This window comes from Mycobacterium sp. SMC-21, from assembly GCF_045310825.1.
Lineage (GTDB): Bacteria > Actinomycetota > Actinomycetes > Mycobacteriales > Mycobacteriaceae > Mycobacterium.
The window spans coordinates 1-56265 of record NZ_JBJIAO010000016.1; the positions used below are offsets into that span (position 1 = coordinate 1).

The following is a 56265-nucleotide window of genomic DNA, read 5'->3' on the forward strand; positions in this document are numbered from 1 at the left end:
CACACCCAGCCAACCAGACACCCCAATCACAGGCCGACAGCAGCTGACCGTTCTACACCCTCAATCATGAAGAGCCACTATACGCGCAATTTGTCACTTGACGGAATGGCGCGCGGCGGTTGCTTCCGAATTCGATTGCTATTCCGTGTCAATAGGTTGAATAACCGCATTCAATCAGGCGAGAATCGGCGTAATTTCGACCAGGCTTCGAGCGGGCGTGTCTGACCAGCCCTGCGCGTTGGGTGGTGCCGGTGGCCCACTGGGCGCGCGTCAGCGTCGAGCTGGTCGGGCTCGCCGAACGTGCCCGCCGTACCGGCGTCGCCCAGCAAACACGCCCACCAAGCAAGGCGATTCGCTGAATGTTCGGATTTCGTTCGTTGCTATTGGTGCGGATTACTGCCGGTTGGTTGGAGGATAGCTGGCCGATATCGTGCGGATATTCTGCGGGTTCTGTTGTGCCACAGTGGTTTCCGTGGCCGACCGGATCGCAAACCCGCAGGTCACAGGCTCGCCGAAAATTAGCTGTAACAGCTTCCCAAGCTGAATACGCGGGTTCGATTCCCGTCATCGGCTCCACGCTCCATAGTGACCAGCCTAGGATCTTGGAGTCACACGTCGTCGCCAACCGAATCGGGCTAGAGGGCTGAGCCTGGACAGCGCACCGGCTCAACCTTCGATCTGTCAGTCGAACAACCGCAGCGCTCTGACCGAAGCAAAATACAAACACGCATGAGCGGATTTGGGGGCACAAACCATCCAGGTATCACGTTTATGTAATTATGATCGGCATGGTGGGCTCGGTGGACAACGCGCAATACACAAGCCCTCCCGTTCGAGCTGCAGTCTTTACCGTCTACATCGACCCGCTCAAGTTGGACATCAACCTCCTCACTGAGTTGAGGAGCAAGTGGGCCACGCAGTACCCCGGCTTCACACAGTCGTCACCCCAGATGCGCCCCAGCGACTTGCTTCCCGAGGTCGACCTGTTTTCACTGCCATGGCCGATGCCCGCAGTGCAACTAGCCAACAGCTCGCTGTCCCGAACTATTGCGTTCCAGTTTGATCACTTCTCATTGACGTGGACATTCGATTCAGATGGCGATGGAAACCAATACCCCGGCTACCTGTCATTAGCTTCGGAGCTAAACGATCGGTTCGCTGAGTTCGTCGACACGGTGGACGAGATGTCAGACGACTCCGTGAAGGTTCAAGGCTGTCAGTGCCACTACACCAACGTCCTCGACAACATCGACGGCGCAGCTTGGCTCACCGACTACCTCACGAGATCGACAACGACTCACCTCGACAACAATCACTTGGACGACGCTGAGCACGTTGGTTTCCGTGTACATCGAGTCGACGACGAAGACGACGTGCAACGTCGCGTGTGGTTGCAAATGACCCGCCGAAAGGCTGAACGTTCCGAAGTAACGATCTCAGTGGTTGCAGTGCCCAAGTCCGATTCTCATCAAATCCCGGACGATCCCAACTCGGCTGCGCAACATCTTATGGATTCGGCGCACCGCCTAGAGAACAAAACATTTGAAGCTAGTTTCAGCGACGCGATGAAACGGGATTGGAGGAGCCAACAATGACCGTTGTAGACATCGGCTGGCGTCCGAGAACCCTTGATGCACCGAGGGTGAAATTCCGCACTGCTCAAATTGCCTGCAAAACCAGCGCTGACACATGGGCCGAACACTGTTCGGCCCGTAATTCAGCAACCGACGCAGCCCAACGTGCCTACGCGGCAATTAGTAAGCTGGTGGCCGGCAGACTGATCGAAGCGTCAGTCGCAGCACGCGCACAGCAACTCATCAAGTTTCTCTTCAAAGCAAACACTGTCGATGCGTCGATCGCGCCCGAAGACGGTGGGTTGATCTTCTACTGGGCAGCACAGGAAATGTCGTTAACAATCGAGATTTATCCATCTGCTGGCTATTGGTGGTGCGCAAGCAATATCTCGGGATATCCATTGTCAGGCGAAGGGTCCGAGCTGCCATTGAACGAACTTGGAAATCGCCTGAACCATTTCTCGAAGGAAGTGGAGCGCCGAAATCCGCGCTGGCGCGACATCATTCGCTGACCGCTTGTGATAAAAACAGGGCCAATTGGCGGCTACGATGATGATCAATTCTCTGACGAAGCGCGACTTTATCGGAGAGTGCCGGACAAACCCGATTATTTGAAGGTGATCGATCCTGTAACAGGAGAAAAGCGGCCAACACCTGCGGCATTTAGCATCAAGGACGAGCCTGACGGCCTATCTATTTCGATTGAAATCCTTATGCGTCGACACAAGCTGCCCACTCGAAATCTATGTCGGGACTGGAACACACACGGTGTCGCACGGTTCAGCGCTGGCCTAGTGACTGCGCTCGTCGAAAATCCCCAGGTGTGCTCGCTGAAATTCCTCACCTGTGAGCGCCGATCAGTGTAGTGGTTGGCGGGTTCCGGTGGCGGCTCGTCGGAGGGTGTCGGCGGCGGCGTGGTGGTCGCGTAGTCGGTAGGACTCGCCGTCGAGGTTGATGACCACCGAGCGGTGTAGGAGTCGGTCGAGCATGGCGGCGGCGACGGTGGTGTCGCCGAGGATTTCGCCCCAGGCGCCGACCCCGCGGTTGGTGGTGATCACGATGCTGGTCTTTAAATAGCGTTGGGACACAACTTGAAACAACGCTGAGGCCGCTTCGGCGGGCAGTGGCAGATAGCCCAGTTCATCAATCACCAGCAGGGTCGGTCCGGCGTAGAACCGCATGGTCGTGGCCCAGCGTCCTTCGATCGCGGCACGGTGGCATCGGGCAGCTAGATCAGCGGCGGTGGTGAAGTAGGTGCGATATCCGGCATGCGCTGCAGCCCTTGCCAATCCGACCGATAAGTGCGTTTTGCCTGTCCCCGGCGGGCCGATCAGTAGAACGTTGGTCGCCGATTCCAGATAGCGGCAGGTTCCCAGCTCATCGATGAGTGCGCGGTCGATACCGGCGGCGGCATCGACATCGAAATCGGCCAGGGTCGCGGGGGTGGGCAGGCTGGCGAACCGTAGCCGGCCTGCCAGCCGACGGGCGGTGCTGGCATCGACCTCCACAGCCAGCAGCCGCTCCAGGGCCACTGTGAGCGACAGGCCCTCGGCGGTGGCCTGATCGAGCACCGAGGGCAGGGCTTCGGCGGCAGCGGTGAGTTTGAGCTCGGCCAGATGCGAACGCAGTTGCTGATAGCGGCTCGCCGCGGCCGTCGATGTCTCGGCCTCGGTGGTGCGGATGGTGGTTTTCGAGGTACGTGTGGTGGGGGTCATTGCAGGGTCCTTTTCTGGGCGGCCCGCTCGTAGACGGACAAGTCGATGACAGTGGAATCGGTTGATGCAGTGGTGGATTCGACCATGCAGGTCGTAGCATCGCGGGACTGAACCAGTTGCGCGGCAGCGGCATTGGCGGCCGGCCCGGGTGGGATGCGTTCCTTGCGGCGGTGCGGACGCCCGGTGTTGGCGGTGGCCATCGCGGCGGTATCCAGAGCGATGACGTGCCCGCTGTCACGAACCATCACCCCCAACCCATCGGCGGCCATGCGGTGCCGCGCCACCACGATGCCGGTCGTGGTGGCGATATCGCAGAACTCACCACCAACCGGATGGCTGACGCTCACCTGCGCGGCGGCCAGCTCCGGGGGCACCGAGTACCGGTTGCCGCGGTAGGACACCAACGCCTGCCTTGAGGCGGTTCGGGTTTCTGACACGATCACCGGATACGGCGTCGCTGGCACCGGCGAGAGGGGTTCGGCCTTGGCGACCACGGCCACCGACGACCACCCGTCGGCGGTGGCCCGGATCCGGGTGTCACCACGAACATTGGCGAAGCGATCCACACTGGCCTGTGCCGCCTCGACGGTCATGTCGTCAGCCAGGGTGCGCCACCACCGTTGTGCGGCAGTGTGATTGACCTTCTCCACCACACCCTTGCGATTCCCACGCCGTGGTGGACAGATCGCCACCGAGACCCCGTAGTGCTTGGCGACCCCGGCGAACGAGGCGGTCACCCGGCCTGAGCCTGGATCGCAGACGGTGGCCATCCGGTCGAACCGCCAGATGCGGGTCAGCCCGCCCAGACCCCGCACGATGCGGTCGATGGCGGCCACCAGATGGGGTTGATCCATCGACGGTGACAGCACCGCGCGCCACTTGCCGGAATGGGCCAGCGAGCCGACCAGCAGGAAGGCTTTCTTGCCCCACCCCCAGGATGCGGGTGGATCGGGCAATTCCAGCCAGTCCCACTGGGTTTCCTCACCCGGTGGATGAGCGATGATGGTGTTGGGCCGGTCGGTGGCGGCGCGGCAGGCTTGGCAGTCCGGGCGCAGATTGCGGGTGCGAATGTTGCGGGTCAGGCTCTGATACGACAAACCGAAACCCAGACTCTCGAGTTCGTCGTACAGGGTGCGCGCCCACAAATGCGGGTCCTCGGTCAACCTCGCGGTGACGTAGTCGACGAACGGATCAAACGGATCCGGGCCGGGCCGGGCACGGACCCCGGGCTGGCCGTCACCGGCCAGGTACTTGCGGACCGTTTTGCGGTCGAAACCGGTGTGGCGGGCGATCGCAGAGATCGACCAACCACGTTTTTGTAGGGCGTGTACTTCCATGTCGTCCTCCCATGTGAGCATGAGAAAGCGGGCCCCCTTCGACTGGAGCTACTGGCGTCAGACACCAGCAGCATCGAGGGAGGCCCGCCCTTCTCGGCGGAGCCACACGGGTGGGGAATTTCGATGAGCGTCAGTGGGGAATTTCAGTGAGCGCGGTCACTAGTACGCCCGTCACTTGGGGTTATTTCAGCACCCACCGACGAACAGTATGCCGGAAAGGCGCACGGCTTGGTCCGAGGACCAGACGGAATACCCAGTAGAGGCACGTGGAACACTATACGAAGCAAGATTTTAGAACACGCCGTCTACTTCGATTCTGACCCCGATCCTCCAACCGGCATCGGCGCACTGGTGCTCCATACACAAAGGATGTTCGAGAATTCGATTGCGTTCCTGACGCGACTTGTACTGCCAAAACATAACGAATAGTTGTCTTGGAATGCACTCACTCTAGCGTCTTGTGAAATGCCTCGCCCCGGTATAACTGACTACGTGAAGTTCGCCAATTCGGCACTGTAAACCGAACCTCGCTATTAATGTGCGCCTACTACTGATACCAAACGTTCCGTGCATCAACGTCATACTCCACGTTCCTTCTCCGGGTCTTCAGAAGGCCGCAATGCGGTGTCGCCAGCCAGCATCGCAAACACTGGCAGGCTATACACGCTCTCTCTTCAAGCCGGGATATCCATATTCGAAAGCGGTATCAAGGCATCGCGTCGCTCGATAGCTCGAAGCACGTCACCCGTCGCGAAAGGCAATCCGCGTGCGCGAGAAGTTAGTCTTTGGCCATCCGGTCACAAGAGCTTCGAGCACTATCCGCCCGCGACAGATACCTTGGCCCCATGGATGTGCGCGCGATCGGCAAGGGCCTGGGCAGTCTGGACCGTGAGGTCTTCGAAGCAGTAGCCGAGTCGCCGAGCCCACTCCTGGACTCCACGATGCCCCGCCTGACCAGGGCGGCTGACCATTCCAAGCTGTGGTTCGCCATCGCGGCCGGTATGGGCGCGTTCGGCAGCCAGTCGGTGCGCCGCGGTGCGGCACGCGGCGTCGTCAGCCTCGCGGTGACCAGCCTGGTGACCAACCAGCTCGCCAAACGAATCTGGGTCCGGCCGCGCCCGGACCGCACCCTCATCCCGCTGGTCCGGCGGAGCAAGCGTGTCCCCACCTCCAACTCCCTCCCATCAGGGCACTCCGCGAGCGCCGCGGCATTCGCGGTGGGCGTCGGCCTCGAATCCGCACCGGCCGGTCTGCCGCTGGCTCTCCTCGCCGGCCTGGTCGGACTGTCGCGGGTGGCCACCGGCGCGCACTACCCCGGTGACGTGTTCGCCGGCTTCGGCATCGGCGCCGCGATCGCGGTCCTGGGCGCTCGCATCGTCCCGACGATTCCGGCCACCACGCTACCGACGTCGGATCCGTTGCGGTTCCGGACCGAGCCCAGGCCACAGGGCGAAGGCGTGGCGCTGGTGATCAACCCGGCGTCCGGCGACGGGACGGGCAAGCGCGTCATCGACGAAGCACGAAAAGCCTTACCGCGCATGGAAATCGTGGAGCTCCAAAAAGACGACGACATCGAGAAGGTATTGCGCGAGACGGCCGCACGCACCGAGGTGCTCGCGGTCGGTGGCGGTGACGGGACGGTGGCATGCGCGGCGGGCATCGCCGTCGAGGCCGGTGTGCCGCTGGCGGTGTTCCCGGGCGGCACGTTCAACCACTTCGCCAAGGACATCGGTTGCGATTCGGTGGCCCGCACCGTGAAGGCCATCGCCGAAGGCTCCGCGGCCTACGTGGATCTGGTGTGCCTCAACGAGAAACGCATGGTGATCAACACCGCCAGCATCGGCGCCTACCCGAACTACGTGCGCACGCGCGAGAAGCTCGAACGGCGGATGGGCAAACGCCTGGCCGGCATGTACGCGCTGTACCTGACGCTGCGCAAGGAAGCCCCAGTACGAATCAGGTACGACGACAAGACACTTGAGACCGAACTATTCTTCCTGGGCAACTCGACGTACTTCCCGTCCGGCTTCGCCCCGTCGGTGCGGCCGCGCCTCGACGACGGCTTGATCGACGTCCGAATCCTGGAAACCGGGCGCCGGTTCAGCCGGCTGCGCATCGCGACGGCGGTTCTGTTGGGCCGGCTGGAACGCAGTCCGCTGTATCACGAACTGCAGGTGCCGGAGTTCCGGTTCGTCGCGGTCGACGGACCCACCACCGTCGCCTACGACGGCGAGGTGGGCGAAGCGCTGAGCGAAGCCAGCTTCACCGTGCGGTACCGGGCGCTGCCGGTGTTCCGTCCTCTCTAGGGCCGCATCTCGTACGCACCGTCGTACGCCGCCACCTGTTCCCAGACCCGGTCGAAACGACCCACATCGGCAATCGGTTTGCGGATCGCCGCCAAGGCCCACTCCTGTTGCGCCACAGTGGAACTCGGCTTGCCGTGCAGCGCAACGGCATACGACGAGAAGTCACGGATCTGGAAGTCGAAGATCTGATCCAGCAGGTCGTGGTCGAGACCGGTCAGTTCGGCCTGTTCCAGGATCAACTGCCCGTAGACGACGAGCGTGAACAGATGCCCGACAACGAGGACGAAGTCGAGGTCGCGCTGCTGGTCGGCGTCGGGTGCCGCGGTCAGCAGCAGGTCCTTGAAGGCCTGCACCTGCTCGTAGAAGCGGGCCACGTTCGGCACCGCGAGGTTCCGCTCGTACACCGGCGCCCAGTCCGCGAACTGCACCTTGGAGGCGCCGCGCGCGGGCCCCTGTGCCCAGAAGAACACGTCGTCGGCCGCGTCACCGCGGGTGCCGATCTCCGGGTAGCTCGCCGGGTTGAACATGTAGTTGGGCATGAACTTCAGGATCTGCGCGACGTTCACGTGCACCGTGCCCTCGAGCCGGGGCAGCGCACCGATGAGGCGGTTGACCTCGTTGAAGTAGGTGTTCTTCTCGAATCCCTTGGCGGCCAGAACATCCCACAGCAGGGTGATGACCCGCTCGCCCTCGGAGGTGACCTTCGACTTGGTGACGGGGTTGAACAGCAGGTACCGACGGTCGTCGAGGCCGGCGCTGCGGAAGTAGTCGATGGCGCGGTCGCTGAACAGCTTCATCGCGATCAACCGGGCGTAGACGTCGACGAATAACGCACGCACGTGCGGGAAGTCGGTCACCGGGTTGCCGTAGAGGATCCGGTTGTTGGCGTGCGTGATCGCCTCGTAGAAAGCGTGCTCGCACATACCGATCGAGCCGCTGCACAGGTTGAACTTGCCGACGTTGACGGTGTTGAGCGCCGCCGAGAACGCCTCCGGCCCGGTGCACAGGATGTCCTCCTCGTGCACCGGATAGTCGTTGAGCCGGAACGTGCTGACGAACATCTGGCCGTGCACGACGTTGTCGATCAGTTGATAGTCCTGATGGCCGCTGTCCGCGACGAACCACACGTAGCCGTCGGGCCCGTCGACGTCGGTGCGGCGCGAGAACACCGACACCATGCCCGCGACGTTGCCGTTGCCGATGTAGTACTTCTCCCCCGACGCCCGGAACACGACGCCCTCGTCGGACGTCGGCGTCAGCAGCATGTCGGTGTTGTAGATGTCGGCGCCGTGCTCGCGTTCGGACAGCGCGAACGCCATGACCCCGCCCGCCTCGAGCTGGGCGGCGGCCCGCTCCTTGGCCTTGATGTTGTCGCTCTGCCAGATCGGGCCGAGGCCGAGGATGGTGACCTGTTCCGCGTACCAGTACGCGAGCCCGTAGAACCCGAGGATCTCGCTGAGCACGGCATTGCGCGAGGTGTCCCAGCGCTTGTTCGGATCACCGTCGGCGAACTCCGACGGCGTCAGGAACGTCGCGAAAACGCGCTCCCGCTTGATGAATTCGAGAAAGTCGGCGACCCAGGTCGCGTCCAGATCGTCCTGCAGCAACCGCGCCTTGCCGCGATCCTCGAACCAATCGATCAGCGCTCGCAACTGACGCCGCGTCTCGGGATCGAATTGCTGAGGGTCGAAATCGTTCGGGTTGAGCAACAGGCCGCGAGAGTTCGGCATGGGTACCTTCTTCGGTCCGGGTTTGGCACGAATCTAGCGCCCGGACGCTCGTGGGACCGCGGATTGCGCGTACTTACCCGAGGGCCACGCCGAGCTCCTCGGCGAACACCCTGATCATGTGCTGCACGCCAATCTCGTTGCGGCCGATGATCATGTGGTCGTGCTGGCCGTGCCTGACGCCTTCCCCGCACTGGGGCAGCATGGCGAAGTCCTCGTCGACGACCGCGGCGTGGACGTTGTCGTACACCTGGTCGTAGACCGCGCGCATCTCATCAGTGGTGGCCGGCACGCGTCCCATCCAGCTGTGCCGGACCGTGCACCGGGTCGGTTCGCCGGCCGGCAGGATGTCGATGATCTCGACGCCGACCGGGCTGTTCGCCAGGATCAGATTGGGATAGATCCAGTAGATGACGCCCATGTTCTGATGCGGGTCCCACGACCCCGACGGGTCCTCGGCCAGGGTGGCAACCCAGGTGAAGGGAAAGCCGATGCGATGGTGCTTGCCGTACTCGTCGTAAACCCCGGTGTTGGGCAGGGTGTTCTGCCCAATCACGCTCTCGCCGTGGACAAATGGGAAGTGATACCCCTCGGCGAACGCTTCCAGGGCGCCCTTCCACGACACTTGGGACTGGAACTCCTTCTCCGTGTGGTAGCCGTATGCGGCATAGTTCATTAGTTCGAGTTCCGGCCCGATGGACCCGAGATGGCCATCGACGTCGATGTCGGCGCCGGCAGTCAGCACGGCCCAGATGAAGCCATGTCGCTCCTGGCTCGGCAGCTCAACAAGTCCGTAATCGGCCTTGTCCATCGAATCGAACCCCGCCCTGCCGGGAACCGTGAACAGCTCGCCGGTGTTCTTGTAGCTCCACGCGTGGTACGGGCACGTGAACCGGGCGGCGTTACCGGCGCCGCAGGCCGGCTTCGCGCCGCGATGCCGGCAGTAGTTCAGCAAGACGTGACTGACACCGTCACGGTCGCGGGTCACCAGGAGCGAGTCGCCCAACACCGAGCGCACGACGTAGTCGTTGACGTTGGGAATCTGGGCCGACGGCACGATCGCCAGCGGCACCCGGCGCAGCACCTGCGACTCCTCGATTTCCGTGATCTTCGGATCTCGGTAGTAGTGCAACGGCACCCGGAGTTCACGGTCAGCCATGTCCGTCGTCTTGTCGACCGCATGACGCAAGGCGCGCCTGGTCAGTGCCTCGTCCTGATTGCTGACCGGTCCTTCGGTGATCGCCGTCATTGCTGACCTCATTTCACGTTCGGCAATATTCGGACCATACATCAGTGGCACTATGTATGGTCAAGAGTCGGTGACGTTCAGCGATGAGCGGCGGGATGGAAGTATGCGGTGATGCGCAGACACGGCTGGTCTGGTGACATTCCCGTCGACGACGCGGAGGCGGTTCGCCGCATTGTCAGCGCGGCCCGCTCGTCGATCGACGCGCGTGGTTCGGTGAGCGTGTCCGATGTGGCCACCGAACTCGGGATCACCCGGCAGACCGTGTACCGCTATTTCCCGACGCTCGACGCGCTGATGGCGGGCACCGCGCTGTCGGCCGTCGAAGGCTTTCTGGACCGCTTGGCCGACGACCTGCAGTCGATCACCGACCCCACCGACGCCGTGATCGAAGGCATCGCCTACACCTTGGAACAGCTCCCCAACGACCGGTACCTGAGCCTGGTCATGCATCCCGGCAGGGCGAGTGCGTTCGCCGCGGGCGTCACCTCCGAGACGGCGATTTCCTTCGGCCGCTCCATCCTCGAACGTTTCCAAGTCGATTGGCCTGCAGCCGGATTCAGTGGCCGGCAACTCGATGAGCTCGTCGAGTTCATGCTGCGCACACTGCAGTCGTTCATCCTGGATCCCGGCGGCCCTGACCGCCACGGCAAGGAGTTACGCGCGTTCCTCCGTCGTTGGGTCGCGCCCGCCGTCCAGCTGCATCACGACACAGCCACCCACGCAGCTCCGTAGCCGCGCGGACGGGCGACCCATCCCGGCATCTGAAACTCGCTCGCCCCCGGCCTGTCCCGCGTGCAAGCATGCCCACATGGCCAAGCAGTTCCCGGAGATCAACGACCGGTTCCGCACGTTCATCGCCGCGCAGAGCATCTACTTCGTGGCGACCGCAGCGCGCGACGGCCGGGTCAACCTGTCGCCGAAGGGCTTGGACTCGCTTCGCGTCCTCGGGCCACATCGGGTGGCCTGGCTCAATCTGACCGGCAGCGGCAACGAGACCTCGGCGCACCTGCTCGACAACCCGCGAATGACGTTGATGTTCTGCTCGTTCGAGCGTGAGCCGATGATCCTGCGGCTGTATGGCACCGCCCGTGAGGTCGCGCCCGGCGACGCGGACTGGGATGAGCTCTACAGCCAGTTCCCGCCGCACATCAGTGCCCGTCAGATCTATGACCTGAGCGTGGACATCGTCCAGACCTCATGTGGTTTCGGCGTGCCGCTCATGTCGGTCGAGTCCGAGCGCGTGCTGCTCGACACCTGGGCCGAGAAGAAGGGGCCGGAGGGTGTCGCCGACTACTGGCAGCAGAAGAACCTGTCGAGCATGGACGGCGCGCCGACCAAGCTGGCGCTGGGCTGAGCTCAGCCGGCGCAGGCGTCGGGGGCATCGACCCGCAGCGGGACATCGACGGGCACCGTATAGGTGACGACGACGTCGGCGGCACCGGTGTTCTCGTTGGCAACCCGGTGCGGTACCCCAGCGGGAATGAAAACCGCTTGGCCACTGCCAAACTCAGTTCCCGCGCAATCGCCCGCGGTCTGCAGCACGACCCCACCGGTGTTGATCACCGAATATTCGGTGCCGGGGTGCGTGTGCCAGCCGCTGCTGGCGCCCGGCGCCAACTTCAGTCCCTGAATGATGAGGGTCGACGGCGCGCCCCCGGTGTCGATGTCCACCGGAGCCGTGGTGTCGCCGCGCGCCAGGTCGGTCCGCACGACGTCACCCTCGGGCGGCGTCGCCGCTGCGACGGGCGCCGACAACATGACCAAGCCGAGTGCGGCACAGGCATTCCCAACGCGCAACTTTGTCATGCACCCACTGTGCGCGATGTCCGACGACCGCGTGCGGGTTTCGGCTACGCGACCATGACGTCGACCGACAGCCGCTCCCCGAGGGCGTAGACGGTCGGCCAGTCCTGGTTCTGCGCGGCCGATTCCAGTGCATCGATGAGAGGGCTGTCCACCCCCAGTTCGGCCAGCCACGACGACACGGTGGCGGCGATCTGTTCTCCGGGCACCTCTTCGGCACGCCGGCCGTGCAGACGGTCGACCACCACGAAGGTCGGCGCGGCGGGGCGCCGACGGCGGAAGTCGATGATGCTCATATCAATTGAACGAATCAGCCGTCAAAAAGGTTCACCCGGCTGGGCGCACCTAACGTGGAGTCATGGCTCGTTCGATGCGCGACCGCATGCTCGCTGGTGACCTGTACCTCGCCGATGATCCCGAATTGATCCGCGAGTCCAAACACGCACAGCGGCTCACCCACCGGATCAACGCGCTCGATCCCACCGACCTCGAGGAACGCAACCGTCTACTCCGAGAACTCCTCGGCGCTTTCGGGGACGGCAGTGAGATCCGGCCGCCGCTGCAGTGCGACTACGGCTACCAAACGACCATCGGTGCACGCACTTTCGCGAACTGGGGGCTCATCCTGCTCGATGTCGCGCGGATCAGCATCGGCGACGACGTCCAGATCGGACCCAACGTGCAGCTGTTGACGGCCACTCACCCGCTCGAGCCGGGGCCCCGGAGAGACAAGTGGGAAGCAGCCGAGCCCATCACGATCGGTGACAACGTGTGGCTCGGCGGCGGCGTCATCGTGTGCCCCGGCGTCACGATCGGTGCCGGCACCGTCGTGGGTGCCGGTTCGGTCGTCACCCGCGACCTGCCGCCGCGTGTGCTGGCCATTGGCTCACCCGCCCGGGTGGTGCGCCCGCTGTAGGGCGGGCTACACCCGAACGGTCAATTCCATGCCCTTGTCGAGCGGAATCGGGACACTGACGTAGCCGCTCCCCGGCGCGTTGACGTAGTCGCGGTAGACGTGATCAGGGTCGAGCCTGACGTTGTCGCCGAGAATCAGTGCACCGGGCGCCAATACCGGCTCCAGGATCTTCAACACCGGCAGGTCCAGATCGGGCCAACCGTCGAGAAGCACGAATTGCACTGGACCCGTGACGGTCTCGAGGGTCGTGCGGGCGTCACCTTCCAGAATCGTGATCAAATCGGCAACCCCCGCCTCAGCGAACGTCGCGCGGGCCGCCGCAATCTTCCGCGAACTCATCTCCGTGGTGATGATCCGCCCGACACCGTTGTCTCGGACCGCCGCGGCCAGGTGCAAGGTGGAGATGCCATACGACATCCCGTACTCCACGATCGTCGAGGGCTTCACTGCGCGGACCAGGCTGTACAGCAGTCGGCCCGGGTCAGGAGCCACCGACAGGTAGAAGTCCTGGCAGACCTCGGCACGTTCCGCAATGTCGTAGTCGGTCGGCGAAAATCCTTGCCGCCGTTGATCGTCCAACTGTGCATCGGCGAACAGGCGATTGATGATCGAGGCGTATTCCGGTTGGTTCAGTGTTGAGGTCATACGACCTACAGTAGACGCAACGTTGCGTCTAGACTAGAGCTACGATGGTGTTCAATCGACCCATGGCAGGCGCGCAACCGCATCACGGGAACCGGCACGGTCGCAGTGAAGCTGCGCGGGAAGCCGTACTGCGCGCAGCTGATGATCTGCTCGTCGAAAAGGGCTTTTCCGGCGTCACCATCGAAGGCATCGCCAAAGCGGCTGGAGTCGCCAAGCAGACCGTCTATCGCTGGTGGGGCTCCAAGACCGAAGTCCTCATGGACGCATTCCTCGAAGACGCCGCCGCAGCGTTGGAGCCGCCCGATACCGGCTGCCTCGACTCGGATCTACGCGCACATCTGCGCGATACCGCGCACTTCCTGACCACGGATGACGCGGGCGCCGTCTACCGCGCACTCATCGGGCAAGCGCAACACGATTCGGAACTGGCACAGACATTTCGGTCCCGCTACCTCGATGATCAGCGCACGCGCGACCAAAAACCGTTCCTCCGCGCGATCGAACGCGGCGAGCTGCACCCCGAGACCGACGTCGCCGCGTTGGCCGAGTGGCTCGTCGGCCCGGTCCACCATCGCGTGATCGTGACGGGCGAACCGTTCGACGATGCGTTCCTCGACGCCGTCGTCGACGTCGTCCTGTCAGTGTCGACAGCGGCCGTGAGCCACGATTCAAAGTCAATCTAAGCATTTGGCCATGCAGCCAATTGACCGTCATGTAAATATGGCGGCGTGACTGAAGATGCCGATGTGGCACAAGCTCGGGCATTGCGCGCCGAGCTGCGTAGGCATGCCTGGGACCTCGCATCCAGGCTGGCCAGGGTCGAGTCCCTGCCCGATGCGACGGCCTGGTCAGAGCGGGCGCGGTCGATGCGCCGGCGCGCCCGGGAGCTGCGGCGCGACCTCGACGAGGCCCGGTTCCTGATCGATCAATTGCATGCCCGGTTCCCGAGCATCGACGCGGCGGGTGCATCGGCAGACGCTCCAAGTTATTGAGAACCCTCATTGACAATTGCCTGCTAGATGGTTAACAGTGCTAAGCGTCTCCGATGAAAGGCGCACCATGAGCACGCAGGACCAGCTCAACGAGCTCGGCTACTACGCCGTCACCCGGCATCCCGCGGACACCCGCGTGGTGCTGCCCGAGGCCCGGGATGCCGAGGCGCTCGGGTTGGGCTCCTGCCACATCGGTGAGCGCTTCACCGTGAAGGACGCGGGCGTTCTCAGCGGCGCGGTGGCAGGCGCCAGCACGACGCTGGGCATCGCGCCGTCGACCAATCACCACACCCGGCACCCCACGGTCACCGCGACCATCGGGTCGACGATGCATGCCCTGACCGAGGGCCGGTTCGCCATGGCGTTCGGCCGCGGGATGGGGCCCTACTGGCAGGCGATCGGTCTGCCGGTCGTGACCGAGGCGCGGCTGCGCGATTTCTTCGGCATCCTGCGCCGCCTCTGGGCCGGCGAGATGATCCTCGATCACGACGGCCCAGCCGGGAAGTGGCCCATGCTGCGCCACGTGAACGGCCTGGAAGACGGGCCGCCGATCGGCCTGGTGGCGGTCGGCCCGAAGACCATGGAACTGGCCGGCGAGATTGCGGATTTCGTTGTGCTGCATACGTTCTTCTCCGACGAGGCGACGGAGAAGTCTGTCGCCGCGGTACGCCGCGGCGCGGAGAAGGCCGGCCGGGATCCGGACAGTGTCCGCATCTGGGCCTGCCTGGCGACGGTCCCCGATGCGTTGTCGGAGGACGACCAGATCCGGCGTGGCGTCGGACGGCTCGCAACCTACCTGCAGGCGTACCCAGATGTCCTGGTCTCGGCCAACGGCTGGGACCGGGCGACGTGGGATCGCATCCGGCAGTCCGACCTGTTCACGGATGCGGCGACCGCCGGGCCCATCGATGCCAGCGCGTCGTTCGAGACGCTGCAGCGGATCGCCGAGCTGATCCCCACCGAGTGGCTGGACGCCGTCGCCAAGGGATCGCCGCAGGATTGCGCGAAAACCATTGCCCGCCAGTATGATCTGGGCGTGCATTCGGTGATCATGCACGGGGCCAGCCCGCACGAACTGGCACCCGTCGTCGAGGCCTACCGGGCCAACCGGCCGACGCTGCACCGGGCCGTCGCGGCGAATCCGGGCCGATTTGCCTGACCGTCCGGCCCGCGACTCCCCGCAGGCGGCCCTCGCCCGGGAGCAGTGGCAGGCCGTCGTCACCGAGTCGGGCGCCGGCACCAAGCTGAACAAGCGCGGCCTGGAAACCCGGGCCCGCCTGCTCGACGTCGCCATCCGCTGTCTGGCCGACAGCGGTGGCGAGCCGGTGTCGGCGAACCGCATCGCCAAGGATGCGGGCGTCACCTGGGGCACCGTGCAACATCAGTTCGCCGACCTGGACGGGCTCTGGGTCGCTGTCATCACCGAAATCCACTCCCGCAGTTGGGCGTCCGGACCGGACACGCCGCGCAGCGGCACCCTGCGCGAGCGAGTGGAAGGCGCCATCGAATCCGTGTGGCGCTACCTGGACACCACCGAGGGCCGCGCCCTCACCGCGCTGCGCACGTCACTGCCGGCGCGACGGTCCGACATCGCCGCCGAATATCCGCGCACCGCAGCGGCTTTCGCGGCCCGTGAGCTCGACTGGATTCAGGGTTTCGATTATCTGATGGAAGGGCTCGACGTCGACCCAGACCAGTTGCAGCGGGTGCGGTGCCTGCTTCCCGCCGCGATCCGCGGTCTCAGCAACGAACGGCAGATCGGGTTCACGTCGGATCTCGACGTCGCGCGCGCGGCTTTGACCGACGCCGTCGTCGCGTTGCTGACCCCGCCGCGGCCGTAGTCACTCAACGAGATCGGCGGTCGCGGGTCCGAACAGGTACAGGTGATCGAGCACCGGCGCCGCGTCCCCGGACCACGCCATGGCCGCCATCTGACGACGGCTGCGCCGCCCGGTGCGCCAGCGCACCGCTTCGAATCGCGTCGTCTTCAGATCGACCGCAGGTTCCGCGTCCGGACCGCACCGGTACTCACCGTCCTCGACGACGACACGCATCGGCACCGGCGTGACCAGCATCCGCAGGAGCTGATCCGAAACCTGCTGCAGGGCAGCGGAATCACGCGCGCCCGGTCGGCCGAGCGCATCCCGGATGTCATGTTCGTGGACGACGATGTCGCCGAGCGGCGGGGCGATAGCTTCCTGAGCCAGCCGCGGCAGCTCGGCGGCCGCATCGCCCCAGGCCCGCAGGATGTCGTCGAGGCCGCACCCGTCGAACCGAGCCACTTGCGCTGCCGTCTGGGCATCGTTGGGTGGGGCGACCCGGCGCCCGGCGGCCCAGTCCTGCGCGACGCCGGCCATATGGGCCAGCACGTCCCGCACCGACCAGCCGGGACAGGCAGCGACCGCAGTATCGACGGAAACCTCTGGCGCACTGACCAACTCGACGATGCGGTCCATGGTCTGCTGGTAGAGCTCCGCGAGATGGACTTCATCGCTCACAGGAGGCACACCCTTCTGCGCGGGGCGGGCGGGGATCGTCGGGCTTGCTGGGATCGGGGTCGCCGAACCATCGTGAGGGCTGATGCTCGCCGTAGGTGTCATGCCAGTCCCACCATTCGTAGGGCGGGTCCTGCGGGTACCCGGGCGGCGAGTCCTCCCAGGTCTCCTGCCGGCCGAGCGCCGTCATGTCGAGATAGCTCCACGAGGTGCCGAGTGCTTCGTCGCCGCGGTTGTTGATGAAGTAGGTGCGGTAGATGGCGTCGCCGTCGCGGATGAAGGCGTTGGTGCCGTGCCACTCGTGTACACCGAAGTCGACGTCGAAGTCGTCGGTGATGGTGTACCAGGGCATCTTCCAGCCCATCCGGGCCGTCATCCGCGCGATGTCGGGCTGCGGCGCGCGTGAGGCGAACGCCAGCGTCGTGTCGCGCGCGTTCAGGTGGGCCACATGGCCGACGTTGTCGGCGATCATCGAACAACCCCGGCAGGCGTGCTCGGGCCAGCCCTGTACGCCCTCCTCGAAGAACGCCCGGTAGATCACGAGTTGCCTTCGCCCACTGAACAAGTCGGCCAGGCTGAGCTCGCCGTCCGGACCGACGAAGGTGTAGTCCTTGGTGACCGGCGTCCACGGCATGCGGCGGCGCATCGCCGCCAACTGGTCACGCTGGCGGGTCCATTCCTTCTCGGCGACGAGCATCTTCTCCAGCGCGGCGTCCCATTCGGCCGCGGACACGATGTCGGGTTTCTGCACGGCGTCCCTCCTCTACAGATTCATTAAACAAACTTGTTGAACGTCACCGTTCCAGGAGAGCACGATCCGCCGCTATAGTCAACAAGATGGTTGAAGATCAGCTGCTGGACCGCGCCTACGCCGCCCTGGCAGATCCGACGCGCCGCCGGCTATTGGAGACGCTGCGGCAAGGCGATGCGCGCATCACCGACCTGGCCGCCCCGCTGCCGATGACGTTCGCCGGCGTCTCCCGGCATATCGGCGTGCTGGAATCGGCGGGCCTGGTACAACGCGATGTCCGCGGCCGCGAACGCTGGGTGTCCCTGCGCCCCGAGGGATTGACCATGGCGCAGCAGTGGATCAACGAACAATCCAACTTCTGGTCGGTGCGGGCGGATGCCCTCGCAGACCGCTTGCGACGCAAAGGAAATGGTCAATGACAGAACCCGTCACCGTGCGCGTGCAGCGCGTCATGCCGGCAGTCCCCGACGTGGTGTTCGGCGAGTGGCTCGATGTCGAGTCGTTGATGGACTGGATGTGCCCACGCCCGTCCCGGTGCGTCGCCATCACCGTCGAACCCCATGTCGGCGGCAAGCTGCGGTTCGACGTCGACCACGACGCCACCGGCACCATCGTCCTGATCATCGGCCACTTCCTGGAGATCGACCGTCCGCGACTGCTTCGTTTCACGTGGAGCAATTCGAACTGGCCCGACCCGACGATGGCCAGCGTCGTCAACGTCACCTTCGAACCCCACGGCGAGGGCGAGACGCTGATGAAGATCGAGCACTCTCTGTTGCCCTCGCACGAGTACGACAACTTCCACAACGGCTGGGCGCGCACCGCCGAACAGTTGGAGTCGGTACTCACCCGTCGCTGAGCGTCGATGATGGCCAGAACCGTGCTCGCCGCAGTAGCGGTGGTTGTGGTCGCGTGGGTTCTGGAAGGCGCGGCTGTGATCGCCGGCGCAGCGGTCGGGTTGCCGGCATCGGCAGCGATCGCCGTAGGGGTGGCGGCCGTGATCGGTACCGCCTGGGTCGGCACCCGGCTCGTCGGCGTCTTGGGCCGGCGCGGTACGACGATCATCGCGCTCAGCCTGGCAACACTGGCCGCCAGCGGCCTGTATCTGATGCCGAGGCCGCTGCCGTCTCGGGTCGCCGACGGGCTCCACCTGCGAGATGGTGCGGTGATGCCGGTGCGGATTCATGAGCGACCCGGCGACCTGCCACCGCTGGTGGCCGTGCACGGCGGCCCCGGGGTGCCGTTCAGCCAGGCCGAAGAAACCGCGATACTCCGCGCCGTGCCGGACCGCACCGTCATCTTCTACGACCAGATCGGCGCGGGTGACGCGTCGCGTCTCGAACGCCCCACCGGGTACTCGACCGCCCGCGCGGTGGCCGACCTCTCCGAGTTGCTCGATGAGTTCCGCCTGGCACGGGTCGTGCTGCTCGGGTACTCCGCCGGCTCCGGTGTGATCGAGACGTTCGCCTCCGAGCAACCCGACCGGGTCGAGGGGCTGGTGTTGCTGTCACCCGGTTCGTTGCCAGTTCTGGGCCGCGCGGCGCCGATCCCGCAGCCACAGGCGCGTCTGTCAACCACGCAAACCCTGCGCCTGTACGCCAGCGCGCTCACGCCACGAAACTTGTTCATGTACCTGCTGACGCTCACCGATCCCGACACCGCACACGTATTCGGCGACGACCCCGAGATGGACGCGCGCTTCGCGACACTCAATGACCTCGCCGCCGGCGGACTCACCTGTTCCGGCGAACCGCCGCCGTCCCCTTCTTCCACACCCGGCCACTACCTGCACGAGCAATTGCAACGCGAGCCCGGCACCGGGCTCACCCCTGACGCGTTGCGACGTCTGCAGTCGATACCGGTCTTGCTGTTGCGTGGCGTCTGCGACTACATCCCGCGCAGCGAGGCCGAGTACACCGCAGCCCACCTGTCCCGCACGCGAATCGTCGACATCGCCGGCGCCGGCCACGCCCTGCTCACCGAACAGCCTGACACGGTGCAGCGCGAACTCGGCGACTTCCTCGACGGGCTGACGCGCGGCGGCGAGGGTCACTAGGGGGACAAGCCCCGCAACGCCGTCGCAGCCAGCCGCCGGGCGTGTTCCTCGGTCAGCGTGTAGTGCCCGGTCATGCGGCGAAAGATCAAGGGCCTGCACAGCACGATGCGACGGCGGACTTCCGCGGGTTATTCCGTGGACCGGCGCACTGCTACCGTCGCCCCGTGGATCTGACGGACTCGTACACCCGCGTGCTGCCGCCGCACATCCGCGACCGGTACGAGTTCATCGAAACCCGCAACGCCGCCGCGATCCTCGCCGCCACCAACCCGCAGCGGTTCGACGAGCTCCTCACCGCCCTGCACGAATTCCAGCTCCGTACCGACGATCTCGTCCAGCCCGGCGGCCAGGAGACCGAACTCGCCGCCCGCCTCAACACCGCCTTCCGCAACAAGGGCTGGCGTGAGGCACGCGTGGACACCCGAATCCGCTTGGAACTGCGCAAGATGCCGCACAAGCCGGCGGGCGAGATGCACCCCACGCTGGAAGACACCGAGGTCTTCAACGAGGGCTACAAGGTCGACAACTTCGTCGACCGGCTGGCCCTCGATGTGGAGTGGAATGCCAAGGACGGCAACCTCGATCGCGACCTGAGCGCGTACCGGGCGCTGTATGACGCGGCGCTGATCGACGTCGCCGTCATCATCACCCGCACGCAGACCGACCTGCGCACGCTCGGCTACCGCCTGGGCATCGAGGCCGGCATGGACGACGAGCGCGCCCGCCGCATCCTGGCCACCACGACCACCACCAACACCGAGAAGCTGCGGCCCCGCATGCAGCGCGGCGACAGCGGCGGCTGCCCGCTGCTGGCCGTCGCGATCTGCGCCCGCACCTGGGCCGACCACGCCCCGGTTCGAGACGACCGGCAACCCGCAGACGACATCGGCCTCTGGGAAGCCTGACCTGTCGGTGCCATCGCCTACGATTTCGTGAAGATCTTCTCCGTTCGAAAAGATCTAATTCGAAGGTAGGAGTGACAACGTGGCGAAACGCAGCGATCAGGCCGGCGCCGAGTCGAAGGCCGCCCCCCTGCGCGATATCGCCGCGCCGCCGCCGCTGCCCACCATCGATGGCGGCTGGAAGACCGTATTGGCCGATCCGCCTTGGCGTTTCACCAATCGAACCGGCAAGGTGGCACCGGAGCACCGGCGCCTTGACCGGTACTCCACGCTCGATCTCGAGGCCATCTGCGACATCCCGGTGTCCACCGTCGCCGCGCGTGACTCGCACCTGTACCTGTGGGTGCCCAACGCGCTGCTGCCCGAGGGGCTGCGCGTCATGGAGGCGTGGGGCTACCGCTACGTCTCCAACGTCATCTGGGCCAAGCGGCGCAAGGACGGCGGGCCCGACGGCCGCGGTGTCGGCTTCTATTTCCGCAACGTCACCGAGATCATCCTGTTCGGCGTGCGCGGCAGCATGCGCACGCTGCCGCACGCCCGCAGCCAGGTCAACATGATCGAGACCCGCAAGCGGGAGCATTCCCGCAAGCCCGACGAGCAGTACGGATTCATCGAGGCCTGCTCGCCCGGCCCGTATCTGGAGCTGTTTGCCCGGCATCCGCAGCCGGGTTGGACGGCGTGGGGCGACGAGTCCGCCGCCGATGTCACGCCGCGCGGCCAGGTCCACAAGGGTTACGCCGGGGGCGCCATCGACGTGCCGCCGGTGACCAAGCACGTCCGGCTGGACCCGACGACGGCCGAACGCATCGGCAAGGAACTGCGCATCCGCTACGAGAACGGCGAGAGCATCCGCCAGCTCGCCGAGGAGACCGGCTACGGAATCACCCGCGTACGCGGACTGCTGGAGCGGGCCGGCACCACGTTCCGCGGTCGCGGCCCCCAATGAGAATGGGCCCCGCCGAAGCGGGGCCCATCGACAGTTGTCGGAGGTTTACCAGACGCGCACGTAGTCGACGAGCATCTCGGCCGGGTAGCTGCCACCCTTGGGGTCGCCGCCACCGGAACCGGACACCGCCAGGTTCAGAACCGGGAACACCGAGTAGCCGGGCAGGTTGAACGGCCAGTCGTCCAGAGAGTTCGCCGGCACGTAGAAGTACGGCTGCATGCCTTCGGTGTAGTCCTGCCAGAACGACATACCGGCGTCGTTCCAGGTGACGCGCCAGGTGTGCCAGCCACCGTCGATCGGGTGCGGGTGCGTGTCGAACGACGTGCCGTCCGACCGGGCGTGCACCGTGGTGCCCGACGGCCATTCACCGTTGCCGTACCACTCGGCCAGGTCGATCTCGCCGCCGACGACGGGGTGGTCGTTGGACAGCCACCAGGCCGGCCAGCAGCCGTTGGTCAGGCAGTTGAACTTGATCCGGGCTTCCCAGGTGGTGTTGATGCCACCCCAGAAGGTGCCGAAGACCTTGCCGCTGGTGTATTTCCCGTTGGCATCGCGCGTGGCGCGGATGACGAGGTTGCCCTTGCCGTCGAGGAAGACGTGCTCACGGTCGTCGCGGTACTGACCCATGTTCTCCGGGCGGTCCCAGAACACCGGGTTCTTGATGGTCTCGCGCCGCGGCGAGATGTTCCACTTGGCCGGGTCGGGCCGCGACCCGGCGGGGCCGTCGAACTCATCGTGGAAGATGTACGTGGGCGTTTGCGCGGCAGGCTGCGGGGCCAGCGGCGCAGTGGGCGAACTGCCCGGTTGGGGATCCGCCAGAGCGGCGGGGGACGGCATCGCGGCGGCGGCCAGCAGGCCGAGCCCCGACGCGCGCATCATGTTTCGACGATCCATTTCCGGCACAAGGGGATATACAAGCCGCTCAGACAGACTTGGCGCAACTTACGACACGCTTGAAATCACCTGTCAGAGCGGCATTCTCGTCACGGGCACGCGAGCGCGAACCAGCAGTCAGCAAAACGTACGCTTGTCCAAATCTCTACGCCAGCCAGCGAATCCCTACCCGAGCATCGAGAACAGCAATACCGAACGCGCAGGTGTGCAGACAGCCGCGTATTCCGCACCATCGAGAAACCGAAACCGTCCAGCAATACCGGTTCAGGTTCAGCGGTCGGAGTTCTGACCCTCCCAGACCTGGCCCGCTTCGCCGGCCGCTGCCGCCTCAGCCGCGGCTGCGGCGGACGCCGACGAAGCAGCCGCTGCGGCCGATGCCGACGCCGAGGCGTAAGCCTGCGAACCCGCCGGGCTACCCAGCGAGTTACCGGGGCTACCCGCAGTGGCGAACGCCGCCTCACAGTTCAGCGACAGCAAAACCTGACTGCTGCTCGAACCACCGCTGTTCGCCGGCGCTGCCACCGTGCGGGCCACCTGATTGGTCACAACGCAGTTCGGCCACTGCAGCTGGTCGCCCACCGTCGTCGAGACCAGCGGCTTGAATCCAGCACTGGACAGCGCCGACCGCGCGTCACTGAACTTCTGGCCGACCACATTGGGCGCAGAACCGGCGGACGCCACACCACTACACATCAAGGCCACAGCACCCAGCGAAGTTGCCGCAGCAACACCCCATGCAGTCTTCATGGGGCCCTATCCTGCCTTAACTCCCGGCGCTGCGCTCATCGTTGAAGCAGTTGATGCCGCCGGAGACCAGGTTTGGGTGGCCCCGTTGTTGAATTCGGGGACTTCCGGGCTGTTGAAAACGGTGTTGGTCGGGGCGTGGTCGGAGCCGGCGACGGCGCCTCCATCGGTCACTCCAGCGGAGATCGCACCCAGAGTGCCCAGCGCAACCATGGCCGCAGCGGCCGCCAACCCGACGCGTGTTCTTGTCGAATTCATAGAACAAGATTGCCGCATTTGTGGTATGCGAGCAAGTAAATTTCCTGTTCACACTGACGTTCCGACGCCTGCGTCAATAGTCAATACGGGATTCAAATCAGCGAGATCCGATGCAATTCCGCCTATCAATAGGGGTATTGCTGCGGATACTGCTGCGGGTACTGCCCGTACGGGTACTGCTGCTGTCCCGGGTAGTACGGATTGGCCGGCGGCTGGGATTCGACCGGTTGGTCCGGGCCTTTGGGGACCTGAATCGGGATCGGCACCGGCACGAACGGCAGCCGGATGTAGCTCGTCGTCATGGTCGGCGTCGTCGAGGTCGGCGTCTCCGACGTAGGCGGTGGTGGTGGCGGAGGCGGCGGCTCGCTCGTGGTGGCGGTGGTGGTCGCCGGCGGCGGAGTCGTCGTCTGCGCGTGCGTCGTGGTGGTGTGCGTCGGCGCCGGCGCGTGGGTGACCGGCGGTTGGTACGTCGGGCTGGGCTGCGGGGGTGGCGGTGCGGGGACCTCGTTGGTGACGGTGACAGTGCTGGGCGGCGCCGGTTCGGCCGGCGGCGCCGGCGGTGGCGTCGGAGATTCGCTCAGTGACGGCGGCGGGGTGGTCGGCGGCGCGACGGGCTTGCGGTCACCGGTCAGCGCGATCGTCACGCCGCCCACGGCCGCGATCGCGGCGAAGATCGCGACGCCGAACACCACCAGCGGGAGCCGTTGCCAGGCCTTGGACGGCTCGGTGGCCACCGCGGCGGCCGGCGGCACATACTGCGCGATGGCGCGAGTGGTCGTGGTGTCACCGAAGACGTCGTCGCCGGTGTAGGGCAGCAGGTCACCGCCGCCGTCGGAGTCCTCGGACCAGGCCAGGGACGGCCCGGTGGTTTTGACCACCCGGGCTGCCGCGGTGTCGGTGAGCACGTCGAGTTCGGGGATGGCCGCGGGCGCGGTGGCAGGCCCGCCGTCGACGGCCGCGGTCGGTGCGGTGCCCAGCAATGCGGCCGGCGCCATGCCGGTCTTGGCGTCGGCGTCGGCGCCGTACACCGCGAACAGTGCCGCACCCACCGCGGCATCGAGCGCCGGCTGCGGGGTCGTGACGAGAATGCCCGCGGCGCCACGCGCCTCGAGATGTGCGGCGAGCCGCGTACTGATCACCGGGATCCGCGCGCCACCACCGACCGCAACCAGCGAGCTGACGGACCGCCACGCAATGTTGTTGCGCTGCAACAGCTCATCGAGCTCCGCCAGCACCCCGGTCAGCGGTTCGTCGAGCAGTTCGGCCAACTCGGCGCGGGTGACCTCGACATCGCCCTGGTGGCCCGGAATGTCCACCGGCACCGTCGCCGTCTCGGCCTCCGACAGTGCTTCCTTTGCCGCACAGCAGGATTCACGGAGTTTCTCCAGTGAACTCACAGCCGCAGTGCCTGCGGTGTCCACTCCCCCGGCACCACCGACGCGGTCGAGCACGTGCGCCAGCAGCGCCTGGTCGACGGCCTCCCCGGAGAATTCGGTGTACCGAACGGTCTCGACGGGCTCGAACGACGTGTCCGCGGCAGCCAGCGTGATGCTGGTGCCACCACCGCCGAAATCGAGGAGCGCTGCGGTGCCGGTGGCGGGCAGACCCGGATTGGCGTGCAGTGCGGTCAGTGCCGCGACCGCGTCGGACACCAGCCGCGCCGGAACCCCGTTGGGCGCCAGGCTGGGATTGGATCGCATCACGGTCCGCATCGCCCGCAGCGTCGCGGTATCCCAATGCGCCGGAACGGATATCGCCAGCTGTCCTGTCGGCGGCTCGCCGCCCGCGGCCTCGATCAGGGCGTCCAACGCCTCGGCCACCAACTGGTCGGCGTGATACGCCGTGCCGTCGGGCGCCACCATCGGCACCGGGTCGCCGACGCGTTCAACGAAGCCGGTGAGTGTCACGCCGTCGTCGAGGGCATCCGCGGCCAACCCGATCTGGGGCGCGCGGTCACGGTACAGGCGCAGCACCGCGCGCCGCACCATGGGCGGTTCACCGACGCGCGCTGCGACCAGGTTGGTCGTCCCGATCGACAACCCCAGCTGGTGGCTCATAACCCCACCACCCTAACGTGCGAACGCGTCGTCGCAGCTCGGGACACGTGCGAACGGCGTTCTCGCAGATTGCTTTTCGTCCGCTGTGCCCGCCCTGTGGACGAAACCTGCCGAGCCTGTGCGCCCGGTGTGCCGCAACGCCCGACAGGGGCGGCATCGATGAGATCCACAGCCACGACCGCACCCACGACGCGGCGATGCCGCTCAAGCTGAAACTCGGTGCTGCCCTTCATATCTGATTACTTGGCAACGGCGATCAGCGCTCCCGGTTGCAGCCATCGCATGATCTTCACCAGGGTGCCCTCGTCGATCGCCACACATCCGGCCGTCGGGCCGTCACCGATGTGGACGAAGAACGCGCCACCGTTGCCGGGCGTCCGTTGCGGGTTCACGCCCATGACCACGGCGTATTTGTAGGGTGCGATGTCGAGGTTCTCGGTGCCACTCGCGGGATCGGTGTCGAAGCGGCACTGCGCCTTCTTGCACACCTGCATGGTGTTGTAGGTGGGGCTCTTCATGTCGCCGTCCCACCAGTGATCAGGTGTGGTCTGGACGTATTGCAGACCCGTGCCGGGATTGGCGGCGGTGCCGAACGCGAACGGCAGCGTGAAGATGCCCATCGGGGTCTGCAGGTTGCCGTCGTGGCTCTGCGGGACCATGCCCCGGGAGCCGACGTGCGCCGGGATCCCGACCGCGACGGCGTCCCACCCTGCGGGCCCTCGCTGATACACGTCCATCTTGGCCGACGAACCACCAACGCCCACAACCGAAATCACCTGCGTGGCCGATCCCACCGAGTTGGCGAACCACGGAGTGACCACCGCGTTGCCGACGGGCGCCAGTGCCACCGCCAGCGCGGCAGCACACAGCAAAGCGAACAGTCGGCGCACCCGTCCATGGTCGAGAACCGCCCTCTGGAAGGTCAAGCCAGGGCGGGTCAAGGTTTGGGCACGATAGGGCTTCGGCTTTGAGACCCGGCCGACGCAAGCACTGGCGCGAGCAAGGGCACGCAGATCAGGAACCACAGCGCACCCAGCAACCACCCTGCGAGGACGTCGGTCGGGTTGTGCACGTTGAGCACCACCCGGCTCGCCCCGACGGTCACGACGATGACGGCACAGAGCACCTCGATCAGCCGCTGCCGCGCCACCCCCCACAGCCGGAACACCGCACACAGCCCCAGCGCACCGGCCATGGTGCCCAGCGCGTGCCCCGAGGGGAACGACCACGACGGTTCGTGTGCCAGCGCCGTCAGCGGCCGCGCCCGTTGGGCGATGTCCTTGGCGATCTCGGTGACCAGACCGGTCGCGGCGATGCCGATCAAGAGGAAGAGCGCGGTGCGGCGCTGTCGCCGTGCGAGCGCGACGAACGCGATCACCACCGCAATGATCCGGAAGGTCCAGGGTCCGAAGACGAAGGAGAACCACTGCCAGCCGACCACCCAGCCGGGATGTGCCGCACCGTACCGGTGCAAGGGCGCGAGCAGCGACGTGTCGAAAGCCGTCACCCAGGGCCATTGCGCTGCCCAGCCCACCCACAGCAGGGCGTAACCGATCACGGCCGCGGCCCCGATCAGCCAGCGGTTGCGGTTCGTCACCGGTCTCCTTCCGGGATGCGCTCGCGCGCTGGAAATTCGCTACCGCCCGGAACATAACTGTCACGGGCACGAAACAAACTGACCATAGCTTCGCTAACCATGACCCAAGACCTCAGCCAGGAGCCGCTGTCGCCTGCCGCTGTACCGGACGTCGATCAGGACCGGTTGACCGCGACACGCGAAACCTTGGAGGACTACACCCTCCGCTTTGCGCCGCGCAGTTACCGGAAATGGTCGACGCGCGTGGTCGGCATCTCGGCACTGGGCGGTATCGCCTACCTGGCCGACTTCGCGATCGGCGCCAACATCGGCATCTCGTACGGCACCACCAACGCACTGGCGGGCATCGCGATCTTCGCGGTCGTCATCCTGCTGACCGGGTTCCCGGTGGCCTACTACTCGGCCCGCTACAACATCGACCTCGATCTGGTGACGCGCGGCAGTGGCTTCGGCTACTACGGCTCGGTGGTCACGAACGTCATCTTCGCGACGTTCACCTTCATCTTCTTCGCGCTGGAGGGGTCGATCATGGCCCAGGGCCTCAAATTGGGCCTGGGCCTGCCGTTGTGGCTCGGCTATGCGGTGTCGACACTGATCATCTTCCCGCTGGTCATCTACGGCATGAAGGTGCTCTCGACGCTGCAGGTCTGGACCACCCCGCTGTGGCTGATCCTGATGGTCGCGCCGTTCGTCTACCTGCTGATCAGCCACCCCGAATCGGTCGGGCAGTTCTTCGCCTACCAGGGCAAGGACCACATCCAGGGCTTCGACATGGGCTCAACGCTGCTGGCCGCCGGTGTGTGTCTGTCGCTGATCGCGCAGATCGCCGAGCAGAACGACTACCTGCGGTTCATGCCGCCGAAGACCCCGGAGAACAAGCGCTCCTGGTGGACCTGGATGTTCCTGGCCGGCCCGGGCTGGGTGTTCTTCGGCGCCATCAAGCAGGTCGTCGGCCTGTTCCTCGCCGTCTACCTGATCGCCAATGTCGCCGACAGCGCGGGCATCGCCAACCAGCCGGTGCACCAGTTCCTGTCGATCTACGAAAACTTCCTGCCGGGCTGGCTCGCCATGACCCTGGCCGTGGTGCTCGTGGTGATCAGCCAGATCAAGATCAACGTCACCAACGCCTACTCGGGCTCGCTGGCGTGGACCAACTCCTACACCCGCATCACCAACCACTACCCCGGCCGCCTGGTGTTCCTCGGCGTGAACCTGCTGATCGCGCTGATCCTGATGGAAGCCAACATGTTCGACTTCCTCAGCACCATCCTCGGCTTCTACGCCAACTGCGGCATGGCCTGGGTTGTGGTGGTGGCCAGCGACATCGTCTTCAACAAGTACCTGCTGAAGCTGTCGCCCAAGGAGCCCGAGTTCCGTCGCGGCATGCTGTACGCCTTCAATCCGGTGGGCTTCGGCTCGATGCTGATCGCGGCGGGCCTGTCGGTGGTGGCGTTCTTCGGTGGACTCGGCTCGGCGCTGACCCCCTACTCGCCGCTGGTGGCGATCGGGCTCGGTGTGGTGCTGCCGCCGATCATCGCCATCGCCACCAAGGGCAAGTACTACCTGCGCCGCACCGACGACGGCATCGACCTGCCGATGTACGACGAGCACGGCAACCCGTCCGACGCGCACCTGCTGTGCCAGAAGTGCCACCACGAGTACGAGCGGCCCGACATGCTGGCCTCGGCCGAGGGCGGCTACATCTGCTCGCTGTGCCTGGCCACGGACAAGACCGGAGAGCACGTCCTGCCCGCGCAGAACTGACGGCCGTCACCACCGACGCGGCGCCGAGTGTGAGACAACACGTCCACGCTCGGCGCCGTTTCTCGTGGGGCATTCACCCCCGGGGCCTACGCTGAAGGCATGGCTGTACTGCTGCGCAAGCTGCTCGGCATCGGCAACCTGCCCGATGACATCCGTGAGCAGCTCCAGGCCGAGGGGCTGCTGCACGTGGCCGAGTTCATCCCGGTGACGTTCCGGTTCTCCGGCCACGTCCCCGGCAAGGTCGCCAAGAGCACCCTCCGCAGCCTGGTGGGCGCATTGGTGATCACCGAGAAGCGGCTGCTCGGCACGCTGTCGTCGGTGCCGAAGAAGGGCGCCAAGACCGTCAACCACCTGTGGGACGCGCCCGCCGGCACCATGGTCCGTGCCGAGCTGGACGAGTCCGGTCTGCTGCTGGACGCCCCCGATCTCTCCGCGGTCGACCCGAGTTTCGAGGGTTCGATGTCGCTGCGCTACAAGACGCCGCTACCCGCCGACCTGCTGGCCGCGCTGCCGGCCCGGGCATTCACATTCGACGTGCCCAACAAATACGTGTACCTGGCCTGTGGGATGCCGCCCACCACCTGAATCAGCCGGCGCGTAGCGTCGGGCCGATGACGATCCGGTACGACGACGCACTGCGCGAGCAGATCGGGACGCACCTGGCCGGCCACCGCCGGCGGGTGGTCGACGACCCCACCAAGCGCCACGCCGCGGTGGCCATCGTGCTGGTGGACTCCGAGCGCGGTGAGGACCGGATCGACCCCGCCCCGGTCGACGAATGGATCGGTGGCCGGCCGCTGCCCGACCAGAATCTGGACGGCCGCATGGTCGACGTCGCCGGCGGCGCGGCGTTCCTGTTGTGCCGCAGGACGTCCCGGCTGAACTCGCATTCCGCGCAGTGGGCGCTGCCCGGCGGGCGCCTCGATCCCGGCGAGACGGTCGTGGACGCCGCACTGCGCGAGCTGCACGAAGAGGTCGGCATCAAGCTGGCGGAGGAATCCGTGCTGGGGCTGCTCGACGACTACGCGACGCGCTCCGGATACGTCATCACGCCCGTGGTGGTGTGGGGCGGCGGCCGGCTGGACCCGCAGCCGTCACCCGACGAGGTGCTGGCCGTGTACCGCGTCGGGCTGCACCAGTTGCAGCGGCCGGACTCGCCGCGGTTCATCTCGATTCCCGAGAGCGACCGTCCGGTGGTCCAGATTCCGCTGGGCAACGACCTCATCCACGCGCCCACGGGCGCGGTCCTGCTGCAGATGCGCTGGCTCGGGCTGGAAGGCCGGCCGGACCCGGTCGACGAGCTGGAGCAGCCGGTGTTCGCGTGGCGATGAGGCGGGCACGAATCATGCCGCACGAAACCGTTGAACAGTAAAGCAATTCGCGGTTTCATGGCTGATTTCGTGACCATGATCGCCAGGAGGTAGCCGACCCATGCCCCACACGCCGGGCCAGAACGTGCTGTTCGTGCACTGGCACGACCTCGGGCGCTACCTCGGGGCGTACGGTCACCACGACGTCAGCAGCCCGCGGCTGGACCAACTGGCCGCCGAAGGCATCCGCTTCACCCGGGCCCACGCCACCGCCCCGCTGTGTTCACCGTCGCGCGGTTCGATCTTCACCGGGCGCTACCCGCAGAGCAACGGGCTCGTCGGGCTCGCGCACCACGGGTGGGAGTACTACGCGGGCGTCCAGACGCTACCCCAACTGCTGTCCGAATCCGGTTGGCACACAGCACTGTTCGGAATGCAACACGAGACGTCGTTCCCGTCCCGGCTGGGGTTCGACGAGTTCGACGTGTCGAACTCCTTCTGCGAGTACGTCGTCGAACGGGCGGTGCAATGGCTCGAGGAACCACCACAGAAGCCGTTCCTGCTCACCACCGGGTTCTTCGAGACGCACCGGCCGTACCCGCGGGAACGCTACGAACCCGCGGCCAGCGACACCGTCAGCGTCCCGGACTACCTGCCCGACACCGACAGTGTGCGGGACGACCTGGCGGAGTTCTACGGGTCCATCGCCGTCGCCGACGCGGCGGTGGGGCAGCTGCTCGACGCACTCGAGGCCGGCGGACTGGATCGCAACACGTGGGTGGTGTTCCTCACCGATCACGGTCCGGCGCTGCCGCGGGCCAAGTCGACGCTGTACGACGCCGGGACCGGCATCGCCGTGATCGTGCGGCCACCGCGCGATACCGGCATCGAGCCACGGGTTTACGACGAACTGTTCAGCGGGGTGGATCTGCTGCCGACGCTGCTGGACCTGCTCGGGGTACCCGTTCCGGCCGCCGTCGAGGGGCTGTCGCATGCGGAGGCGCTGACCGGGGCCGGGGCCCAGCCCGTGGTACGCGAGGAGGTCTACACCGCCAAGACCTATCACGACTCGTTCGACCCCATTCGCGCAGTGCGAACAAAAGACTTCAGTTACATCGAGAACTATGCCTCGCGCCCGTTGCTGGACCTGCCGTGGGACATCGCCGACAGTCCACCGGGCCGCGCGGTGCAGTCGGCCATCGGCGACCCGCGCCCCGCCCGCGAACTGTACGACCTGCACGCCGACCCCACTGAGCGGCACAATCTGCTCCTCGACGTGCAGCCCGAATATCACGCGGTGGCAGCGCAATTGGCCCTCAAGCTCAACACGTGGCGACAGCAGACGGGCGATGTCATACCCTCGGATTTCACCGGGACTCAGATCTCGGACCGCTACACCGGGACGTATCTGAGCATCCACGGACGCCCCGCACGGAGCCGCTCGGCGGCGGCCTCCGACCGCGGAATCAACGCGGATTCGACGTCGCAAGACTAATACTCATTGTGCGAAAAATCCCCTTCTGCAAGGGATTTCGGTGCAGGCTAGGCTCTTGCGCCATGACAGCACCGACGGCCTATCTGGTCCTCGCATCACAGCGCAGCGGCAGCACGCTTCTGGTCGAGTCGCTGCGCGCCACCGGTGTGGCCGGCGAACCGCAGGAGTTCTTCCAGTACCTGCCACACAGCAGCATGTCGCCGCAGCCGCGCGAGTGGTTCGCCGACACCGAGGACGAGTCGATCCTGCGGCTCCTCGACCCGCTGATCGACGGCAGGCCCGAACTGGCGCCGGCGACCATCTGGCGCGACTACATCCAGACCGCCGGCCGCACACCCAACGGGATCTGGGGCGGCAAGCTCATGTGGAACCAGACCGCGCAGCTGCAACGACGAGCCAAGGACCTGCCGGACCGTTCCGGTGACGGGCTGCTGGCGGCCATCCGCGACGTCATCGGCTCGGACCCGGTGCTCATCCACATCCACCGGCCCGACGTGGTGTCCCAGGCGGTTTCGTTCTGGCGCGCGGTGCAGACGCGGGTGTGGCGGGGCCGCCCGGACCCGGTGCGCGACGCTCGCGCGGAGTACCACGCCGGCGCCATCGCCCACGTCGTGAAGATGCTGCGGGCCCAGGAAGAGGGCTGGCAGAACTGGTTCGCCGAGGAGAACGTCAACCGGATCGAAGTGCCGTATCCGGTGTTGTGGCGCAACCTGACCGAGGTCGTCGGCGATGTGCTGGAGGCGCTCGGTCAGGACCGCAGGCTCGCACCGAAACCGGTGCTGGAACGTCAGGCCGATCAGCGTTCTGACGAATGGGTGGAGCGCTACCGCGCCGAAGCCGAAAAGGAGGGGCTGCCGGTATGAGCACCACAGATACCCAGGTCGACGAACTCCGGCTGCTCGAAGCCGAGGCCGTGCACATCATCCGCGAGGTCGTGGCCGAGCTGGAACGCCCGGTGCTGCTGTTCTCCGCGGGCAAGGACTCGATCGTCCTGCTTCGCCTGGCGGAGAAGGCATTTCGGCCCGGTCCGCTGCCGTTCCCGGTGCTGCACGTCGACACCGGCCACAACTTCCCGGAGGTCATCGACTTCCGGGATCGCCGTACGACGGGCCAGGGGCACAAGCTGATCGTCGGGTCGGTGCAGGAGAGCATCGACACCGGCCGGGTGGCCGATCCGGGACCGGGTGCCTCGCGCAACCGGCAGCAGACCCGCACGCTGCTGGATGCGCTGGAGGCCGGCGGCTTCGACGCCGCATTCGGCGGCGCCCGCCGCGACGAGGAACGCGCCCGCGCCAAGGAACGCATCCTGAGCTTCCGCGACGAGTTCGGCCAGTGGGACCCGCGGGCCCAGCGGCCCGAGCCCTGGTCGCTGTACAACGGCCGCATCCGCAAGGGCGAGCAGGTCCGCGTGTTCCCGCTGTCCAACTGGACCGAGCTCGACATCTGGCGCTACATCGAGCTGGAAAACCTTGAGCTGCCGTCGATCTACTTCGCACATGAACGCGAGGTGTTCGAGCGCGACGGCATCCTGCTCGCCGTGTCGGAGTACACCCAACCCGGTCCCGGCGAATCGGCGGCAGTCGAGTGGGTGCGCTACCGCACCGTCGGCGACCTCACCATCACCGGCGCGGTGCGGTCGAAAGCCGTCGACATCGCGAGCGTGATCACCGAGATCTCCGCTGCGACCGTGTCGGAACGCGGCGAGACCCGGGCCGACGACCGCACGTCGGTGGCGGCGATGGAAGACCGTAAGCGAGAGGGCTACTTCTGATGAGCACCAGGCAACTTCTGCGCATTGCCACCGCGGGCTCGGTCGACGACGGCAAGAGCACCCTGATCGGCCGGCTGCTGCACGACACCGACAGCCTGCCGCTCGACCACCTCGACGCCGTCACCGACGACGACGGTGTGGCCGACCTGGCAGCCCTTTCCGACGGCCTGCGCGCCGAACGCGAACAGGGCATCACCATCGACGTGGCCTACCGCTTCTTCTCCACCGAGTCCCGCAGCTACATCCTGGCCGACACCCCGGGCCATGAGCGCTACACCCGCAACATGTTCACCGGCGCCTCCAACGCGCACGTGGCGATCCTGCTGGTCGACGCCCGCGCCGGCGTGCTGCGCCAGACCCTGCGCCACGCCCGGATCGCAAAGCTGTTGGGCATCAAGCATTTCGCGGCGGCGGTCAACAAGATCGACCTCGTCGACTTCGACCAGGCCCGGTTCGACGCGGTACACGACGAGCTCGGCAAGGTCGCGGCCCGGCTGGGCGCGGTGGACCTGACCGTGATTCCGCTCGCGGCCAAGCTCGGCGACAACGTCGTGCACCGTTCGGAGAACGCCCCGTGGTACGAGGGACCGACGCTGCTGGAGTACCTCGAGGGCATCGAACTCAGTGCGCCACAACCCGAACCGGCGAAGCTGCGGCTGCCCATCCAGTGGGTGTCCCGCCCCACCGCCGAGCTGCGCCGTCGCTACACCGGCCGGCTGACCGCCGGCACCCTGAAGGTCGGCGACACCGTGCTCAGCCTGCCGGCCGGCACCAGCTCGACCGTCACGGCTGTGGACACGCTCGATGACGACCGCACCACAGCCGTTGCCCCACTGTCGGTTTCGATCGAGCTGGCCGACGACATCGACGTCGGCCGCGGCGACGTGCTCGTCAGCAGTGCCGAGAACGCGTCGGTCCCAGTGCTGGCCCGCGAACTCGACGCGACGGTGTGCTGGTTCGCCGAGACCCCGCTGCGGGCCGGTGACCGACTGGCGCTCAAGCAGGGCACCCGCACCGTCCGCGCCACGGTGCAGGCGCTGCACACGCGGCTCGACCCCGAGACGCTGGACGACATCGATCAGCCGGTCGAGTTGGTACTCAACGACATCGGCGCCGTCACGCTGCGGACCAGTTCGACCGTCATCGCCGACCCGTACCGCGACAACCGGGAGAGCGGCGCGTTCATCCTGATCGACGAGACGTCCAACGACACCGTCGGCGCCGGCACCATCACCGAGCCGCGCGAGGTGAAGCTCGGCACCCACTCGCGCAGCGACATCCGTTGGCACCATTCGTCATTGGACCGGTCCTACCGGTGGGCGCGGACCGGGCAGCGGGGCGCGACCATCTGGTTCACCGGGCTGCCGGCATCGGGGAAGTCGACGCTGGCCGTCGCGGTCGAGCGGGCGCTGGTCGAAAGCGGGCAGGTGGCCTATCTGCTCGACGGCGACAACATCCGGCACGGGCTGTCCGACGACCTGGGATTCTCGGCCGGTGACCGGGCCGAGAACATCCGCCGGGTGGGTCACCTGGCCCGGCTGCTGGCCGACTCGGGTGTGGTGGCGCTGGCCTCGCTGGTGTCGCCGCTGAAGTCGGACCGCGACACCGCACGCGAGCTGAGCACCGTCGCCAAGTTGCCGTTCATCGAGGTCTACGTGTCCACCCCGCGCAGCGAGTGCGAGCGCCGCGACCCCAAGGGCCTGTACGCCCGCGCCAAGGCCGGTGAGCTGCGCGGCCTGACCGGCGTCGACGCCCCCTACGAGCCGCCGGAGAACCCGGATCTCGTCGTCGATACCACCGGCGCCGACATCGACACCCTGGTCGCCCAGGTGCTGGGCGCTCTCAACCCCCTCCGCTGACCAGGGATTTGTGCACGTTTTTCCGCGGTCGGCGCGGAAAAACGTGCACAAATCCCCGTGGCGGTGTCCCCCGATCGGGGGACAGTGAATTCATCCTGTTGAGGGCCCGGCTGGTGGACAGACGGCCGGGCCCCGCTGCGCGACTCTTGAGTCAACACCGGATCACCCCGGATACGACATCAAAAGCCCACAGCAGCAGGAGAATTCAGATGAGCATCGTCACCCGCTGGGTCAGCTACTTCATCATCGTCATCGGTCTGACCGTCGCGCCCGGCCTCATCGCGATCGGCCTGGCCACGTCCGCTCACGCCGCGCCGTCCACCACCTCGAGCTCAGTGCACCAGGTGTTCGCGCACCAGAACAACGCGCCCCAGCCGGGGACCCCGATTCAGCACCAGTACCAGCAGATTCACTGATTCGTCTGGCCGACCACGAAGATCCGGCGGAACGGGAAGAACGTCGTGCCGTCGGGCTGGGGTGGATACGCCTGTGCCAGCAGCGGGATGATCGCCTGTCGGTACCGCTCCCAGGCGTCGTCGGTCAGCCGGGAGCGGACGTCGGTCAGCGCGGTTCCGGTGATCCAGTCCAGCACCGGTGTGGCACCGGTCAATTGATGCAGATACGTCGTCTCCCAGGCGTCGACGGTGCACCCCGCGCCGGTCAGCAGCGCGGCGTAGCCCGCCGGGTCGTCGACCACGTTCGTCTCGCGGAACCGGATGTCGGCCAGCGCTTCGGCGAACTCCGGATACCGGGCCACCTCCCGCACCGCCTGATGTGACGGCGAGTCGAAGTTGCCGGGCACCTGAAAGGCCAGCCAGGCACCCTTCGGCAGTTCGGCGGCCCACCGTCGCAACAGGTCGCGGTGCTCCGGAACCCATTGCAGCACAGCGTTACTCACCATCACATCGGTGTCCGCCGCAGGCGCCCAGTCGGCGGCCGCCACCACCCGGGCGTCGACGCCGCGTGCCCGGGCCGCCTCGACCATCTCCGGTGAGTTGTCCACCGCTTCGATCACCGCGCCGGGCCAGCGCTCCGACAGCGTCGCGGTCAGATTCCCGGGGCCGCAGCCCACGTCCGCCACGCGCCGGGGTGCCTTGGCACCGACGCGCGCGAGCAGGTCGTAGAAGGGCCGGCCGCGGTGGTCGGCGAAGGCGAGGTAGGTGTCCGGATTCCACACATCCCCATCCTGCCGCCGGGTCCTGGCGCGCGCCTGCCATTCTGTTGAGTGATGGACGATTCAGTACGCGACTTCTGGCAGTCGCTGGGCCTTCCCGGCCTGATCGACGTGCACACCCATTTCATGCCGAAGAATGTGATGGACAAGGTGTGGAAGTACTTCGACAGCGCCGGGCCGCTCACGGGCCGCACCTGGCCCATCACCTACCGCACCGAGGAGCAGCACCGGCTGGAGACGCTGCGTGGTTTCGGGGTGCTGGCGTTCACGTCGCTGGTCTATCCGCACAAGCCCGACATGGCCGCCTGGCTGAACCAGTGGGCCGCGCAGTTCGCCGCGCAGACCCCCGACTGTCTGTCGACGGCGACGTTCTTCCCGGAGCCCGGCGCAGCCGACTACGTGGCCGAGGCCATCGCCGGCGGCACCGAGGTTTTCAAGGCACACGTCCAGGTCGGCGCCTATCACCCCGCCGACCCGCTGCTCGACGACGTGTGGGGCGCCATCGACGAGGCCGGTGTCCCGGTGATCATCCACTGTGGTTCCGGCCCGACGCCTGGCGCGCACACCGGCCCGGGCCAGATCCGTACCGTGCTGGACCGGCATCCGGGTCTGAAGCTCATCATCGCGCACCTGGGCATGCCCGAATACAGCGACTTCCTGGACCTCTGCGAACGATTCGACGGCGTACACCTGGACACCACCATGGCGTTCACCCCGTTCATCGAGGAGTCCATGCCGTTCCCGCCTGCCGAATTGCCCCGCCTGGGCGCGCTCGGTGACCGCGTCCTGTTCGGCAGCGATTTCCCCAACATCCCGTACCGGTACGGCGAGTCCCTCGAGGTGCTCAGCAAGGTGGCCCCGGACGACGACTGGCTGCGAAAAGTGCTGTACCACAACGCCGCCAGGCTGTTCGATCTCGAAGATCGGCTGACGGGCGCCGAGAACCGGGGTTAGCATCCGAACGTGAACAATCCGCACGGCGATGCGTTCAACCCACCCGTCCCGGTCCCCGACGTACCGGGCGCGGACGCCACCGCCCGCGGACTGCCGCGCCGGTCCGACCTGACGTGGCAACAGAAGCTGATCGTCGACTCCTCGGCCGTGGCTGACCTGGGCCTACGTACGGCGCTGGCCTCGGTGATCGGCGCCGGCATGATTCCGCGGATGGCGGCGTCGGCAGTGCGCAACCGGGCCGGCGACGACCCCGACGCCTTGCGGTTCTATGCCGAACTCGCCGCCACCAAGGACCCCGGTCAGTGTTTCCCGGCGCCCAGTGGTCCGCCGCAGGTGTCCACGCGTGCCGCCGGGGCCGTGGCGCAGTGGGTCGCGCGCGGCCAGGTGCAGAACATCTGGTTCCAGAGCAGTTACGACGCCGTGTATCCCGGCATGCGGGACCGGCGACGCGGCTATGCGCGCAACAACGTGGTGCATGCCCAGCATTGGCGGCACGACGACGGTCCGCGTCCCACACTGTGCGTGATCCACGGGTTCATGGGCTCGCCCTACCTGTTCAACGGCTTGTTCTTCTCGCTGCCGTGGTTCTTCCGCTCCGGGTACGACGTCCTGCTGTACACCCTGCCGTTCCACGGGCCGCGGGCCGAGAAGGGCTCTCCGTACAGCGGCTACGGCTTCTTCATGGACGGCGTCCCCGGCTTCGCCGAGGCCATGGCGCAAGCGGTGCACGACTTCCGTTCCGTGCTCGACTATCTGGAGCACACCGGGGTCGACCGCGTTGCCCTGACCGGAATGTCGCTGGGCGGCTACACCTCGTCGCTGATCGCCTCGGTCGACGACCGCATCCAGGCCGTCATCCCGAACGTTCCGGTGGTGACACCGGACCGCACGGTCGACGAATGGTTCCCGGCCAATCTGCTGGTCAAGCTGAGCAACCGGTTGGCGCACACCGACGACGACCTGATCGCCACCGCCGGGCAGTACCACTCACCGCTGAACTACCGGCCGCTGGTGCCGCGCGACCGCCGGCTGATCATCGCCGGTCTGGGTGACCGCCTGGCGCCGCCGCAGCAGGCCGAATTGCTGTGGGAACACTGGGATCGCTGCGCATTCCACTGGTTCCCCGGCAACCACATCCTGCACGTCAGCCAGCCCGACTACCTGCGCCGCATGACCAAGTTCATGAGCCCGTTCATGTTCGACGGCAGCGACCGTCAAGCCGACCGGGCCCGTTCGGCCCGTTGACCCTGGAGTCCGGATCGGCGTTACGCCCGCGCCGCAGACGCAACGGCAGTGTCAGCGCCGCGTCCCGACAGCTCCGCGAGTAACTCGCTCGTCAGCGCACCCGGCCGCGTGCCGAGGCCGCCGGCCGACGCCGGGGCCATCGCCGCGAGCAGCGGCCCCTGCCGGCCCGACTCGCGCGCCAGGCCCGCGACAGCCGCCGCGGCGGGAGCGTTGGCCGTGCGTACCGCGCAGGCCGCGGAAATGGTTGCACCAGGCGCGAACTCGAGCACCGTCCACAGTTCGGTCGCCGAGGCCAGCTCGGCCAGACAACCGGGCAGCCGCTGATCGGCGGGCAGCCCGTATGCCGTCAGGTAGCCGTCCTCGTCACGGACCGCACGCCACGTCTCCCGCGCGCCGTCTGACCGGGGCGCGGGCGCGGCGTCAGTGACCGCGACCGGGACGCCGGCTTCGCGCAGCTGGTCGGCCAGCCGTCGGGCCACCTTCTCCGCGGTGTCCGCGAGCGGCAGCTCCGGCGAACGTGCCTGCAGCGCAGCCAGATTCGATGCGGCCGCCACGGTCACGCTGACCCATGCGCTGCGCGCGCCGTCGAGTCGGCGTTCGGTGACGCGCACCGAGTCACACCGCACGCCGTACCGGTCCACGTAGGACGTGACGAGAGGCAATGCGTCGTAAGGGAATTCGTCGGCTTCCAGCACGACAGTGACCTGACCGGCCGACGGCCGCGCGGCACCGCGCCGGTTCCGGCGCCATACCGCGAACCGCCGGGCCACCATCGTGGTCAGGAACATGCCGCGCCACCAGGCGAACACCAGCAGCACCACGGCGACCGCGACACCCAGGATCCACTTGTGCGGCGTCGTGTGCCACGGGTACGTCATGGCCGCCGGGATTATCACCAGCAGTGCCAACGTGATTCGGGCCGTCATCGGGCGCCGTCCTTTCTTCGGTACGCGACCAGGGCGATCAGCGCGGCGACGGCCAGCACTGCCGCACCGGTGAAGGCGATGGTCCGGGGCGTGGTGTCCTTCGGCGCCGGCTCCGGCGGCATCGCCACCGCAACAGATTTCGGCGCCGGGGCTGTCGCCGGCACGTCCCAGGTCAGTGCCGCAATGGGGTCGACGACGCCGGCGCCCACCAGGTTCGACGGCATGCGCGCGGCACCGTGCGCGGTGGCGGTCAGCCGGTGCATCACGTCCGCCGCATTGAGTGCGGGGAATCGACTGCGCACCAGGGCCGCGACGCCGGCGACGTACGCGGCGGCGTAGCTGCTGCTGCGCAACGGGAACAGGTCACCGCGTTCGTTGGGCAGTGCGTTGGCCAAGCCGTTCACGCCGGTCGACGCGACGTTCTCCCCTGGTGCCGCGATGCCGACCCAGGGGCCGGGTGTGGTGAAGTCCGACGGTTGTCCGGTGGCGTCGAGCGAGCCGACCGACAGCACGTACGGCTGCCACCAGGACGGGATGGACACCGACTTGACGCCGGCCCAGTTGCGCGGGTCGGCCGTGTTCCCGGGATTGTCCAGGGGGTTGGCCTCGCAGGACGGGCCGCCGGCCAGGCCGGCCCGATCATTGCCAGCGGCGGCGACGATCACCGCATCCTTTTCCTGCGCAGCGTATTTCAGGGCCGCGCCCAGTTCGGTCTGATCGACAGGCCGGTCGGCGGGCAGGCAGGTGACCGCCGTGATGGCGATGACCTTGGCGCCGCGGTCGGCGGCATGCACCACGGCCCGAGCCAGTGACGCGACCGCGATGGTCGCATACGCCGCGGCCGGATCTCCCCCGTTACCGCGGGGCGCGTACCGCTCCGACGTCTGACGGATGGCCAGGATGCGGGCGCCCGGCGCGACGCCCGAGAACCCGTCCGCGCCCGGCTGACCGGCGATCAGTCCGGCCACGAGCGTGCCGTGGCCGTCGCAATCGGTGAGCCCGTCGGTGTTCTCCACATAGTCGCCGCCGGCGTCCACATTGGGCAACCGCGGACCGGGATGCACGCCGGTGTCGATGACCGCCACCGTCTGTCCGTCACCGCGGCTGAAGGCCCAGGCACCCGGCACATTGAGCAGGGTGTGGCCCGGACCCGGTGCGCCCGGATCGGTGCCGGGCAGCACGCCGGCGGTGACGCACTGTCCGCGCTGCCCCATCGCCGCGACGGGGCCGACGCTGCCCGATGGCGGCGCCGCGTGTTCGTCGACGTGCGGCGGCACGACGGCACCTGCGGTCGGCACCAGCGCCGTCGGCACCACTGCGGCGGTGGCGGCGAAAGCGGCTGTCAGGACGGAGATTCCGCGCCGGATGGCCACCATCACCGGTTGATGACCCAGGCGAACAGACCCACCAGGTAGGCCAGCACCGGGATCAGCGAAGCGTCCAAGGCCGTCGCCGCGAAGCCGACCAGGCGACGCATCGGCAGCGAATAGGTCTGCGGGTCGGCGACCTGCGGGTTCAGTGCGGCCACCACGCCGACCGCGACGAGCACCGCGAGCACGCCCAGCGACCACCATGCGTTGGCGTAGTGGCCACCGATCGCGAACATCGTGAGAAGCACGGCCGCAACGAGATACGGCTGGCCGAGCAGCCACACCTTGCACGGCACCGAGTCCCAGATACGGGCCCGCAGCGCCGTCGCCAGTGCCGCGGCCACGACCACGTACCACGCCCACGGCGACGGGTGGGCCCCGGCCACCAGGACCACCGAGCCGGTGGTCATGGTCAGCACGGCACCGGCGAGGAAGCCCGTCTGGTGTGCGTCACACACGCGGACTCGGCGCGGCAGATCAGCCAGCACGGACCGCGGCAGGGCCGACGGCGTCGGGTCGCCCGGTGCCGGGATGTTCGGCACCGGGAAGCGCGCCCACAGCGTCGACAGCTGCGCGGCCTGGACCATGACCAGCAATGCGAAAACGATTAGCACAGCACCGATCACGGCGTTGCCCAGCTGCCAGATCGACGCAGCGCCACCGACGATCACGCCTGCGATACCGAGGACGGTCGTGGCGGTGAAGGCCGCGATGGCCTGGCCGCCGACGGTGATGCTGACGATCGACCAGGCCGCGACCGCCGCCGCACCGAGGAGCAGGGCGGCCGGACCGGTCGGGCCGGGGACCGCCAGCGCGAAGGCGGCACCGACCGGCAGCAGTGCCGCCAGGCTCAGGGCGGTCGCGAGCCGCGGCATGGCCGGACGGGTCAACAGCGCAGCCGCGACGGTCGGCACCGCCACGCCGATGACGGTGAACAGCCCGGCCGGCTGGCCGGTACGCACCCGCACCAGCGTCGCCAGCGCGGTGGCGAGCACCGTCAGGGCCACGACGGCCCACGCCGCGAAACGCCGGATGTGGGCGTTGCCCCAAGGGTTTTCGCGGGCGGCGGAGAAGATGGCGGCGGCATCGGCGATGTCCTCGACGATGCGCGGCGCCGGCGGACCGGCAGGCACGGGCTGCAGCGCCAGCAGGTCACCGTCGACCACACCGACGGTGTCGAGGGTGGCGTCGAGGCTGTACGCCGCACCGCCCAACGGCGCGAGTGACAGCTCGGCGGGGGCTGCGGAGTCGGGTGCCCCGTTGACTCCGACGATGCGCCGCACGGCAGGCACGATCTCGCGCAGGGGCAGGCCGGCCGGCAGGGCGACGTCGGTGAGTCGCCCGCGGCCACCCTGCTCGTCGCCCGCGGCAAGCACCGCGACCCGCACAATCGGCATCGCGGTACTACCAGACGTGTTGGGGGACATGTTCTTTCCGTTCTCCAGTCGAGGTCTCGAAGTCTCGGGTCAGGTTCGCCGTGGGGAACCAGGGACCGTCGGGCAGTGTCGCGGTCAGCCGCTGCACCGCAGCGGTGACGGCGAGGTCGGTGCCCGGGGTGAAGTGTGAAATCCAGGTGCCGTCAGCGGCTTTCATCGGTGCGACGACGACGCGGCCGGCGGCGGTGTCGACGATGCTGACGCCGACGTCGGTGCTGATCCGGTGTCCGTCGCGGTGGTCCCCCGCGACGATCTCCACGTAGCTGCGGCCGGGTGCGAAGGCGGCCCGTACGACGGCATGCGCGGACACCGGGATGCCGAGGTGCTCCATCACGTCGTCCAGCGAGTCGCCGCGGCGCAGTCGTTCGTCGGCCTTGGCCCCGATGTGGGCGGGCATCGCGAATTCGTCGAACCGGGCCGGCGCCCGGCCGGACAATCCTGCCGTGAGCACCGGTACCAGTGCATCCGGCGACGCGACGGTCAGTTCGGTGCAGGTCATCAGGTGCTCGCTACGCAAGACCGCCACGGTCAGGTCGCCGTTGCGCACGAGAATGCCGCGCAGCATGGCACCGGCTCCGGACACCCATCGCAGTTCCAGCCACCGCCGCGGCCGGCATACGGCCCGAATCCATTGCGCGACAGCGGGATGCACGGAGCCATCGGCGGACAGCACCCCCATCCGCGTCAGCGCGGTGACCTGGTCGGCGTCGAAGCCGTCCTTGGCGGCGGGGTCACTGTAGGGCTGCGTGATGGCCAGCACCCACGGAAAACCCCCGGCGCCGAGACGGTCCGCGAGGAACCAGGCTTGCTCCGCGGTGAGTTCGACCGCGGAGACCGGGATTCCGGCGCGTTCCGGGTCACCGAGTGACCCGGAACGCCCCGAAACCGTTGGACCTAAACCCACTTGGCGCCTTCGGCGCTGTCGCGTGCACTCATCGACAGCGTGTTGGTCTCGTGGGTGCTCGCCATCGCCCGGTAGGCGTGGACGAGTTCTTCCATCGCGGTGTTCCACTGGGCCTGCCACGCCTGGTAGCTGGTTCCGGTGTCACCCTGCCAGGCGCCGGCCAGCGCGGCCTGCTCGCTGGCGATGTCGAGGCCGACGGCGTGCAGGGCACCGGCGTAACCGGTCATCTCACCGGCGTGGGCCAGCATCGCCGGGTAGTTGTACATGATCTGGGACATGAGATCTCCTCGCTGCTAGGTGTCTGGGTGTGGGTGCGGCGGTCAGACCGAGGTGTAGGTGCCGGCCGCGGCGGTGTCCTGCGCGACGTAGGTGCCGGCCGCGTCGCCGAGGTTGGCCTGCGCGATGTCGAGCAGGGCGTTGACCTTGGCGGCGACCGCCATGAAGCGGACGTGTGCGGCCTGGAACGCGACGGCCGAGTCACCCTGGTGGAAGCCCTGGGCCGACTGCGCGGCCTGCTCCGCCTGGGCGATGGTGCTGCGCATCAGTGCGGCCTTGGCGGAGAAGGCCGACTCGGAAGCGACCAGCTGGGGGATGTGTGCGTCGAGCATGCTCATAGTGATTCCTCTCGGGATTCGTCCGGATTCTGTTGGTGGTCAAGTCTTTTCGTCCGCAGGATCAGCGGTTGGCACCGCCTTCCGTGTCCCAGCTGCCGGGCAGCATGGGTTCGGTGACACCGCCCCCGTAACCGTTGCCGGTCAGGCGGTTCAGGCCTGTTGCCTGCTGGTCCTGGCGGGTCACCGTGCCGCTGAAACCGATCGGTCCGGCACCGCGGGCCGAAGCGAGAACATCGGCACGGGGAGCCCGGTCTGAACCGGCGTCATCCCCGAAGTCCGGATCGACCTCCGAGTTCATGTCCATGTACTCGTCGCGGACACCGCGCTCTTTCGCTGCGCGGCGGCGACGGGCGCGGCGACGCTCGGCCGCTGCTGCTGCCGCGGCTGCTGCTGCGGCGGCAGCGATGCCGGACGCCGGTGCCGGCGCGGTGGCGCCGTCCCGCACGGTCGGGGTGAAGCCCGGTCCCGGATCGTCGACGGCCACCGCGTATGCCATCAGCGGTGCCGGCGCTGCCGGCGCGGGAGCCGCTGCCGACGCGGCCGGAGCGGGTGCGGGCGCACTCGCCGGGGAGGCGGGGGTGGCCGGCACCGTCGGGGCGACGCTGACGACCGGCATCTGGTGGTCGACGGCCTGCAATTGCGGCGGCGGCGGGAACGCGTCGGCGACTTCGGGATCCGGCACGTAGTCGGGTTCCAGCAGGGCCAACAACCCGAGGCTCGACAGGCCGACGGCGATCAGCGCCGGCCCCCACAGCGGTGCCGACAGCATCGCGCCCCAGGTGCCCCAGCCCACGGGCTGGAAGAACGCCTGATAGCCGAGCGCGAAAAGCAGTGGCCCCCAGGTGACCAACGCCTGCGAGGGGTTGGTCAGGAAGTCGAAGATCATCTGCTGGATCTGGCCCAGCGGATCCTGCAGGAACTTCCAGATCAGATCGCCGCCGGGCAGCGTCTTGATGTAGTTGTACAGGTAGTCGGTGATCGCGTTCGACGTGTCCAGCGACGTACCGGCATCCGCTGCCTGTAGTTGGGCGCCCGCCTGCGTCGCGCTCGCCGACGCGGTGCCGGCCTCACCGATGCCCGCCGCCAGCATCATCGGTGCCGGCGTCGTCGTCGGGGCCGCCGCCACCGCCGCGCCCGACACCGCCTGGTAGGTGCTCATCACGGTCGCGGCCTGCAGCCACATGCGGGCGTAGTCGGCTTCGTTGAGCGCGATCGGAATCGTGTTGATACCGAAGAAGTTCGTCGCGATCAGCGCGGCGTTCACGACGTGGTTGAGGGCCAGTTCGGGAAGCGTCGGCATCGCGGCCAGGGCGGTGGTGTAGGCCGCCGCGGCGGTCTCGTGCTGGACCGCGTTGGCGGCGCTGTTGGCACTGGCCTGTGCCAGCCACGTCAGATACGGCGCGTGGGAGGCGATGTACTGCTCGGCGCTCGGCCCCTCCCAGGCCCCCGCCTGGACCTCACCCAGCAACGCGGTGAGTTCAGCTGCGGCCGAGGCATATTCGGCGCTCAGCGACTGCCACGCAGCCGCCGCGGCCAGCAGGGAGCCCGGACCGGGCCCACTGGACAGCAGCGTCGAATGGACCTCCGGCGGCAACGCCATCCAGATGGGGGCGGTCATGTCAGCCCAGGACCGTGACGTAGGTGGCGGCGGCTTCGGCGTCGCCCGTCGCGTAGCTGATTCCGGCTTCGGTGACACCGCCGCCGGCGCGGCCGAGTTCGGTGACGCCCTGCGTCGCGACCGCCTCGTGCTGTGCGCCGTGGGCGCTGAGGCTGATCGCCGTCTGCAGCGAAACCGGATCCGCGGCGGGCGGGATCACCGCGGTGACCGCGGGAGCGGCCGCGGCGTGGGCGGCGGCGAGCCGAGCGGTGAGCGCCTCGACGGCGGCACCGGCTGCGGTCAGTCCTTCGGGAACGACGCGCAAGGTCATCAGTGGAACTCCCCTCGTTGTGTTCCGGTGGGCCGCCCGGTGATCGGGTCTGCCACCAGCGGATTGATCAACTGGACATACGTGGCCTCGTCGCTGTCGCCGAGCACCATGGCCCGACCGGCCGGCAGCCGGTTGAACCGGTGGCCGCGGATGCGGCCGCTGTCCTGCGGGTTGCCGGACAGCATCACGGTGGTGGCCTGCAGCTCGTTGAGCCTGCGCAGCAACGGAGCCGTCATCACCGCGTGGGCGGAGCCGGCGGCCCGGGCGGTGACGATCACCCGCAGACCCAGTTCGGACGCCTGGGACAGCAGCCCCAGCAGCGCCGTCCAGGGCCGCTGGCCGACGAACGGACCACTGACCGCGGGGGCATCCGGGATCTGGTCGACGTCGTCGATGATCAGGTAGTGCAGGTGGTTGCCCTGCCCGTTCCGGTATGTCCAGCCGCTCAGCTCGGCGGCCGTCAGACCCGCTGGGGGCCTGCGCTTTTCGAGCAGCGCGGCCAGACCGAGCATCGCCGGGGTCACGCGGTCGATATTGGGCGTGTACTCGTTGTCCGGGAACAACGGCTCGTCCACCAGGTGCAGCCGGCGATCGATCACGGTGAACGCGACCGACTCCGGCGTGGCGTTGTCGCGGACCGTACGGATCACGTGCCGCAGCAGCGTGGTCTTGCCGGACTTGGCGTCGCCCAGCACCATCAGCAGCGGGTTCGCCGCGAAGTCGACCGTGACCGGGGCCAGGTCCTGCTCGCGCTGACCGATGACGATCGTCTCGGGGCTGTGGTACAGCGGCGCAAGGGTTTCCGGGGCCAGGTCCGTCGGCAGCAGGCGCACGGGCGGCGCCGTCTGCCCCGGGTACCGGTCGTTGATGGCGGCGATGGCACCGAGATCCGGTTCGGCGAACAGGAAGTGCTCGGCTGCCATGGTCAGGCCGCGGCCCGGCTGGTCGGCCGGGACGCCGTCGGCGGGGCGGGACAGGGCCGCCACTCCCGGATTACCCGCGGACCGCACATTGCTGTCGCGCGAGTCGGCCAGCTTGAGCTCGAGCCGCAGGCCCAGGCCGTCGCGCATCGCCAGCGGCACCTCGAGCCAGTTGGGCGTCGTGATCACCACGTGGATGCCGTAGGCCATGCCGGTGTTGACCAGTTCGGTCACCTTGGACAGCAACGGGTTCCGGGTGTTGAACGTGTCGGTGTTGTCGCGGCTGAACGCGTACAGGTTGTCGATCACCAGGAACACGTCGCCGTAGCCGTCATCACGCAGGTCGCCGTCACCGGCGGCGGCGCGGGCCTGGCGGGACGCCAGCAGCTGCTCCAGCTCGCCGAAGGTCCGACGGATGCGCTCGGGTTCCAGCGGTGACGCGACGCTGCCGACGTGGGCCAGCGGCTTGAGCGAGCGCAGTCCGCCGCCGCCGTAGTCGAGGCAGTAGAACGTGACCGCACGCGGCGAGTGGGTCGCGGCCGCCGACAGGATGAACGTCTGCAGCGCAGTCGATTTGCCGGACTTCGGCCCACCGTGGATGACCAGGTTGGCGGCCGCCGACGTGGCATCGAAGACCAGCGGGTCGCGGCGCATCTGGAACGGCCGGTCGATCTCGCCCAGCGGCCACCGGCCGTGGCCCGCGGGAATCTCGGTACCGGCCAACAGCTCCGGCAGCGCGATCGGCTCGTCCAGCGGAGCCAGCCACAGGCGCGGCGCCTGCGGACCGTACTGCGCCAACTGCTCGCCGATGGTGGCGACCAGCTTGCGGGGCGGACGCAGATCCGGTGCCGTGTCGGTGACGATCACCGTGTCGGGAGCCGGCGTGACATGACCCGCCGGGAAGAGCTGCGGCTGCGGAACCGCATGCACCACAACCGCTTTCTCGGCACGTGGCGGGTCATAGATGCCGTCCACGTAGGTGCTGCGGAACTTCACCGGCACCGCGCCCGGGGTGGGGACCAGGAAGCCCTCGCCCTTGTGTTCCGGACCGGCCTCGATGTGGTACGCGTCCTCGACGCCGATGATCTGCCGGCTGATCGACGGGCTCGCGACCTTCAGACCGATGCGGTAGGAGGTGTTCTTGTCGATGTCCTTGATCCGGCCCACGTCCAGCGTCTGCGACGCGAACAGGATGTGGATGCGGAACGAACGGCCCTTGCGGGCAACGTAGTCGAACAGCTCGGCGTACTCGGGATGGTCGGCGAGCATCAGGGAGAACTCGTCGGCGACGACCAGCAGCGTCGGGATCGGCGGCAGGTCGTGTCCGGCTGCCTGCGCCGCCTCGTACTCCAGCACCGAGTTGAAGGCGCTGCCCTGCACGCGGCGACCGGCCTCCATCAGCAACTGCTCACGCCGGGCCACCTCACCGCGGAGGGTGTCCGCGAACCGGTCGGCCAGCGAGCGCTTCTCGGCCATGTTCGAGATGACGGCCACCACCTGCGGGAAGTCCCGGAAGATGTCGGCGCCAGCCTCGCCCTTGAAGTCGGCGTAGATGACGATGAGGCGGTCGGCCGAGTGAGTCGTCAACAGCGACAACAGGATCGACATCAGGGTCTGCGACTTGCCCGAGCCCGTCATACCGATCATCAGACCGTGCGGACCCATGCCGCCTTCGGCCTCGTCCTTCAGGTCGAACATCAGCGGTTCACCGGTGGCGGTGACACCGATGGGCACGCGCAGCTCCTCGGCCCGCGAGCGCGGCGCCCACAGGCCGGCGACGTCGAGCGCTGCCGCATCCGGGATGCCCAGCAGGGTGCCGAAGGTGGCCAGGCCGGCGCCCGTGCTCCGGGCCCGGTTCGGGTTGGAGTCCCAGCGCGCGAGGCCGCGGGCCAGGTGCGCCGCGGCGTGCGGCGAAAAGTCGTCGGCGACATCGAAGTACGGCTGCCAGCCGGACGCGGCCCACCGCTCGATGCGGCCACCGGACACGCGCAGCACCGGGCGGTCGGGGTCCGGGTACTCGGGCTGTTCGGTGCCGCGCTGCAGCACCGTGACACCGGCCAGGCCGGTCCGCGGCAGCAGCTCACCGAGGTCGGCGTCCGGGTCGTCCACGACGATCAGCAGGTGCCGCAGCGGCGTGCTGTCGGCGCCGCCGAACGGTTGCCGGTCGGCGAGCTCACCGGACATGAGGGCGGCGAGCTCGGGGACGCCGGCGGCGAGGTAGCGAGCCGGGCCGACACCGTCGATCTGGCCCGGGATGTCACTGTGCGGCAGCCACTTCAGCCACGACCACGACTCCGATTCCAGCGCCTCGGCGTCCGCCGCGGCCAGGGCGATCCCCAGCAGGGCCGGGTCGTGCCACGTCACCGCTTGCGCGATCCAGGCCCGCAGCGCGCCGCGCACCTCATCGGCATCACCGAGCACGGTGATCCGCGAAACCTTGGCCAGGTCGATACCGCCGGGCACCGCGGGCACCGTCCGCTGCACGTCGAGCAGTCCGCGTAGTGCGCTGTGCGACACCGGTTCCAGATCGATCTCGGCCGCGGTGTCCTTGACCTGCAGCACCGTCTCCAGGCGGGCGTCGTGCAGACCGGCACGCACCACCAGGTAGTCGGCGTCGTGCGGGTCGCGCTCCCACTGGCGACGGGTGCCGGCGACTGCGGCCAGCTGGTCGGGCGCCGGGTGGGACCACTCGCGGGCAGCGCGCTGCTCGGCCGCCTGCGCCCGCACGTTGTCCCGCACCACCGACAGGTAGCGCAGGTAGTCGGCGCGTTCGGCGTCGACCTCCTCGGTCCGGGTCTTGTTGTCCGAGCCGCGGTAGAACGCGGTGGCCGCCAACAGGAGTACGAATGGGAAGAACAGCGTCTGCGGCGAGATGACGCGCATGCCGGTGGCCACCAGGGCCACGATCATCCCGACGATCAGGATGACGATCAGGTAGGGCAGCACCCGGCGCAACAACGACGGCGGCACCAGCCGCGGCAGCTCCGGCGGCGGCTCGATGGTGATGACGCTCGCGCGGGTTGCCGGGATGGGCAGCCGGCGCCGCGCTTCGAAGATCAGACGGCTCACGGGTTCTCCCTCACGGCGATTTCGACTGCCGGGCTCGTCCGGGTAGGTACGAGCGCCGGGACCTGCAACGCCTCACTGCGCGACAACGTCGGGCCGGGCGTGAACTGGCTGAGGATCGACCACGGCACCGGCAGCGGTGATGCGGTCAGTCCCAGCGCGGCAGGGGTTTTCCGGTTGGCATTGGTGGCGTCACCCTCGGTGGAGATGCCGTAGCGGACGCCGGTGTCGCTGATCCAGTAGCCCGACAGCGCCGGGGTTCCCCCCTGGCCGGTGGCCTGGACGAAGTAACCGGTGCCCGGAGTCACCGCGACGCGCTGCGCGGTGCCGGCCGGGCCCGCCAGGGCCACGGTGTGTGCATCGGCGGGCAGTGGCAGCGTCGCTCCCGCCAGGAGGGTGAGCGAATTCGTCGTGGCACCATCGTGTTTGGTCCAGCGGGCGCAGGTCAGCGGTGCCTTGGTGGCGTCGACGACGGTCAGCGGGCGCTCCGGGTACGCCGCGGTGTTGATCGCGGTGGAGACCGGGATGCGAGCGACCTGGTCGGCGCTCAGCCGCGGCGGCTGCTCCAGACCGTACGAGTCGGTGTTGCGCAGAATCGCGGCGACGACCTGTGAAATCGGTTGCAGGCCATCGTCGAGGACCGCGTAGTACCGCACCGCGTTGTCGGTGGCGGCCTCGGTGGTGACGGCGGTGACCACGGCGCCGACGGGTGCCGCGACCGGCATGGGGTACGGCGTCGGCTGGCCCGCGTTGACGATCACCGGTGCGGCCAGCGGGGCCGACTCGGGGATCGCGTTGAACAGGCCGTCGGCGATGGCACGGGGCGCGGGCAGGGCAGTTCCGTTGGCGCCCAGGCCGAGTGCTGCCGTCACCGCGCGGTTGTTGAGGTCGACCGCGCTGCGCTTGCCGTTCCACAGCAGCCAGCTGCCGCCGTTGACGCCGGCGGACCCGACACCGTCGTTGCGCACCAGCACGGCATCGTTGGCACCCAGCGCGGCCGCGCGGGATCCGCCTTCGGCGAGCGGGCCGGTGATCAGGGTGGCCCCCACGACCTCGCCCGTGGCCGCGTCACACACGGTCCAGTCGGCGTCACGAGAAGTGTTGGGCACCATGCGTTCCGGGGCGCCCGGGATGCCGATGAGGCTGCCGCGCGGGAACTTGTCCAGTTCCGCGCTCGGGACGAGGGTCGGGTTGTCGGGCCGCCCGGCGATGAGCCGGGCCGACGTCAGATTGAGGACGGGGTGCAGTTGGTCGCCGACCCGGACATACAGCGCCGAGGTCTCCCGGTCGGCCAGGATCACGTTGTTGCCCGCGACACCCGCCGGCCGGATCAGGGAGAAGACGAAGCAGCCCGCCAGGCCGGTGACGAGCACCAGTGCGCCGACCAGAACCGAGCGGCTCTGGGTCCGCAACGGGTCGACCAGCATGCGGGTGTCATGCAGGGCCACACCAGAGGCGATGCGCCGCATGAGGAATCGCCAACCGGACACCTGGTGCCGCGTGACGAATCCGCGGCGGTAGTGGATCTGGTCCGGGTTGTCGTTCACCGGTGTACGGGAACTGAATGTCTTACGCTCTTCGCTGCTCATTGCCCGGGCACCGCCAGTCCGAGGCCGCGCAGCAACGGCGCGGCCGAGTTGCTGACGTCACCCGCGGTGATCGTCATGAGTTCGTCATCGGTGAAGTCATGTGCGGCAAGGTGATCCAGCCGGTACTCACGTTCTTCCTCGGAGCGCTCCACCAGGTTTCGGACGAAGCGGCCGTTACCCGCGATGTCCAGGCTGCGGCGCGCGACACCCGCCGCGTCGGGCGTCGTCGCCGTCGCGAGGTGCCCGAACAGCTGCTCCATCTCCTTCTGCGCCGCGGGTTCGAAGACGCTGTCGCGCTTTTCGGCCATCCGCATGGCGATCTCGGTGAGTTCGGTCGCCGAGTAGGACGGGAAGTCGATGCTGCGGGTGAAGCGCGAGCGCAGACCTTCGTTGGTGTCCAGGAACATGTCCAGGTCCTTGCGGTAGCCGGCGATGATCACGACCAGGCGGCTGCGGTCGTTCTCCATGCGGGCCAGCAGGGTGTCGATGGCGACCAGACCGAAGTCGTTCTTGGCGCCGGTGGACACCAGCGCGTACGCCTCGTCGAGGAACAGCACGCCGTCGAGCGCGCTGTCGATGATCGCGTTGGTCTTGGCCTCGGTTTCACCGATGTGCTGGCCGATCAGGTCGGCACGGTGCACCTCGCGCACCGTCTCTTTACGCAGCAGGCCCAGGCCGCAGTAGATCTTGGCGACCACGCGGGCGATGGTCGTCTTACCGGTTCCGGGCGGTCCGGCGAACACCAGGTGATTGGTGCGCTGGGCCACGGCCAGGCCTCGCTCCTGCCGTCGAATCGACATGGCCACAGAGCTTTTCAGCCGGGCCACCTGATACTTGACCTCTTCCAGGCCGATGAACTCGGCGAGCTCGGCCTCGGCTTCGACGAGCAGATGGGCCTTGCGTGACTTGGCATCCGGGTCCACGAAGTCGGCCTCGGTCGGCTCGGTCTCGGGATCCCACGGGTTGTGCCGGGCCTCGATCCTGGCGGCGGTCGTCGGGTCGATGCCGAAGCTGGTGTCGGTCAACGCATGTTCGGCGGCGGTGTTGTCGGGGTGCGCGGCATACAACTCGGCCAGCACGTCGTTGGCCTCGTCGTCCTCGCCCTGCGCCCGCAGCGACAGCGCCTTGACGAACGTGCCGTCCACGGCGGCAACGGACACCGGTCCCTCGGGATCCTCGAGGTGCGAGAGCGCGGGAGCGAACATGCCCAGGTGTGCCAGGGCGATACCCAGCGCCACCCGCGCGGCATGCGCGTAGTTCGCGTCGAGGTTGGGGTCGTTGACGATCGGGGTCAGCTGCCGGACGACGTCGGACCAGCGGCGGGTGCGGTGGTGCATCGCCACCCGCACCCAGCGCGCCGGCAGCCAGCCTGGCTTGCGGTCGAGCAGGTCGCCGACGAGCTGATCAGCCTCTTCGTAGGCGCCGGCACCGGCGAGCGTCGCGGCGTAGGCCAGCTGGAAACCGTCGCGGTCGGCGGCGCGGAACTGCAGGTACAGACCGCTGTCGTAGGTGAAGCCCAGATCGCCGTCGGCGAGGTCGAGGGCCTGCTGCAACACACCCGCGGACGAAACCGTCCGCCAGATGGCCTCGACCACGTCGGGCGTTGCCGCGCCTGCGGCAGCCAAGCCGGTCCAGGCGTCGCAGTGCTCGCCGGCGATGCGCGTCAGAGTCAGGAAGCCACCCAGGGCGGCATCGAGGTCGGCCGGGCGACGACGGCCGTCGACGGTGAGGCCGAGCGCCAGGCAGCCGGTGGCGAACCGGGTCAGCACGTCACGGTCGACCCGTGATACCCGCTGTGCCGCATCAACTTCGGCCACCACTGTGTTACTGCCCGCGGTGCTCGGTCGCACGTGGGTCCTTTCCGTCGTCGACACGCCAGGGGACAATCCACTCATCTGGCGGCCGCCCTAAGAAGGAGTCGGCATGCGGATCGGGTTGGTTCCCGACGGGCCGAGAGACGGGCACTGTGCCGTCGTGCGGGCGCGCCTTGCTGGAAGTGCGCCGCGGCGGATACCGCAAATGTGTCAGTGCCCATATCTGTGTTCGCGGGATATTAGAGTCCCCGCATATCTCCTTAAGTATGCCTAAGCTAACCCCTGCGAAGTTAGCATTGCATAACTTAAGTTGTCGAGACGCACCCCACCGCATCAGCAGGTGACGACGCTCACTCCTTAACGGCAGTGACCAGGGTGTTCGAGGCGATCATGGTCGCCGCTTCGGGGTTCGTCGGCACCGGACGGCCCACCGAGCGGAAGTAATCAGCGAGCCCGGTTGCCTCGGCGCGCCAGCCCCGCGCGCCGAACCAGTCCGCCGCGGGCGCGATCTGCTCGTTGTAGATCAGCTTGAAGAAGCCCTCCGCCATCTCGTCCCCGGCAGCCCGCTTGGCCGCGAACACCTCGGCAGGCATCGGCTTGCCCTCTTCGATCGCCACCCAGCTGCCGGGTGCCGCCAGCTCATCAATTCCGGCGAACAGATCGCCCTGTGCCGTCGCGGGCAGATAGATCAGCAGCCCCTCGGCAATCCACGCCGAAGGGCGCGACGGGTCGAAGCCGGCATCGGTGAGTGCTGTCCGCCAGTCGTCGCGCAGGTCGACGGCGATCTCGCGGCGTTCCGCCTTCGGATCGGCCCCATTGCCCGCCAACACTTCCCGCTTGAACTCGAGGACCTGCGGCTGATCGAGCTCGTAGATGACGGTGCCGTCCGGCCAGTCCAGGCGGTAGGCGCGGGAGTCGAGCCCCGCGGCCAGCAGCACGACCTGGCGGACGCCGGCCGCCGCGGCGCGCTGGAAGTACGTGTCGAAGTACTTGGTCCGCGAGCCCTGAAAGTTGATGAACGGTTCGCCGAACTCCGGCGTCGCCAACGGATGTTCCGGTGCCTCGCCGTCCAGCACGTCGGCCCAGACGCCGCCGACCGCGCGGGTGAACACCTCGGCATAGTGGTCCACCACAAGCGGATTGGGCTTGGCCGCTTCCAATGCTCGCGCCGCGGCCACCATCACCGCAGTCGATCCAACACTCGAGTTGATGTCCCAGCTGTCATTGTCGGTCCGCACCCGCGCGAGGGTACGCCGACAACATGGACGTCTACCGAGACGAGACTCAGACCAGCGGGCGGCCCGTGCGGAGGCGCCAGTCCAGATCGCGCAGCATCCAGTTGAACGGGAACCGCCGCAGCGGCCCGGGCAGGACCCGGTTGACCGCCTTCACGAGTTTCATCACCGAGTTGAAACGCTTCTGCCGCTTGGCATCCCACGGCAGCCGCATCTCGTCGCGGAAACGTTGCGGCAGGAAGCCCGTGGTGAGCAGCAGGGAGAACGACTCGAACCAGCGCTGCAGCGGACCGGGGAGTTGCAGCCCCTTCATCCGTACCGCGGCGATCGGGTACAGGTACTCGCGCACCGTGTCGTCGATGTGCACCTGGTCCAGCGATTCCTGCCAGTACTTGTCGAAGGCGGCCCGGTCGGCCGGCCACATCTCCGGCGTCACCTGCAGTGTGGTTCCCATCGTCATGCCCTGGCGGTAGAACTCCTCGGCGGTCTCGTCGTCCAACTCACCGACCACCATGCGATAGACGTCGAGCGCGCCCTTGAACAGACACGCCGCCACCCACAGCTGCAGGTTCTTGTCCATCGCGCTGTACTTCACCGGGCTGTCCGGGGTCGAGTACACCTGCCGGTGCGCCGTGTTGACCGCGCTGCGGTACGCCGCCTTCTGTTCGTCGGATCCCAGGATCGCGACCGCGAGGTACGTGAACGTCGTGCGGGCGCGCTTGATCGGATGCAGGTCGGTCCGGCCGCTCTCCACGCGGCTCTCGACGACGCCATAGCCGACGCCCGGCCGCGCCAGCTGCATGATCACGTTGGCCGGGCCCGCCAGCAGCGCCGCACCGACCAATCCGTCGGCGTACTGGACATTCCGGCGGACCCGACGGCCCGGCGCGCAAGCGTTGACCGGCATCTCGACCAGATCGACCGTCATTGGTCACTCCTCGCAAAAGTGAGAACGATTGATTCCTGATATTGCCCGCGGCACGGTGCAGGTGTCAAGATGGCGGGGTGCCTCAGGTACGGCCGTACCGCGGGATCGACGCGGCAGAACGCCTGGCCCAACGACGGGCCCGGCTGATCGACGCCGGACTGGAGATTTTGGGCGCCGCGCCACCGGCACCGGAGCTAACTGTCCGGACCATCTGCGCCGGAGCGGGCGTGGCGATGCGGTACTTCTACGAAAGCTTCTCCGACAAAGACGTTTTCGTCGAGGCGGTGTTCGACCATGTGATCGCCGAGCTCGCCACCACGACGCAGGCGGCGGTCGCCGCGGCGCCGCCCGACGAGCAGAGCCGCGCCGGTATGGCCAACATCGTGCACGCCATCGCCGACGATCCCCGGGTCGGCCGCCTGCTGTTCAGCGCCCAGCTGTCCAACGAGGTGGTGGCCCGCAAGCGCAACGAGTCGACGGTCTTCTTCGCCATGCTGCTCGGCCAGCACGCCGGCGACGCCCTTCAGCTGCCCGCCGGAGACCGGCGCCGGGCCAGCACTCATTTCGCGGTCGGGGGCGTCGCCCAGACGCTGAGCGCCTGGCTGTCGGGCGAAATCACCTTCACTCCAGACGAATTGATCGACCATCTGGCGCTGCTGCTGGACACGCTCGGCAAGCGGGCCGTCCGCCGGTGAACGGCCCCCAGCTGCACCGGCCTCGGCCGCCGCTGAGCCAGCACATCGACTTCTTCGGGTACTGGGCGCACGGCGGCGTCACCGCTGATCGGAGCCGGGCACTGCCGCGCGGCGCGGCGACCGTGGTGATCGATGTCGGCGGCCGAGATCGCGTCGACTTCTTCTCCGCCGACGGCGCCACGCGAATGCCGGTCGAGCCGTCATTCCTCACCGGCCCGGGCACGCTGTCGTACGTCACCCGGATCGATCCCGGCGAAGCGGTACTGACCATTCATTTCCGGCCCGGCGGCGCGCTGCCGTTCTT

General features: G+C 67.5%; 55 protein-coding genes and 1 tRNA gene (1 of these 56 only partly in view). 28 read left to right on the forward strand and 28 right to left on the reverse strand.

Annotated elements, in window-relative coordinates:
• Positions 1-510 precede the first annotated feature (510 nt).
• The 3 genes from ACJH6H_RS16700 (at position 511) to ACJH6H_RS16710 (ending at position 2086) form a co-directional block, all read left to right on the forward strand.
• Positions 511-576, forward strand: a tRNA-Ser gene (locus ACJH6H_RS16700).
• Positions 577-800: 224 nt separating this feature from the next.
• On the forward strand, positions 801-1595 hold the full coding sequence (locus tag ACJH6H_RS16705) for a TIGR04255 family protein (protein WP_406775387.1): 795 nt from the start codon (positions 801-803) through the stop codon (positions 1593-1595).
• The gene (locus ACJH6H_RS16710) at positions 1592-2086 is read left to right on the forward strand and encodes a hypothetical protein (protein ID WP_406775388.1); all 495 of its coding nucleotides are present in this window, start codon (positions 1592-1594) and stop codon (positions 2084-2086) included. The genes ACJH6H_RS16705 and ACJH6H_RS16710 overlap by 4 nt, the downstream gene beginning before the upstream one ends.
• Before the next feature lie 345 nt (positions 2087-2431).
• Here ACJH6H_RS16710 and istB read toward each other — a convergent pair whose 3' ends face one another.
• Positions 2432-3289, reverse strand: a complete 858-nt coding sequence (gene istB / locus ACJH6H_RS16715) for an IS21-like element helper ATPase IstB (protein WP_406775389.1) — start codon at positions 3287-3289, stop codon at positions 2432-2434.
• On the reverse strand, positions 3286-4647 hold the full coding sequence (locus tag ACJH6H_RS16720) for a Mu transposase domain-containing protein (protein WP_071289820.1): 1362 nt from the start codon (positions 4645-4647) through the stop codon (positions 3286-3288). The genes istB and ACJH6H_RS16720 overlap by 4 nt, the downstream gene beginning before the upstream one ends.
• Positions 4648-5471: 824 nt before the next feature.
• Here ACJH6H_RS16720 and ACJH6H_RS16725 point away from each other — a divergent pair.
• Positions 5472-6932 carry a bifunctional phosphatase PAP2/diacylglycerol kinase family protein gene (locus ACJH6H_RS16725; RefSeq protein ID WP_406775390.1) on the forward strand — a complete coding sequence of 487 codons (1461 nt, stop codon included), beginning with the start codon at positions 5472-5474 and terminating at the stop codon, positions 6930-6932.
• On the opposite strand, the gene ACJH6H_RS16730 is transcribed toward ACJH6H_RS16725, so the two are convergent.
• Both ACJH6H_RS16730 and ACJH6H_RS16735 read right to left on the reverse strand, forming a co-directional pair.
• The gene (locus ACJH6H_RS16730; protein WP_406775391.1) at positions 6929-8662 is read right to left on the reverse strand and encodes an acyl-CoA dehydrogenase family protein; all 1734 of its coding nucleotides are present in this window, start codon (positions 8660-8662) and stop codon (positions 6929-6931) included. The genes ACJH6H_RS16725 and ACJH6H_RS16730 overlap by 4 nt on opposite strands.
• Before the next feature lie 73 nt (positions 8663-8735).
• Positions 8736-9908: an SRPBCC family protein gene (locus ACJH6H_RS16735; protein ID WP_318984699.1), complete on the reverse strand. Its 1173-nt coding sequence runs from the start codon at positions 9906-9908 to the stop codon at positions 8736-8738.
• A 111-nt stretch (positions 9909-10019) separates the two neighbouring features.
• Here ACJH6H_RS16735 and ACJH6H_RS16740 point away from each other — a divergent pair, with 111 nt between their 5' ends.
• Positions 10020-10640, forward strand: coding sequence for a TetR/AcrR family transcriptional regulator (locus tag ACJH6H_RS16740; protein ID WP_318984700.1), 621 nt, complete (start codon positions 10020-10022; stop codon positions 10638-10640).
• Positions 10641-10716: 76 nt separating this feature from the next.
• Positions 10717-11262, forward strand: coding sequence for a pyridoxamine 5'-phosphate oxidase family protein (locus ACJH6H_RS16745; protein WP_318984701.1), 546 nt, complete (start codon positions 10717-10719; stop codon positions 11260-11262).
• A gap of 2 nt (positions 11263-11264) precedes the next feature.
• Here ACJH6H_RS16745 and ACJH6H_RS16750 read toward each other — a convergent pair whose 3' ends face one another.
• Both ACJH6H_RS16750 and ACJH6H_RS16755 read right to left on the reverse strand, forming a co-directional pair.
• A complete protein-coding gene (locus ACJH6H_RS16750; protein WP_318984702.1) occupies positions 11265-11714 on the reverse strand; it encodes a cupin domain-containing protein in 450 nt (149 codons plus the stop codon).
• 44 nt (positions 11715-11758) lie between these two features.
• Entirely contained in the window at positions 11759-12007 is a 249-nt protein-coding gene (locus ACJH6H_RS16755) for a hypothetical protein (RefSeq protein WP_073696691.1), read from the reverse strand.
• Between the two features lie 62 nt (positions 12008-12069).
• Between ACJH6H_RS16755 and ACJH6H_RS16760 the strand changes: the two genes are divergently transcribed.
• The gene (locus ACJH6H_RS16760; RefSeq protein ID WP_406775392.1) at positions 12070-12627 is read left to right on the forward strand and encodes a sugar O-acetyltransferase; all 558 of its coding nucleotides are present in this window, start codon (positions 12070-12072) and stop codon (positions 12625-12627) included.
• Positions 12628-12633: 6 nt separating this feature from the next.
• On the opposite strand, the gene ACJH6H_RS16765 is transcribed toward ACJH6H_RS16760, so the two are convergent.
• The gene (locus ACJH6H_RS16765; protein ID WP_212808062.1) at positions 12634-13272 is read right to left on the reverse strand and encodes an O-methyltransferase; all 639 of its coding nucleotides are present in this window, start codon (positions 13270-13272) and stop codon (positions 12634-12636) included.
• A gap of 62 nt (positions 13273-13334) precedes the next feature.
• Between ACJH6H_RS16765 and ACJH6H_RS16770 the strand changes: the two genes are divergently transcribed.
• From ACJH6H_RS16770 to ACJH6H_RS16785, 4 genes are all read left to right on the forward strand, one after another.
• Positions 13335-13955: a TetR/AcrR family transcriptional regulator gene (locus ACJH6H_RS16770; RefSeq protein WP_212808061.1), complete on the forward strand. Its 621-nt coding sequence runs from the start codon at positions 13335-13337 to the stop codon at positions 13953-13955.
• A gap of 45 nt (positions 13956-14000) precedes the next feature.
• On the forward strand, positions 14001-14264 hold the full coding sequence (locus ACJH6H_RS16775; RefSeq protein WP_212808060.1) for a hypothetical protein: 264 nt from the start codon (positions 14001-14003) through the stop codon (positions 14262-14264).
• A gap of 67 nt (positions 14265-14331) precedes the next feature.
• Positions 14332-15423: a TIGR03857 family LLM class F420-dependent oxidoreductase gene (locus ACJH6H_RS16780; RefSeq protein ID WP_318984705.1), complete on the forward strand. Its 1092-nt coding sequence runs from the start codon at positions 14332-14334 to the stop codon at positions 15421-15423.
• The gene (locus ACJH6H_RS16785; protein ID WP_406775393.1) at positions 15416-16105 is read left to right on the forward strand and encodes a TetR/AcrR family transcriptional regulator; all 690 of its coding nucleotides are present in this window, start codon (positions 15416-15418) and stop codon (positions 16103-16105) included. Before ACJH6H_RS16780 ends, ACJH6H_RS16785 begins: the two co-directional genes overlap by 8 nt.
• Here ACJH6H_RS16785 and ACJH6H_RS16790 read toward each other — a convergent pair whose 3' ends face one another.
• Both ACJH6H_RS16790 and ACJH6H_RS16795 read right to left on the reverse strand, forming a co-directional pair.
• The gene (locus tag ACJH6H_RS16790; protein ID WP_406775394.1) at positions 16106-16762 is read right to left on the reverse strand and encodes a maleylpyruvate isomerase N-terminal domain-containing protein; all 657 of its coding nucleotides are present in this window, start codon (positions 16760-16762) and stop codon (positions 16106-16108) included.
• A complete protein-coding gene (locus tag ACJH6H_RS16795) occupies positions 16752-17510 on the reverse strand; it encodes a DUF899 domain-containing protein (RefSeq protein WP_406775395.1) in 759 nt (252 codons plus the stop codon). Before ACJH6H_RS16795 ends, ACJH6H_RS16790 begins: the two co-directional genes overlap by 11 nt.
• 86 nt (positions 17511-17596) lie before the next feature.
• On the opposite strand from ACJH6H_RS16795, the gene ACJH6H_RS16800 reads away from it, so the two are divergent.
• From ACJH6H_RS16800 to ACJH6H_RS16820, 5 genes are all read left to right on the forward strand, one after another.
• Positions 17597-17929, forward strand: coding sequence for a helix-turn-helix transcriptional regulator (locus ACJH6H_RS16800; RefSeq protein WP_212808055.1), 333 nt, complete (start codon positions 17597-17599; stop codon positions 17927-17929).
• Positions 17926-18369: an SRPBCC domain-containing protein gene (locus ACJH6H_RS16805; protein WP_212808054.1), complete on the forward strand. Its 444-nt coding sequence runs from the start codon at positions 17926-17928 to the stop codon at positions 18367-18369. The genes ACJH6H_RS16800 and ACJH6H_RS16805 overlap by 4 nt, the downstream gene beginning before the upstream one ends.
• A 6-nt stretch (positions 18370-18375) precedes the next feature.
• The gene (locus tag ACJH6H_RS16810; RefSeq protein ID WP_212808053.1) at positions 18376-19566 is read left to right on the forward strand and encodes an alpha/beta fold hydrolase; all 1191 of its coding nucleotides are present in this window, start codon (positions 18376-18378) and stop codon (positions 19564-19566) included.
• 164 nt (positions 19567-19730) lie between these two features.
• A complete protein-coding gene (locus ACJH6H_RS16815; RefSeq protein ID WP_212808052.1) occupies positions 19731-20471 on the forward strand; it encodes a BglII/BstYI family type II restriction endonuclease in 741 nt (246 codons plus the stop codon).
• A gap of 79 nt (positions 20472-20550) precedes the next feature.
• Complete coding sequence (locus tag ACJH6H_RS16820) at positions 20551-21414, forward strand: MT-A70 family methyltransferase (protein ID WP_212808051.1); 864 nt, start codon at positions 20551-20553, stop codon at positions 21412-21414.
• A gap of 45 nt (positions 21415-21459) precedes the next feature.
• Here ACJH6H_RS16820 and ACJH6H_RS16825 read toward each other — a convergent pair whose 3' ends face one another.
• The 5 genes from ACJH6H_RS16825 to ACJH6H_RS16845 form a co-directional block, all read right to left on the reverse strand.
• Positions 21460-22308, reverse strand: a complete 849-nt coding sequence (locus tag ACJH6H_RS16825; RefSeq protein WP_212808050.1) for a family 16 glycosylhydrolase — start codon at positions 22306-22308, stop codon at positions 21460-21462.
• Between the two features lie 270 nt (positions 22309-22578).
• Positions 22579-23055, reverse strand: coding sequence for a PASTA domain-containing protein (locus tag ACJH6H_RS16830; RefSeq protein WP_244872704.1), 477 nt, complete (start codon positions 23053-23055; stop codon positions 22579-22581).
• A 380-nt stretch (positions 23056-23435) separates the two neighbouring features.
• Positions 23436-25367: an Hsp70 family protein gene (locus ACJH6H_RS16835; protein WP_212808049.1), complete on the reverse strand. Its 1932-nt coding sequence runs from the start codon at positions 25365-25367 to the stop codon at positions 23436-23438.
• A gap of 239 nt (positions 25368-25606) precedes the next feature.
• Positions 25607-26257, reverse strand: a complete 651-nt coding sequence (locus ACJH6H_RS16840) for a L,D-transpeptidase (RefSeq protein WP_212808048.1) — start codon at positions 26255-26257, stop codon at positions 25607-25609.
• 47 nt (positions 26258-26304) lie between these two features.
• On the reverse strand, positions 26305-26964 hold the full coding sequence (locus ACJH6H_RS16845; protein ID WP_212808047.1) for a phosphatase PAP2 family protein: 660 nt from the start codon (positions 26962-26964) through the stop codon (positions 26305-26307).
• 99 nt (positions 26965-27063) lie between these two features.
• Here ACJH6H_RS16845 and ACJH6H_RS16850 point away from each other — a divergent pair, with 99 nt between their 5' ends.
• From ACJH6H_RS16850 to ACJH6H_RS16885, 8 genes are all read left to right on the forward strand, one after another.
• Positions 27064-28728 (forward strand): cytosine permease, encoded by a 1665-nt coding sequence (locus ACJH6H_RS16850; RefSeq protein WP_212808046.1) that lies wholly within the window; start codon positions 27064-27066, stop codon positions 28726-28728.
• A 99-nt stretch (positions 28729-28827) separates the two neighbouring features.
• A complete protein-coding gene (locus ACJH6H_RS16855; RefSeq protein ID WP_212808045.1) occupies positions 28828-29313 on the forward strand; it encodes a hypothetical protein in 486 nt (161 codons plus the stop codon).
• A 26-nt stretch (positions 29314-29339) separates the two neighbouring features.
• Positions 29340-30059: a CoA pyrophosphatase gene (locus ACJH6H_RS16860; protein WP_212808044.1), complete on the forward strand. Its 720-nt coding sequence runs from the start codon at positions 29340-29342 to the stop codon at positions 30057-30059.
• Positions 30060-30159: 100 nt separating this feature from the next.
• Positions 30160-31533: a sulfatase gene (locus ACJH6H_RS16865; RefSeq protein ID WP_406775396.1), complete on the forward strand. Its 1374-nt coding sequence runs from the start codon at positions 30160-30162 to the stop codon at positions 31531-31533.
• A gap of 62 nt (positions 31534-31595) precedes the next feature.
• A complete protein-coding gene (stf0, locus tag ACJH6H_RS16870) occupies positions 31596-32396 on the forward strand; it encodes a trehalose 2-sulfotransferase (protein ID WP_020103908.1) in 801 nt (266 codons plus the stop codon).
• Positions 32393-33304 (forward strand): sulfate adenylyltransferase subunit CysD, encoded by a 912-nt coding sequence (gene cysD / locus ACJH6H_RS16875; RefSeq protein ID WP_064986140.1) that lies wholly within the window; start codon positions 32393-32395, stop codon positions 33302-33304. The genes stf0 and cysD overlap by 4 nt, the downstream gene beginning before the upstream one ends.
• Positions 33304-35163, forward strand: coding sequence for an adenylyl-sulfate kinase (gene cysC / locus ACJH6H_RS16880; protein ID WP_318984719.1), 1860 nt, complete (start codon positions 33304-33306; stop codon positions 35161-35163). The genes cysD and cysC overlap by 1 nt, the downstream gene beginning before the upstream one ends.
• A 209-nt stretch (positions 35164-35372) precedes the next feature.
• Positions 35373-35579, forward strand: coding sequence for a hypothetical protein (locus tag ACJH6H_RS16885; RefSeq protein ID WP_318984720.1), 207 nt, complete (start codon positions 35373-35375; stop codon positions 35577-35579).
• Here the strand turns inward: ACJH6H_RS16885 and ACJH6H_RS16890 are convergent.
• Positions 35573-36340: a trans-aconitate 2-methyltransferase gene (locus ACJH6H_RS16890; protein WP_406775397.1), complete on the reverse strand. Its 768-nt coding sequence runs from the start codon at positions 36338-36340 to the stop codon at positions 35573-35575. The two genes, ACJH6H_RS16885 and ACJH6H_RS16890, sit on opposite strands and share 7 nt — an antisense overlap.
• A 51-nt stretch (positions 36341-36391) precedes the next feature.
• Here ACJH6H_RS16890 and ACJH6H_RS16895 point away from each other — a divergent pair, with 51 nt between their 5' ends.
• Positions 36392-37291, forward strand: coding sequence for an amidohydrolase family protein (locus tag ACJH6H_RS16895; RefSeq protein ID WP_406775398.1), 900 nt, complete (start codon positions 36392-36394; stop codon positions 37289-37291).
• Between the two features lie 9 nt (positions 37292-37300).
• Positions 37301-38536: an alpha/beta hydrolase family protein gene (locus ACJH6H_RS16900; protein ID WP_406775399.1), complete on the forward strand. Its 1236-nt coding sequence runs from the start codon at positions 37301-37303 to the stop codon at positions 38534-38536.
• Between the two features lie 20 nt (positions 38537-38556).
• Here ACJH6H_RS16900 and eccE read toward each other — a convergent pair whose 3' ends face one another.
• The 13 genes from eccE to ACJH6H_RS16965 all read right to left on the reverse strand — a co-directional run bounded on the left by eccE (position 38557) and on the right by ACJH6H_RS16965 (position 55266).
• A complete protein-coding gene (gene eccE / locus ACJH6H_RS16905; protein ID WP_406775400.1) occupies positions 38557-39462 on the reverse strand; it encodes a type VII secretion protein EccE in 906 nt (301 codons plus the stop codon).
• A complete protein-coding gene (gene mycP, locus ACJH6H_RS16910; protein ID WP_406775401.1) occupies positions 39459-40838 on the reverse strand; it encodes a type VII secretion-associated serine protease mycosin in 1380 nt (459 codons plus the stop codon). The genes eccE and mycP overlap by 4 nt, the downstream gene beginning before the upstream one ends.
• A complete protein-coding gene (gene eccD / locus ACJH6H_RS16915; protein WP_406775402.1) occupies positions 40838-42259 on the reverse strand; it encodes a type VII secretion integral membrane protein EccD in 1422 nt (473 codons plus the stop codon). The genes mycP and eccD overlap by 1 nt, the downstream gene beginning before the upstream one ends.
• Entirely contained in the window at positions 42237-43109 is an 873-nt protein-coding gene (locus ACJH6H_RS16920; RefSeq protein WP_212814444.1) for an ESX secretion-associated protein EspG, read from the reverse strand. The genes eccD and ACJH6H_RS16920 overlap by 23 nt, the downstream gene beginning before the upstream one ends.
• Positions 43110-43162: 53 nt before the next feature.
• Positions 43163-43450 carry a WXG100 family type VII secretion target gene (locus tag ACJH6H_RS16925; RefSeq protein ID WP_020103897.1) on the reverse strand — a complete coding sequence of 96 codons (288 nt, stop codon included), beginning with the start codon at positions 43448-43450 and terminating at the stop codon, positions 43163-43165.
• Between the two features lie 42 nt (positions 43451-43492).
• Positions 43493-43786, reverse strand: a complete 294-nt coding sequence (locus ACJH6H_RS16930; RefSeq protein WP_212808036.1) for a WXG100 family type VII secretion target — start codon at positions 43784-43786, stop codon at positions 43493-43495.
• 61 nt (positions 43787-43847) lie between these two features.
• On the reverse strand, positions 43848-45404 hold the full coding sequence (locus ACJH6H_RS16935) for a PPE family protein (protein WP_318984727.1): 1557 nt from the start codon (positions 45402-45404) through the stop codon (positions 43848-43850).
• Position 45405: 1 nt separating this feature from the next.
• The gene (locus ACJH6H_RS16940) at positions 45406-45714 is read right to left on the reverse strand and encodes a PE family protein (protein WP_318984728.1); all 309 of its coding nucleotides are present in this window, start codon (positions 45712-45714) and stop codon (positions 45406-45408) included.
• Complete coding sequence (gene eccCa, locus ACJH6H_RS16945) at positions 45714-49703, reverse strand: type VII secretion protein EccCa (protein WP_406775403.1); 3990 nt, start codon at positions 49701-49703, stop codon at positions 45714-45716. Before eccCa ends, ACJH6H_RS16940 begins: the two co-directional genes overlap by 1 nt.
• Positions 49700-51289, reverse strand: a complete 1590-nt coding sequence (eccB, locus tag ACJH6H_RS16950; RefSeq protein WP_212808033.1) for a type VII secretion protein EccB — start codon at positions 51287-51289, stop codon at positions 49700-49702. The genes eccCa and eccB overlap by 4 nt, the downstream gene beginning before the upstream one ends.
• A complete protein-coding gene (eccA, locus tag ACJH6H_RS16955) occupies positions 51286-53184 on the reverse strand; it encodes a type VII secretion AAA-ATPase EccA (RefSeq protein WP_305798768.1) in 1899 nt (632 codons plus the stop codon). The genes eccB and eccA overlap by 4 nt, the downstream gene beginning before the upstream one ends.
• 269 nt (positions 53185-53453) lie before the next feature.
• The gene (locus ACJH6H_RS16960; RefSeq protein WP_318984731.1) at positions 53454-54341 is read right to left on the reverse strand and encodes a class I SAM-dependent methyltransferase; all 888 of its coding nucleotides are present in this window, start codon (positions 54339-54341) and stop codon (positions 53454-53456) included.
• Between the two features lie 46 nt (positions 54342-54387).
• Positions 54388-55266: an oxygenase MpaB family protein gene (locus tag ACJH6H_RS16965; protein WP_406775404.1), complete on the reverse strand. Its 879-nt coding sequence runs from the start codon at positions 55264-55266 to the stop codon at positions 54388-54390.
• A 77-nt stretch (positions 55267-55343) separates the two neighbouring features.
• On the opposite strand from ACJH6H_RS16965, the gene ACJH6H_RS16970 reads away from it, so the two are divergent.
• On the forward strand, positions 55344-55961 hold the full coding sequence (locus ACJH6H_RS16970) for a TetR/AcrR family transcriptional regulator (protein WP_226520446.1): 618 nt from the start codon (positions 55344-55346) through the stop codon (positions 55959-55961).
• Positions 55958-56265: the 5' end (the start) of a helix-turn-helix domain-containing protein gene (locus ACJH6H_RS16975; RefSeq protein WP_406775405.1), read on the forward strand. The gene runs 502 nt beyond the window's last position; only the first 308 of its 810 coding nucleotides appear in the window; the start codon lies at positions 55958-55960; its stop codon lies off the right edge, out of view. The genes ACJH6H_RS16970 and ACJH6H_RS16975 overlap by 4 nt, the downstream gene beginning before the upstream one ends.

What these genes read in the sequence shown, in the direction of transcription:
- ACJH6H_RS16710 (WP_406775388.1), top strand. Translation starts at nt 1,592, where the DNA reads ATGACCGTTGTAGACATCGGCTGGCGTCCGAGAACCCTTGATGCACCG.
- istB (WP_406775389.1), bottom strand. Translation starts at nt 3,289, where the DNA reads ATGACCCCCACCACACGTACCTCGAAAACCACCATCCGCACCACCGAG.
- ACJH6H_RS16720 (WP_071289820.1), bottom strand. Translation starts at nt 4,647, where the DNA reads ATGCTCACATGGGAGGACGACATGGAAGTACACGCCCTACAAAAACGT.
- ACJH6H_RS16725 (WP_406775390.1), top strand. Translation starts at nt 5,472, where the DNA reads ATGGATGTGCGCGCGATCGGCAAGGGCCTGGGCAGTCTGGACCGTGAG.
- ACJH6H_RS16730 (WP_406775391.1), bottom strand. Translation starts at nt 8,662, where the DNA reads ATGCCGAACTCTCGCGGCCTGTTGCTCAACCCGAACGATTTCGACCCT.
- ACJH6H_RS16735 (WP_318984699.1), bottom strand. Translation starts at nt 9,908, where the DNA reads ATGACGGCGATCACCGAAGGACCGGTCAGCAATCAGGACGAGGCACTG.
- ACJH6H_RS16740 (WP_318984700.1), top strand. Translation starts at nt 10,020, where the DNA reads ATGCGCAGACACGGCTGGTCTGGTGACATTCCCGTCGACGACGCGGAG.
- ACJH6H_RS16745 (WP_318984701.1), top strand. Translation starts at nt 10,717, where the DNA reads ATGGCCAAGCAGTTCCCGGAGATCAACGACCGGTTCCGCACGTTCATC.
- ACJH6H_RS16750 (WP_318984702.1), bottom strand. Translation starts at nt 11,714, where the DNA reads ATGACAAAGTTGCGCGTTGGGAATGCCTGTGCCGCACTCGGCTTGGTC.
- ACJH6H_RS16755 (WP_073696691.1), bottom strand. Translation starts at nt 12,007, where the DNA reads ATGAGCATCATCGACTTCCGCCGTCGGCGCCCCGCCGCGCCGACCTTC.
- ACJH6H_RS16760 (WP_406775392.1), top strand. Translation starts at nt 12,070, where the DNA reads ATGGCTCGTTCGATGCGCGACCGCATGCTCGCTGGTGACCTGTACCTC.
- ACJH6H_RS16765 (WP_212808062.1), bottom strand. Translation starts at nt 13,272, where the DNA reads ATGACCTCAACACTGAACCAACCGGAATACGCCTCGATCATCAATCGC.
- ACJH6H_RS16770 (WP_212808061.1), top strand. Translation starts at nt 13,335, where the DNA reads ATGGCAGGCGCGCAACCGCATCACGGGAACCGGCACGGTCGCAGTGAA.
- ACJH6H_RS16780 (WP_318984705.1), top strand. Translation starts at nt 14,332, where the DNA reads ATGAGCACGCAGGACCAGCTCAACGAGCTCGGCTACTACGCCGTCACC.
- ACJH6H_RS16800 (WP_212808055.1), top strand. Translation starts at nt 17,597, where the DNA reads ATGGTTGAAGATCAGCTGCTGGACCGCGCCTACGCCGCCCTGGCAGAT.
- ACJH6H_RS16805 (WP_212808054.1), top strand. Translation starts at nt 17,926, where the DNA reads ATGACAGAACCCGTCACCGTGCGCGTGCAGCGCGTCATGCCGGCAGTC.
- ACJH6H_RS16810 (WP_212808053.1), top strand. Translation starts at nt 18,376, where the DNA reads ATGATGGCCAGAACCGTGCTCGCCGCAGTAGCGGTGGTTGTGGTCGCG.
- ACJH6H_RS16825 (WP_212808050.1), bottom strand. Translation starts at nt 22,308, where the DNA reads ATGGATCGTCGAAACATGATGCGCGCGTCGGGGCTCGGCCTGCTGGCC.
- ACJH6H_RS16830 (WP_244872704.1), bottom strand. Translation starts at nt 23,055, where the DNA reads ATGAAGACTGCATGGGGTGTTGCTGCGGCAACTTCGCTGGGTGCTGTG.
- ACJH6H_RS16835 (WP_212808049.1), bottom strand. Translation starts at nt 25,367, where the DNA reads ATGAGCCACCAGCTGGGGTTGTCGATCGGGACGACCAACCTGGTCGCA.
- ACJH6H_RS16850 (WP_212808046.1), top strand. Translation starts at nt 27,064, where the DNA reads ATGACCCAAGACCTCAGCCAGGAGCCGCTGTCGCCTGCCGCTGTACCG.
- ACJH6H_RS16855 (WP_212808045.1), top strand. Translation starts at nt 28,828, where the DNA reads ATGGCTGTACTGCTGCGCAAGCTGCTCGGCATCGGCAACCTGCCCGAT.
- ACJH6H_RS16860 (WP_212808044.1), top strand. Translation starts at nt 29,340, where the DNA reads ATGACGATCCGGTACGACGACGCACTGCGCGAGCAGATCGGGACGCAC.
- ACJH6H_RS16865 (WP_406775396.1), top strand. Translation starts at nt 30,160, where the DNA reads ATGCCCCACACGCCGGGCCAGAACGTGCTGTTCGTGCACTGGCACGAC.
- stf0 (WP_020103908.1), top strand. Translation starts at nt 31,596, where the DNA reads ATGACAGCACCGACGGCCTATCTGGTCCTCGCATCACAGCGCAGCGGC.
- cysD (WP_064986140.1), top strand. Translation starts at nt 32,393, where the DNA reads ATGAGCACCACAGATACCCAGGTCGACGAACTCCGGCTGCTCGAAGCC.
- cysC (WP_318984719.1), top strand. Translation starts at nt 33,304, where the DNA reads ATGAGCACCAGGCAACTTCTGCGCATTGCCACCGCGGGCTCGGTCGAC.
- ACJH6H_RS16885 (WP_318984720.1), top strand. Translation starts at nt 35,373, where the DNA reads ATGAGCATCGTCACCCGCTGGGTCAGCTACTTCATCATCGTCATCGGT.
- ACJH6H_RS16895 (WP_406775398.1), top strand. Translation starts at nt 36,392, where the DNA reads ATGGACGATTCAGTACGCGACTTCTGGCAGTCGCTGGGCCTTCCCGGC.
- eccE (WP_406775400.1), bottom strand. Translation starts at nt 39,462, where the DNA reads ATGACGGCCCGAATCACGTTGGCACTGCTGGTGATAATCCCGGCGGCC.
- mycP (WP_406775401.1), bottom strand. Translation starts at nt 40,838, where the DNA reads ATGGTGGCCATCCGGCGCGGAATCTCCGTCCTGACAGCCGCTTTCGCC.
- eccD (WP_406775402.1), bottom strand. Translation starts at nt 42,259, where the DNA reads ATGTCCCCCAACACGTCTGGTAGTACCGCGATGCCGATTGTGCGGGTC.
- ACJH6H_RS16925 (WP_020103897.1), bottom strand. Translation starts at nt 43,450, where the DNA reads ATGTCCCAGATCATGTACAACTACCCGGCGATGCTGGCCCACGCCGGT.
- ACJH6H_RS16930 (WP_212808036.1), bottom strand. Translation starts at nt 43,786, where the DNA reads ATGAGCATGCTCGACGCACACATCCCCCAGCTGGTCGCTTCCGAGTCG.
- ACJH6H_RS16935 (WP_318984727.1), bottom strand. Translation starts at nt 45,404, where the DNA reads ATGACCGCCCCCATCTGGATGGCGTTGCCGCCGGAGGTCCATTCGACG.
- ACJH6H_RS16940 (WP_318984728.1), bottom strand. Translation starts at nt 45,714, where the DNA reads ATGACCTTGCGCGTCGTTCCCGAAGGACTGACCGCAGCCGGTGCCGCC.
- eccB (WP_212808033.1), bottom strand. Translation starts at nt 51,289, where the DNA reads ATGAGCAGCGAAGAGCGTAAGACATTCAGTTCCCGTACACCGGTGAAC.
- eccA (WP_305798768.1), bottom strand. Translation starts at nt 53,184, where the DNA reads ATGAGTGGATTGTCCCCTGGCGTGTCGACGACGGAAAGGACCCACGTG.
- ACJH6H_RS16965 (WP_406775404.1), bottom strand. Translation starts at nt 55,266, where the DNA reads ATGACGGTCGATCTGGTCGAGATGCCGGTCAACGCTTGCGCGCCGGGC.